The organism is Methyloceanibacter sp. (assembly GCF_051306395.1).
Taxonomy (GTDB): Bacteria; Pseudomonadota; Alphaproteobacteria; order Rhizobiales; family Methyloligellaceae; genus Methyloceanibacter.
Genome location: NZ_JBPPND010000165.1, coordinates 1 through 55,961, shown reverse-complemented (window position 1 = coordinate 55,961; position 55,961 = coordinate 1). Strand labels below are relative to the sequence as shown.

At 66.0% G+C, this 55,961-nt stretch carries 49 protein-coding genes, 1 tRNA gene, 2 pseudogenes and 2 riboswitches; of the genes and pseudogenes, 38 read left to right on the top strand and 14 right to left on the bottom strand.

Annotation, left to right across the window (positions count from 1 at the left end; genetic code table 11):
- The 6 genes and pseudogenes from ACSLE4_RS08650 to ACSLE4_RS08625 form a co-directional block, all read left to right on the top strand.
- Window positions 1-286, top strand: a pseudogene (locus tag ACSLE4_RS08650) (hypothetical protein); the annotation flags it as partial.
- 3 nt (window positions 287-289) lie between these two features.
- Entirely contained in the window at window positions 290-964 is a 675-nt protein-coding gene (locus ACSLE4_RS08645) for a DNA polymerase ligase N-terminal domain-containing protein (RefSeq protein WP_435904056.1), read from the top strand.
- Window positions 961-2,781: a DNA ligase D gene (ligD, locus tag ACSLE4_RS08640; RefSeq protein ID WP_435904055.1), complete on the top strand. Its 1,821-nt coding sequence runs from the start codon at window positions 961-963 to the stop codon at window positions 2,779-2,781. The genes ACSLE4_RS08645 and ligD overlap by 4 nt, the downstream gene beginning before the upstream one ends.
- A 452-nt stretch (window positions 2,782-3,233) precedes the next feature.
- The gene (locus ACSLE4_RS08635; RefSeq protein ID WP_435904054.1) at window positions 3,234-4,010 is read left to right on the top strand and encodes an extensin-like domain-containing protein; all 777 of its coding nucleotides are present in this window, start codon (window positions 3,234-3,236) and stop codon (window positions 4,008-4,010) included.
- Window positions 4,011-4,159: 149 nt separating this feature from the next.
- Window positions 4,160-4,381 carry a hypothetical protein gene (locus ACSLE4_RS08630; protein WP_069624498.1) on the top strand — a complete coding sequence of 74 codons (222 nt, stop codon included), beginning with the start codon at window positions 4,160-4,162 and terminating at the stop codon, window positions 4,379-4,381.
- 80 nt (window positions 4,382-4,461) lie between these two features.
- Entirely contained in the window at window positions 4,462-5,340 is an 879-nt protein-coding gene (locus ACSLE4_RS08625; RefSeq protein WP_435904053.1) for a diacylglycerol/lipid kinase family protein, read from the top strand.
- Here ACSLE4_RS08625 and cobD read toward each other — a convergent pair.
- On the bottom strand, window positions 5,337-6,347 hold the full coding sequence (cobD, locus tag ACSLE4_RS08620) for a threonine-phosphate decarboxylase CobD (RefSeq protein ID WP_435904052.1): 1,011 nt from the start codon (window positions 6,345-6,347) through the stop codon (window positions 5,337-5,339). The genes ACSLE4_RS08625 and cobD overlap by 4 nt on opposite strands.
- On the opposite strand from cobD, the gene cbiB reads away from it, so the two are divergent.
- On the top strand, window positions 6,346-7,311 hold the full coding sequence (gene cbiB / locus ACSLE4_RS08615; RefSeq protein WP_435904051.1) for an adenosylcobinamide-phosphate synthase CbiB: 966 nt from the start codon (window positions 6,346-6,348) through the stop codon (window positions 7,309-7,311). The two genes, cobD and cbiB, sit on opposite strands and share 2 nt — an antisense overlap.
- Here cbiB and ACSLE4_RS08610 read toward each other — a convergent pair.
- The 4 genes from ACSLE4_RS08610 to ACSLE4_RS08595 are packed head-to-tail and all read right to left on the bottom strand — an operon-like array spanning window position 7,295 to window position 10,541.
- Entirely contained in the window at window positions 7,295-8,755 is a 1,461-nt protein-coding gene (locus ACSLE4_RS08610) for a cobyric acid synthase (protein ID WP_435904050.1), read from the bottom strand. The genes cbiB and ACSLE4_RS08610 overlap by 17 nt on opposite strands.
- 2 nt (window positions 8,756-8,757) lie before the next feature.
- Window positions 8,758-9,375: a cob(I)yrinic acid a,c-diamide adenosyltransferase gene (gene cobO, locus ACSLE4_RS08605; RefSeq protein WP_435904049.1), complete on the bottom strand. Its 618-nt coding sequence runs from the start codon at window positions 9,373-9,375 to the stop codon at window positions 8,758-8,760.
- Window positions 9,372-9,908: a bifunctional adenosylcobinamide kinase/adenosylcobinamide-phosphate guanylyltransferase gene (gene cobU / locus ACSLE4_RS08600; protein WP_435904048.1), complete on the bottom strand. Its 537-nt coding sequence runs from the start codon at window positions 9,906-9,908 to the stop codon at window positions 9,372-9,374. Before cobU ends, cobO begins: the two co-directional genes overlap by 4 nt.
- 6 nt (window positions 9,909-9,914) lie before the next feature.
- Window positions 9,915-10,541 carry a HupE/UreJ family protein gene (locus ACSLE4_RS08595; protein ID WP_435904047.1) on the bottom strand — a complete coding sequence of 209 codons (627 nt, stop codon included), beginning with the start codon at window positions 10,539-10,541 and terminating at the stop codon, window positions 9,915-9,917.
- 35 nt (window positions 10,542-10,576) lie between these two features.
- Window positions 10,577-10,777: riboswitch (cobalamin riboswitch) on the bottom strand.
- 157 nt (window positions 10,778-10,934) lie between these two features.
- A riboswitch (cobalamin riboswitch) is annotated at window positions 10,935-11,127 on the top strand.
- A 110-nt stretch (window positions 11,128-11,237) separates the two neighbouring features.
- Here ACSLE4_RS08595 and ACSLE4_RS08590 point away from each other — a divergent pair.
- The 7 genes from ACSLE4_RS08590 to ACSLE4_RS08560 are packed head-to-tail and all read left to right on the top strand — an operon-like array spanning window position 11,238 to window position 19,364.
- Complete coding sequence (locus ACSLE4_RS08590; RefSeq protein ID WP_435904046.1) at window positions 11,238-11,651, top strand: DUF1636 family protein; 414 nt, start codon at window positions 11,238-11,240, stop codon at window positions 11,649-11,651.
- Window positions 11,652-12,686, top strand: a complete 1,035-nt coding sequence (gene cobW / locus ACSLE4_RS08585) for a cobalamin biosynthesis protein CobW (protein ID WP_435904045.1) — start codon at window positions 11,652-11,654, stop codon at window positions 12,684-12,686.
- A 5-nt stretch (window positions 12,687-12,691) separates the two neighbouring features.
- Entirely contained in the window at window positions 12,692-16,015 is a 3,324-nt protein-coding gene (gene cobN, locus ACSLE4_RS08580) for a cobaltochelatase subunit CobN (protein WP_435904044.1), read from the top strand.
- Complete coding sequence (gene cobG, locus ACSLE4_RS08575; RefSeq protein WP_435904043.1) at window positions 16,012-17,259, top strand: precorrin-3B synthase; 1,248 nt, start codon at window positions 16,012-16,014, stop codon at window positions 17,257-17,259. Before cobN ends, cobG begins: the two co-directional genes overlap by 4 nt.
- On the top strand, window positions 17,252-17,884 hold the full coding sequence (locus tag ACSLE4_RS08570) for a precorrin-8X methylmutase (RefSeq protein ID WP_435904042.1): 633 nt from the start codon (window positions 17,252-17,254) through the stop codon (window positions 17,882-17,884). Before cobG ends, ACSLE4_RS08570 begins: the two co-directional genes overlap by 8 nt.
- Window positions 17,881-18,603 carry a precorrin-2 C(20)-methyltransferase gene (locus tag ACSLE4_RS08565; RefSeq protein WP_435904041.1) on the top strand — a complete coding sequence of 241 codons (723 nt, stop codon included), beginning with the start codon at window positions 17,881-17,883 and terminating at the stop codon, window positions 18,601-18,603. The genes ACSLE4_RS08570 and ACSLE4_RS08565 overlap by 4 nt, the downstream gene beginning before the upstream one ends.
- Window positions 18,600-19,364 carry a precorrin-3B C(17)-methyltransferase gene (locus ACSLE4_RS08560; RefSeq protein ID WP_435904040.1) on the top strand — a complete coding sequence of 255 codons (765 nt, stop codon included), beginning with the start codon at window positions 18,600-18,602 and terminating at the stop codon, window positions 19,362-19,364. Before ACSLE4_RS08565 ends, ACSLE4_RS08560 begins: the two co-directional genes overlap by 4 nt.
- Here the strand turns inward: ACSLE4_RS08560 and ACSLE4_RS08555 are convergent.
- Window positions 19,328-20,089 (bottom strand): cobalt-precorrin-6A reductase, encoded by a 762-nt coding sequence (locus tag ACSLE4_RS08555; protein ID WP_435904039.1) that lies wholly within the window; start codon window positions 20,087-20,089, stop codon window positions 19,328-19,330. The two genes, ACSLE4_RS08560 and ACSLE4_RS08555, sit on opposite strands and share 37 nt — an antisense overlap.
- On the opposite strand from ACSLE4_RS08555, the gene cbiE reads away from it, so the two are divergent.
- From cbiE to ACSLE4_RS08535, 4 genes are read left to right on the top strand one after another with little or no spacing between them, the layout of a single operon-like run.
- On the top strand, window positions 20,088-21,335 hold the full coding sequence (gene cbiE / locus ACSLE4_RS08550; protein WP_435904038.1) for a precorrin-6y C5,15-methyltransferase (decarboxylating) subunit CbiE: 1,248 nt from the start codon (window positions 20,088-20,090) through the stop codon (window positions 21,333-21,335). The genes ACSLE4_RS08555 and cbiE overlap by 2 nt on opposite strands.
- Complete coding sequence (locus ACSLE4_RS08545) at window positions 21,332-21,718, top strand: cobalamin biosynthesis protein (protein WP_435904037.1); 387 nt, start codon at window positions 21,332-21,334, stop codon at window positions 21,716-21,718. The genes cbiE and ACSLE4_RS08545 overlap by 4 nt, the downstream gene beginning before the upstream one ends.
- On the top strand, window positions 21,715-22,476 hold the full coding sequence (cobM, locus tag ACSLE4_RS08540) for a precorrin-4 C(11)-methyltransferase (RefSeq protein ID WP_435904036.1): 762 nt from the start codon (window positions 21,715-21,717) through the stop codon (window positions 22,474-22,476). The genes ACSLE4_RS08545 and cobM overlap by 4 nt, the downstream gene beginning before the upstream one ends.
- Window positions 22,473-23,786: a cobyrinate a,c-diamide synthase gene (locus tag ACSLE4_RS08535; protein WP_435904035.1), complete on the top strand. Its 1,314-nt coding sequence runs from the start codon at window positions 22,473-22,475 to the stop codon at window positions 23,784-23,786. Before cobM ends, ACSLE4_RS08535 begins: the two co-directional genes overlap by 4 nt.
- Here the strand turns inward: ACSLE4_RS08535 and cobT are convergent, their stop codons facing one another.
- Window positions 23,787-24,803 (bottom strand): nicotinate-nucleotide--dimethylbenzimidazole phosphoribosyltransferase, encoded by a 1,017-nt coding sequence (cobT, locus tag ACSLE4_RS08530; protein WP_435904034.1) that lies wholly within the window; start codon window positions 24,801-24,803, stop codon window positions 23,787-23,789.
- A 45-nt stretch (window positions 24,804-24,848) separates the two neighbouring features.
- Here cobT and cobS point away from each other — a divergent pair, with 45 nt between their 5' ends.
- From cobS to ACSLE4_RS08510, 4 genes are all read left to right on the top strand, one after another.
- Entirely contained in the window at window positions 24,849-25,592 is a 744-nt protein-coding gene (gene cobS, locus ACSLE4_RS08525) for an adenosylcobinamide-GDP ribazoletransferase (protein ID WP_435904033.1), read from the top strand.
- 108 nt (window positions 25,593-25,700) lie between these two features.
- Window positions 25,701-25,979, top strand: a complete 279-nt coding sequence (locus tag ACSLE4_RS08520; protein WP_435904032.1) for a hypothetical protein — start codon at window positions 25,701-25,703, stop codon at window positions 25,977-25,979.
- Between the two features lie 123 nt (window positions 25,980-26,102).
- Window positions 26,103-26,405: a hypothetical protein gene (locus tag ACSLE4_RS08515; RefSeq protein WP_435904031.1), complete on the top strand. Its 303-nt coding sequence runs from the start codon at window positions 26,103-26,105 to the stop codon at window positions 26,403-26,405.
- A 101-nt stretch (window positions 26,406-26,506) separates the two neighbouring features.
- Window positions 26,507-28,447, top strand: coding sequence for a glutamate ligase domain-containing protein (locus ACSLE4_RS08510; protein ID WP_435904030.1), 1,941 nt, complete (start codon window positions 26,507-26,509; stop codon window positions 28,445-28,447).
- A gap of 5 nt (window positions 28,448-28,452) precedes the next feature.
- Here ACSLE4_RS08510 and ACSLE4_RS08505 read toward each other — a convergent pair whose 3' ends face one another.
- A complete protein-coding gene (locus tag ACSLE4_RS08505) occupies window positions 28,453-31,266 on the bottom strand; it encodes a L,D-transpeptidase family protein (RefSeq protein WP_435904029.1) in 2,814 nt (937 codons plus the stop codon).
- 618 nt (window positions 31,267-31,884) lie between these two features.
- Between ACSLE4_RS08505 and ACSLE4_RS08500 the strand changes: the two genes are divergently transcribed.
- The 5 genes and pseudogenes from ACSLE4_RS08500 (at window position 31,885) to ACSLE4_RS08480 (ending at window position 38,625) form a co-directional block, all read left to right on the top strand.
- Window positions 31,885-33,660: an N-acetylglutaminylglutamine amidotransferase gene (locus ACSLE4_RS08500; RefSeq protein WP_435904028.1), complete on the top strand. Its 1,776-nt coding sequence runs from the start codon at window positions 31,885-31,887 to the stop codon at window positions 33,658-33,660.
- Between the two features lie 62 nt (window positions 33,661-33,722).
- Window positions 33,723-35,420, top strand: a complete 1,698-nt coding sequence (ngg, locus tag ACSLE4_RS08495; protein ID WP_435904059.1) for an N-acetylglutaminylglutamine synthetase — start codon at window positions 33,723-33,725, stop codon at window positions 35,418-35,420.
- A gap of 76 nt (window positions 35,421-35,496) precedes the next feature.
- Window positions 35,497-36,657, top strand: coding sequence for an osmoprotectant NAGGN system M42 family peptidase (locus ACSLE4_RS08490; protein WP_435904027.1), 1,161 nt, complete (start codon window positions 35,497-35,499; stop codon window positions 36,655-36,657).
- 238 nt (window positions 36,658-36,895) lie between these two features.
- A pseudogene (gene fabI, locus ACSLE4_RS08485) lies at window positions 36,896-37,674 on the top strand (enoyl-ACP reductase FabI).
- Window positions 37,675-37,776: 102 nt separating this feature from the next.
- The gene (locus tag ACSLE4_RS08480) at window positions 37,777-38,625 is read left to right on the top strand and encodes a MipA/OmpV family protein (RefSeq protein WP_435904026.1); all 849 of its coding nucleotides are present in this window, start codon (window positions 37,777-37,779) and stop codon (window positions 38,623-38,625) included.
- Between the two features lie 48 nt (window positions 38,626-38,673).
- Here ACSLE4_RS08480 and ACSLE4_RS08475 read toward each other — a convergent pair.
- The 5 genes from ACSLE4_RS08475 to hemC all read right to left on the bottom strand — a co-directional run bounded on the left by ACSLE4_RS08475 (window position 38,674) and on the right by hemC (window position 43,919).
- Window positions 38,674-38,749: transfer RNA gene (locus tag ACSLE4_RS08475), tRNA-Thr, on the bottom strand.
- Between the two features lie 310 nt (window positions 38,750-39,059).
- Entirely contained in the window at window positions 39,060-40,748 is a 1,689-nt protein-coding gene (locus ACSLE4_RS08470) for a heme biosynthesis protein HemY (RefSeq protein ID WP_435904025.1), read from the bottom strand.
- 3 nt (window positions 40,749-40,751) lie between these two features.
- Window positions 40,752-42,233, bottom strand: a complete 1,482-nt coding sequence (locus ACSLE4_RS08465; protein ID WP_435904024.1) for a mitofilin family membrane protein — start codon at window positions 42,231-42,233, stop codon at window positions 40,752-40,754.
- A 37-nt stretch (window positions 42,234-42,270) separates the two neighbouring features.
- Window positions 42,271-43,005: a uroporphyrinogen-III synthase gene (locus tag ACSLE4_RS08460; protein ID WP_435904023.1), complete on the bottom strand. Its 735-nt coding sequence runs from the start codon at window positions 43,003-43,005 to the stop codon at window positions 42,271-42,273.
- A complete protein-coding gene (hemC, locus tag ACSLE4_RS08455) occupies window positions 43,005-43,919 on the bottom strand; it encodes a hydroxymethylbilane synthase (RefSeq protein WP_435904058.1) in 915 nt (304 codons plus the stop codon). The genes ACSLE4_RS08460 and hemC overlap by 1 nt, the downstream gene beginning before the upstream one ends.
- Window positions 43,920-44,066: 147 nt before the next feature.
- Between hemC and tsaD the strand changes: the two genes are divergently transcribed.
- The 7 genes from tsaD (at window position 44,067) to ACSLE4_RS08420 (ending at window position 49,935) form a co-directional block, all read left to right on the top strand.
- Complete coding sequence (tsaD, locus tag ACSLE4_RS08450; protein WP_435904057.1) at window positions 44,067-45,128, top strand: tRNA (adenosine(37)-N6)-threonylcarbamoyltransferase complex transferase subunit TsaD; 1,062 nt, start codon at window positions 44,067-44,069, stop codon at window positions 45,126-45,128.
- A gap of 57 nt (window positions 45,129-45,185) precedes the next feature.
- Complete coding sequence (locus ACSLE4_RS08445; protein WP_435904022.1) at window positions 45,186-46,181, top strand: NAD(P)H-dependent glycerol-3-phosphate dehydrogenase; 996 nt, start codon at window positions 45,186-45,188, stop codon at window positions 46,179-46,181.
- 64 nt (window positions 46,182-46,245) lie between these two features.
- On the top strand, window positions 46,246-46,539 hold the full coding sequence (locus ACSLE4_RS08440; RefSeq protein ID WP_435904021.1) for a YciI family protein: 294 nt from the start codon (window positions 46,246-46,248) through the stop codon (window positions 46,537-46,539).
- Between the two features lie 6 nt (window positions 46,540-46,545).
- Window positions 46,546-46,977 (top strand): EVE domain-containing protein, encoded by a 432-nt coding sequence (locus tag ACSLE4_RS08435; RefSeq protein ID WP_435904020.1) that lies wholly within the window; start codon window positions 46,546-46,548, stop codon window positions 46,975-46,977.
- A 59-nt stretch (window positions 46,978-47,036) separates the two neighbouring features.
- Window positions 47,037-47,444, top strand: a complete 408-nt coding sequence (locus ACSLE4_RS08430; RefSeq protein WP_435904019.1) for a DUF1761 domain-containing protein — start codon at window positions 47,037-47,039, stop codon at window positions 47,442-47,444.
- 113 nt (window positions 47,445-47,557) lie between these two features.
- A complete protein-coding gene (acs, locus tag ACSLE4_RS08425) occupies window positions 47,558-49,525 on the top strand; it encodes an acetate--CoA ligase (protein ID WP_435904018.1) in 1,968 nt (655 codons plus the stop codon).
- A gap of 38 nt (window positions 49,526-49,563) precedes the next feature.
- Window positions 49,564-49,935 carry a hypothetical protein gene (locus ACSLE4_RS08420; protein ID WP_435904017.1) on the top strand — a complete coding sequence of 124 codons (372 nt, stop codon included), beginning with the start codon at window positions 49,564-49,566 and terminating at the stop codon, window positions 49,933-49,935.
- Window positions 49,936-49,957: 22 nt separating this feature from the next.
- Here the strand turns inward: ACSLE4_RS08420 and ACSLE4_RS08415 are convergent, their stop codons facing one another.
- Window positions 49,958-50,440: a globin domain-containing protein gene (locus ACSLE4_RS08415; protein ID WP_435904016.1), complete on the bottom strand. Its 483-nt coding sequence runs from the start codon at window positions 50,438-50,440 to the stop codon at window positions 49,958-49,960.
- Window positions 50,441-50,652: 212 nt separating this feature from the next.
- Here ACSLE4_RS08415 and htpX point away from each other — a divergent pair, with 212 nt between their 5' ends.
- The 4 genes from htpX to purH all read left to right on the top strand — a co-directional run.
- Window positions 50,653-51,585: a zinc metalloprotease HtpX gene (htpX, locus tag ACSLE4_RS08410; RefSeq protein WP_435904015.1), complete on the top strand. Its 933-nt coding sequence runs from the start codon at window positions 50,653-50,655 to the stop codon at window positions 51,583-51,585.
- Between the two features lie 33 nt (window positions 51,586-51,618).
- Complete coding sequence (rsmB, locus tag ACSLE4_RS08405; RefSeq protein ID WP_435904014.1) at window positions 51,619-52,983, top strand: 16S rRNA (cytosine(967)-C(5))-methyltransferase RsmB; 1,365 nt, start codon at window positions 51,619-51,621, stop codon at window positions 52,981-52,983.
- A gap of 128 nt (window positions 52,984-53,111) precedes the next feature.
- Window positions 53,112-54,875, top strand: coding sequence for a heparinase II/III family protein (locus ACSLE4_RS08400; protein WP_435904013.1), 1,764 nt, complete (start codon window positions 53,112-53,114; stop codon window positions 54,873-54,875).
- A 104-nt stretch (window positions 54,876-54,979) separates the two neighbouring features.
- On the top strand, window positions 54,980-55,961 hold a 982-nt coding region (gene purH / locus ACSLE4_RS08395; protein ID WP_435904012.1), incomplete at its 3' end, for a bifunctional phosphoribosylaminoimidazolecarboxamide formyltransferase/IMP cyclohydrolase.

Sequence of the window (55,961 nt, the reverse complement as noted above, 5' to 3'; positions counted from 1 at the left end):
GGAGCTCATTAAGCGCAAGGCCGGCAAGTTCGAGCCCGATCAGTTCAAGGACGAATACCGTGAAGCCGTGTGGGAGCTGATCCAAGCCAAGCTCGAGGACCGGGCTCCGGAAATCGTCACCGAGCAGCCTGGCGGCGCCAAGGTCATCAACATCATGGACGCCCTGAAGAAGAGCGTGCAGCAGGGCAAGAGCGGCGGTCGCGGTACGAAGGCAAGCGCGAAGAAGACCGCCTCATCGCGTTCGACAAAGAAGACCGGCCGCACCGCGAAGCGGAAGTCGGCTTAAGCGATGGCGCGCGCGCCAGGCGAAGACCCCCTTGCCACTTACAAGGCGAAGCGAGACTTCGCCAAGACGCCCGAACCGGGTGCGAAACGTGCGCGCAAGAAGGGCGACAGCTTCGTCATCCAGAAGCACGCGGCAAGGCGCACCCATTTCGATTTCCGCCTGGAGCATGACGGCGTGCTCAAGAGCTGGGCCGTGACACGCGGCCCGAGCCTCGATCCCGCGCAGAAGCGGCTCGCGGTGCGCACCGAGGATCATCCGCTCGAATATGGCGGCTTCGAAGGCGTGATCCCCAAGGGCGAATATGGCGGCGGCCCGGTGATGATCTGGGATGAAGGCACCTGGGAGCCGATCGGCGATCCGGACGAGGGTCTCGCCAAGGGCGACCTCAAGTTCCGGCTGCACGGCAAGCGCCTCAACGGCGACTACGTGCTCGTGCGCATGAAGAAGGACCGCACCGGCGGCAAGCGGGAGAACTGGCTTCTCATCAAAAAGCGTGACGACCATGCCGGCGACGGCGAGGAGCCGACCGAAGTCCACGACACCAGCGTGGTCAGCGGCCGCACCATGGACGAGATCGAGACCGGCGCCGACTCCGCCGTGTGGTCCTCCAACAAGGCTCAAAAAAAAACTCCAGCGCCCAAAAAGCGAACGGCAAAGGCAAGCGCACGCGTAAAGTGAGCGCGCCGCCTTTCGTCGAGCCGCAGCTCGCCACGCTCGAAGCACACGTACCCACGGGCACCGAGTGGCTGCATGAGCTGAAATATGACGGCTACCGCATTGAGGCCTGCAAGGCGGGCGACGAGGTCACCCTGTTCAGCCGCAGCGGGCTCGACTGGACCGTGCGCTTTCCGGCGATCGCCAAGGCGCTCCTCACGCTGCCATGCGTAAGCGCGCTGATCGACGGCGAAGCCGCCTATGTGCTGCCGTCCGGCGTGACAGACTTCAAATCGCTGCAAGAACACATCGACAAGCCCGATCCCGCGATCCGCTACTTTGCGTTCGATCTTCTGTCTCTCGACGGCAAGGATCTGCGCAAAGAGCCGCTCTCAAAACGCAAGGAGACGTTGCGCAAGCTGATGGCGGCGAAGGGCGTGTCCGACTTTCTGATCTATTCCGACCATGTCGTGGGCGACGGTCCCGCCTTTTTCGACAATGCCTGCGGCGCGCAGCTCGAAGGCATCATGTCGAAGCGCGCCGATGCGCCCTATCGCTCTGGCCGCGGCAAGAGCTGGCTCAAGGTCAAGTGCACGAAGTCGCAGGAGTTCGTCATTGGCGGCTTCGCCAAATCTGACGTGCGCGGCAAGCCGTTCTCCGCGCTCCTGCTCGGCGTCTATGACGGCGACGGGCTCATCTTCGCCGGCAGGGTCGGCACCGGCTTCAACGCGCGCGATCTGAAAGCGCTTGCCGCACGTTTCAAGCCGCTCATCCGCAAGACTTCGCCGTTCGAGAGCGTGCCTGCGGCCGAGGGCAAAGGCGCGGTGTGGCTCAAGCCCGAACTCGTCTGCGCGGTGAACTTCACGGAGTGGACGCGAGACGGGCGCCTGCGCCATCCGAGCTTTCAAGGTTTGCGCGAGGACAAGCCGGCGCGTGCGGTGATCCGCGAGGGCAACGAGAGTGAGGAGGCCGCGATGGCCGCAAAGACGAAGATCGTGACCACAAAGGTCAAGACCACAAAGGCCAAGACCACAAAGGCGAAGACCACAAAGGCGAAGACCACAAAGGCGAAGACCGCGAAGGCGAGCGGCGTCAGCTTCGGCGATGTCACGCTGTCGAGCCCCGACAAGCTGCTCTATCCGGAGATCGGGTTCACCAAGCTCGATCTCGCGCGCTATTACGAGAGCGTTGCGTCGGTCATGCTGCCTTACGTGGCGAAGCGGCCCATCAGCCTGGTGCGCTGCCCCGAAGGCGTCGACGGCGAACGCTTCTTTCAGCGCCACGCCATGAAGGGCATGAGCAAGGCGATCAAGCAGATCGCCATTCCCGGCGGCGAGACCAAGAAGCCGTATCTCTATATCGAGAACGAAGACGGGCTGTTCGCGCTGACGCAGATCGGCACGCTCGAGGTTCACGACTGGGGCGTGTCACTCAAGAAGATCGACAAGCCCGACCGTCTGGTGTTCGACCTCGACCCGGACGAGGACCTAGACTTCGCGATCTCGCGCGCCGCGGCGCAAGAAGTGCGCGACTTCCTCGCCGAGCTCGGCTTCAAGAGCTTCCTCAAGGCCACCGGCGGCAAGGGCTTGCATTTGGTGGCGCCGCTCACGCCGAAAGTCGGCTGGGACGAGGTGAAGGAATTCGCCAAGGCGGTCGCCGATGCGCTGGTCACCGCGCGGCCGGACCGCTACACGGCGAATCCGCTAAAGCGCACCCGTGTCGGCAAGATCTTCGTGGACTATTTGCGCAACCAGCGCGGCGGCTCGTCGATCTGCAACTTCTCCACCCGCGCCAAGGCGGGAGCGCCGGTCGCGACGCCGCTCCGCTGGGAGGAGCTGTAGCGCCTCGATAGCGGCGCGCCCTATGACGTCAAGACCCTGCCCGCCCGGCTGAAGCGCCTCAAGACCGACCCCTGGGAGGACTTTTTCATCACCCGCCAGTCGATCACGGCCAAGGCGAAAAAAGCGCTCGGCCTCACCTGAATGTGCCCATGTGACGCCGTTCCTTTTTTGTGCCGACCGCCCTATATTCGGCCCATCCCATCAACAATCGAAAGGAGGTGATCCAGTGTCTCATTGTCATAGCCCGCGGTCTGAGGGTGATACGGCCTGGATGCTCGCCTCTGGTGAGGTCTAGGGCGCATCATCGCCCATAAGCGGTCCTTCGAGACCGCGGCCGACAATGGAAGGGCTGCCCCCTCGCGGGCGGCCCTTCTTTTTTGCCCAAAATCTGGGCTTCGTGCCGGCTTTCGCATTGAAGAATTTTTCAGACCCTTTGGGCCATTGTCGGCCTCATGGTGGGGGCACGTATTGCGTATCTGGCCGCGCTGATGGTGGCGGCTGTCCTTCTCGAAGGGTGCGGCGGCGGCGGCGTTCCGCGCGAAAGCCGGGCCGAGTGGCGCGACAAGGCGGAGGCCCAATGCATGGCCTCGGGCCGCGTGCGCGCGTCGTCCTACGTTCAGCAGGTCTCCGCCAAGAGCGGCCCGAGCGCCTGCAGCATCCGGGCGCCGCTCAAGGTCTCCGGCGCGCTCGGCGGCCGCGTCAGCATCACGCCAACAGCGACCATCGGCTGCCCCCTCACGGCGAGCCTGGACCGTTGGATCCAAAACTCGGTGCAGAAAGCCGCCTATCGCCAATTCGGCAAGCCGGTGGTGGAGATCAGGCAGATCGCCTCGTATAGCTGCCGCGGGCGGAACGGCCGCGGTAGCGGGCCGCTGTCGGAGCATGCTTACGGCAACGCCATCGACATCGCCGGCTTCCGTCTTTCCGACGGCACGCAGATCACCGTGGTCAAGGGCTGGTGGCGCGGCTCCGCCCGCGAGAAAGCTTTCCTCAAGGAGGTGTTCGCGGGCGCCTGCGCTGAGTTTTACACAGTGCTCGGTCCGGGTAGCGACCGTTACCATTACAATCATTTCCATTTCGATCTGCTGGTCACCAACGTGTCCAAGGGGCGTCATTACTGCCGTCCCCAGCCCCGCCGCGGCCTGTTCGCCAAAGCGGACGAGGCCGACCCGCTGTCCACGGCGTCCATCAAGCCGATCCCCTTCACCGGGCCTCCTGGCTCGGACTGAACCGGCATCTCGGGGAGAAAAGACCCGACTGTGGCCCCTCGGCAACGCCGCATCGGCGACAGAGGCGGTATGGTCGCTACGGGAGAATCGCACCAGGAGAGCATGACCTCAGCCATAAGCCTTTGGGCTTGGTTCGATTGGAGGGCGCGATGGCAGCCGAATCATTGGTGCAAATGCTTGAAGAGATTGCCGTCGGGCTGAAAGCCGGCGACGAGGAAGTCTATGGCTGGCTTCGCGAGCAACTCAAGGAATGCGGCGCCAGCGAGATTTCCGTCGAACTCGCCATGGGGGTGATCGCCAGGCTCTTGCCTGAAGAAGCGCAAGGCAATCTCGAACTGGCCGAGCACTACAATCGGCGCTGGGCTCACTAGCGATCCGTAAGATCCCGCTTTAGTATCCGCTTCCCGGCGCAGGACGGAACAAGCCTGTCGCCCTTCTCGTTGTTAGGGCCATGCGCGCGCTTCTGTTGCACAATCCGTCGGCCGGCTCAGGGCGCCATACGCGCGAGGAACTCCTGAACCATCTCGAGCGCGCCGGCTTTGCGACGCGCTATTTCTCCTCCAAGGACGACGACTACAAGGAAGCGCTCGCAGAGCTAGACGCAGAGTTGATCGTCATCGTTGGCGGCGACGGCACTGTCGGCAAAGTCGCACGCCACGTTCCCGACCGAACGGTGCCTGTGGCGATTGTGCCCGGTGGTACCGCGAACAATGTCGCCAGAAGTCTGGCCATCGAAGGCGAGATTCTGGAGATCATCGCAAGGCTTCAAGAGGCGCCGCGGAAGCGACTGGACATCGGCTGCGCAACCGGACCGTGGGGAAGTTGGAAGTTTCTGGAATCCGTCGGCTGGGGCGCGCTTGCTAAGGTCGTCGATATCGGCGTGCCGGAGAGTTCCCGGGAGGTGCAGATCGCCCAAGGTCGCGAGCTGTTCGCCGAGATATTGGAAGCAGCCACGCCAAGCCATGTCAGCCTCGACGCGGACGGACGCCGGATCGAGGGCGACTTCATCTTCGTGGAGATCCTGAATATCGGGATGACGGGGCCCCGCATGCTGATCAGCCCTTCGGCGATGCCCGGCGATCAGCTCCTCGACATCGTCTACCTGCCGGCGGCGCGCAAGCAGGAGATGATCGACTGGCTGCGGTCGGCGCCGGAAGCGACGCCAATCCCCCTGGATGAGATTAAGGCCCAAAAGGTGACTCTCCTCTGGACGGACGGCCCGTTGCGCGTGGACGACGAGGTCTTCGACGCACCCGAACTCCCAAGCCAAGTGCATGTCGAGATCGAGCCGGAGGGACTTCAGGTCTTGGTGCCGCGAGCCGAAGACTAGGCGCGCAGGGCCGTCTCCAAACGCAACCACTGCGCCTCGGCGCCGGGAAGGCCGAAGCGCAGCCACTCGGGCTCTTGTTCGAAGCGCCGCACGAAGATGCCGGCGCGGCCGAGCCGCTCGAAGATCTGTTGCGCATCGGGGCTGCGCACCAGGTGGAACAGCTCCGTGTAGCCGACGATTTCGAGCCCCGCATCCGCAAGCAGTTTCTTGAGTCGGACCGCCGCATGACCTAAGGACATGCGCGTCTCGTCGATCCAATCCCAATCCCACAGGGCGGCCTTGCCAATCGTGAGTGCCGGACCGGAGATCGGCCACGGCCCGAGGCTTGCGCGAAGGCGCGCCGCCAGCTCCGTCGCGGCCAAGGCGAAGCTCAGCCTGAGGCCCGCGAGACCGAAGAACTTGCCGAAGGAGCGCAGCACGACGACATGCGCGTCTTCCACATGGAGACCCAGACTTTCGCCACGCGGCCCTGCGTCCATGAACGCCTCATCGACGATCAAGAGGCCGCCCCGCGCGCGCTGCTGCTCGGCGATACGAAGGAGCTCATGCTTTCCACAGATGCGCCCGTCGGGATTGTTCGGGTTCACCACGATGGCGAGATCGGCATCGCCCAACGGTGCGAGTTCCTTCACGGTGGTCACCTCGTGTCCGGCGAGCGCCGCGACCCGCGCATGTTCCGCGTAGGTCGGTCCCAGGATGGCCGCATGACCGGGGGAGACCAGACCGGCGAGGAGTGTCATCAGAATTTGGCTGCCCGGTGCGGGAACCACATTGGCCTCCGACGGCGCGGCATAGGCTGTCGCGGCGTAGCCTGTGAGCAGATTGAGGCTCTCGGCATCCGGGAGATGCGCAAATTGTTCGGGCCAAACCTCCGGGATGGGGTAGGGATGGGGATTGACCGCCGTCGACAGGTCGAGGAATGGCTCAGGGGCGCCAGGGAACAGCTTTCGGGCCGCGTCGAGATCGCCGCCATGGACGAGCGGCGCGAGTGAGTGGGGAGGGATCATGGCTGCACCGCTAGCACTTCTTGCTTTGCTGACCGAGCTCATCGTCGGCTACCCGGAGGGGCTGATGAAGGCAATAGGCCATCCGGTCACTTGGATGGGCCGTCTCATCGGCTTTCTCGATAAGCGTTTCAACCGTGAGGGCGCCGATGCCGAGTCGCGCCGCCGGGCGGGCGCCATGGCCCTGTTCTTTCTGCTGCTGATCGTCGGCGCCATCGCTTTTGTGGTCGAAACCGCGCTGCTGCTCCTGCCGTTCGGTCTGATCCTCGCCGGCATCGCGTGCAGCGCGTTCATCGCCCAACGCAGCCTCTATGCGCATGTGGCCAATGTCGGCGAAGCGTTGGAGAGCGGCAATCTGGCCAAGGCCCGCGAGGAGGTGGCGCATATTGTCGGCCGCGACACGGCCGATCTCGACGAAGCCGGTGTCGCACGGGCGGCGATCGAGAGCTTGGCCGAGAATTTTTCCGACGGCGTGGTGTCGCCGGTGTTCTGGATCGGGCTCGTCGGCATGACCGGCGGCGCCGTGTACAAGGCGATCAACACCGCCGACAGCATGATCGGCCATCGTAGCGAGCGGTACGAGAATTTCGGCAAGCCCGCGGCGCAGCTCGACGATCTCGTCAACCTGCCGGGCGCGCGGCTCTCGGGCCTGCTGATCGTCGGGGCGGCGGCGCTGTCGGGCGGCGCATCGGCGGGCCGCGCCTGGCACACGATGCTCGGCGATGCCCCCAAGCATGCCTCCCCCAATGCCGGATACCCGGAAGCGGCCATGGCCGGCGCGCTCGGCCTCGCGCTCGGCGGGCCGCGCCGCTACGCGGGCAACGAGACCGAAGGCGCATGGCTTGGCGACGGACGCCGCGAGGCCAAAGCAGCCGACGTCCAAGCCGCGCTCAATCTCTACGGCCGGGCCGACGGGCTGCTGATCGCCCTCGTGATCGTGCTCGCAGCGCTTACCGCGATAACGTGAGCATCGTGTCGATATCGACATGCGCTTCCAAATGTGCGGCGAGGCGGTCGAGGATCTCGTCGACTTGCGCCTCATAGGCAATCTGCGTGGCGCCGGCGGCGAAGCGCGCGAGCCAAACGGCACGCTGACGGTCGTCGGCGAAGAGTCCGTGCACATAGGTGCCAATGACGCGGCCATCGGCCGACATGGCGCCTTCGGATGTGCCGTTCTCGAGAGTTGCAAAGGCCCGCGCGCAATCGGGACCTTGGGTGACACCCATATGCATCTCGTACCCTGAGAAGGGCGCAGCATCGAATGTGGTGCCGCGTGCGGGCTCCAGGCGTTTCTCGCTGGAGACGGTTGTCTCCACATCGAGCAGGCCAAGACCTTGCGCGGTGCCCGCACGCCCCTCGATGCCGTCCGGATCGTGAAGGACGCGGCCGAGCATCTGATACCCGCCGCACAGCCCGAGCAGAATACCGCCACGGCGCAGATGGGCAGCGATGTCGATGTCGAAGCCGGCCTCGCGCAGTGCTTTCAGGTCGGACAGCGTTGCCTTGGAACCTGGGAGGATCACCAGCGCCGCGTCGCCGGGCAGCGCCTGGCCCGGGCGCACGCGCACCAGCTCGATGGCCGGCTCCGCATCCAGCGGATCGAGATCGTCGAAATTGGCGATATGCGGCAGGATCGGCACGGCGACCTTGAGCGAGGCGCCTCGTTTCTCGGCGCGCGCGGCGTCCAGCGCCAGCGCATCCTCGGCAGGAAGGGCCCGCGCCTCGGCGAAGAATGGGATAAGCCCCAGCGCCTGCCATCCCGTGGTCTCGGCGATTTTCGTCATGCCGCCGACGAACAGCGCGGGATCGCCACGGAACTTGTTCACGAGAAAGCCGACGACCATTGCCGCGTCGTCCGCATCGAGCACCGCCTTGGTCCCGACGAGACTGGCGATCACACCGCCGCGGTCGATGTCGCCGATGAGCACTATTGGCACATCGAAAGCGCGCGAGAATCCCATATTAGCGATATCGTTTTCCCGCAAATTCACCTCGGAGGCACTGCCCGCGCCTTCGACCAGAATGATGTCGGCCTGCGCTTTGAGCCGCGCGAAACTGTCCCGCACGAAGCCCATCAGTTCGGGCTTAAGTGCCTGATAATCCGCGGCTTTGGCTTGTCCGTAGACGCGTCCCTGCACCACGATCTGCGCGCCGACCTCGCTCTGCGGCTTCAGCAGCACCGGGTTCATATGCACGCTCGGGACCGCGCCCGCGGCACGCGCCTGCAAGGCCTGCGCGCGGCCGATCTCGCCACCGTCTTCCGTCACGGCAGCATTGTTCGACATGTTCTGCGGCTTGAACGGCAGCACTTTTAGCCCGCGCAGGTGAAGCGCGCGCGCCAAGCCCGCGACGATCAGCGACTTGCCGACATCGGAGCCCGTGCCCTGGAACATGAGCGCCCGGGCGGACATGGCTAGAATTCGATGCCCGCTTGCGCCTTCACGCCGGCGGCGAAGTGATGCTTGACCAGCGTCATGTCGGTGACGAGGTCGGCCGCTTCGATCAGCTCCGCCTTGGCGTTGCGACCTGTCACAATGACATGGAGATCGGGACGCCGGTCTTTCAGCGTGGCGACGACGGACTCGAGCGGTAGATAGTCGTAGCGCAGCGCGATGTTGAGCTCATCGAGAATGACGAGTGCGAAGCTCGGATCGTCCATTAGCTCGACCGCCTTCGCCCAAGCGCGCTCGGCCGCAGCGACGTCACGGGCGAGATCCTGGGTCTCCCAGGTGAAGCCCTCGCCCATGGAGTGCCAGGCAACTTGATCGCCGAACTTGGCGAGCGCGTCGCGCTCGGCCGTGTGCCAAGCACCCTTGACGAACTGTACGATGCCGACGCGCTTTCCCCGGCCGATCATGCGCAGAGCCAGCCCGAAGGCGGCCGTCGATTTGCCTTTGCCGGTGCCGGTGTGGACGATGAGCAAGCCCTTCTCGACGGTCTTGCCGGCGACTTCCTCGTCTTGCGCCGATTTCCGCTTCGCCATCTTGGCCCGATGGCGTTCGGCTTTTTGCTCGTCGACGGACTTGGTCATGACGTTCCTTTCACGATGAGCGCCTGGCCGGCGACCACGAGCACAACACGGCTGGCAATGGCCGCGAGACGCTGGTTGAGCGTGCCTTGGGTGTCGCGGAAAGCGCGGCTGAGTGCGTTGTCCGGCACGATCCCCAAACCGACCTCATTGGAGACGAGAACCGTCGTGCCCTTGCGGCGCAGCAGCGCTTCTTCCAGACTGAGCGTGATCTTGTCGACGTCGAACGCGCCATGCATCACATTGGAGAGCCATAGCGTGAGACAATCCACGAGAACCGCGGCTTCCGGTGGCGCGGCGTCGAGCGCTTGCGGCACTTCATGCGGCGCCTCGATGGTTTGCCAGCCGGCCTTTCGGCGCGCCTTGTGCTCGGCGATACGCGCCGCCATCTCGTCGTCGCGCGCTTCGGCCGTGGCGATATAGATCCACGGCTGGGGCAGCGCTGTGACAAGGCTTTCGGCGTAGCGGCTCTTGCCGGAACGGGCGCCGCCGAGGACGAAGGTGATCCCTTCGCCCCCGGTTGCGTCAGATAGCATTGGAAATCACGCTTCCGGGATGAGCTGTCCGAGAAGGGCCGCCAAGCCGACTCCCACCACCACGGCACCCGCGAGACGCGGCGCGACCGCTGTGACGCCTTCACCGGCCCGACGCGTGATCAAGGCAACGCCGACGGACAGCGCGCTCTGGATGACGACGAGACCCAGCAGATAGGCCCAGAGCGGGGCAGCCTCGGCGCCGACAATCGACTCGCCGTAGGCATAGCCGTGGAGAATCCCGGCGAGACCGAACAGGGCGCCCCAAGCGGCAAGCGGCAACGCCCTGCCGGAAGCCACGAGGGCGCCGATCAGCACGACTGAGGCTGCGACGAGAAGCTCGACACCCGGAAGACTGAACTCGTAGACGTGAAAGGCGACGCCGAGCGCGGAAGCCGCGACGAAGGCTATTGGGAGCGCGAGGCTTAGCCCGCCGACACCGACCGCAACGCCGACGGCGATCAGAAAAGCCAAATGGTCGAGCCCGATGACGGGATGGCCGAGACCCGAAAGCAGGCCTTGGCTGAAGGTAGACGGCATTTCGCCGCCCATCGCATGATGAGCCGAGGCCGGCGCGATCATGAGCAGAAGCGCGGCAATTGCGAGGAAAGCGGTGCGGCGTAGAGAAACGTTCATTTGATCCCCCATGCGCCCTCCACCCGAGGGCGCGGTTCAAGGTTAGGCCGCCGGCAGGTCTCCTGGCTCGCGGGTCGACGCCTTCCCTCGGCCTTCCCGGAGAATCGGTCCAGTGGCCAGTGGAGGGGTGCTCGCCGCTTACAGTTGCGGGGGCAGCCGCGGAATCGGGGAAATCCCTCACCGCGTTCCCTTCTCGCGTCCCGCCTCATGCGGGAACCGACGACGCGAGGACTATAGCTAGGTTCGCCCCGACCGCAAGCAGGCCGGAGGTGGATGTCAATCGCCACTCATGAAAGTCGGTTGGAGCCCTACTGGCGACACGTGGCGTCCACACAGACTGCCTCCGCCCCCCAACGTGACCGGCTCACGTTGACAAGACGGCCCTACGCCCCCTTAAGTGCCCAAATCGACGGTCTCTCGAAATGAGAGCGAACAGGGAACGCGGTACGGAATCGCCCAAATCCGCGGCTGCCCCCGCAACTGTAAGCGGTGAGCCCAAACCACTTTGCCACTGGGAAACCCCCGGGAAGGCGGTGAGGGGCTGAGACCCGCGAGCCAGGAGACCTGCCGTCGATCTGGTCGCTCGCCCGGGCGGGGTGCCTCGGTGGCGGTTAGGTCTTTGGCGAGGGCCGATTCGCCGGTTCGCCGCCGTACAGCACCCCGATTCCGGAAGGCCCGAGGAGCGGCTTGGCAGGGGTGACTCTCACCGACATCGAAGCCGACGAGGACGTGGAAGCCCGCTCAGGAGCCACGGTCTATGTCTGCGTAACCTGCCGTAGGCCGGACGAGCCTGAGGATGGCCCGCGACCGGGCCTGGCGCTGGCGCAGGCCACCGCCCAGGCAGCCGAGGGCACCGGCGTCGCCGTGTGCCGCGTCGAGTGCCTCGCCAATTGCAGCCGTTCGTTGAGCGCCGCAATGCGCTGCGACGGCACCTGGACCTATATCTTCGGCGGGCTGGAGGCCGACCGCGACGCCGAAGCCTTGATCGAAGGTGCCCGGCTTCTTGCCCGCGCCGGGGACGGCGTGCTGCCCTGGCGCGGTCGCCCCGATATCCTGAAGAAGGGGCTCATCGCTCGCGTCCCGCCACGCGGTTTCACGGAAGGAGACTAGATGACGTCGCTCGCCCGCGTTCCCTGCACCATCGTCACGGGCTTTCTCGGCTCGGGGAAAACGACGCTGATCCGCCATGTGCTCGCCAACGCCAACGGACGACGGCTCGCCGTGATCGTCAACGAGTTCGGCGATGTCGGCATCGATGGCGAGATCCTGAAAGGCTGTGGCGACGCCTCCTGCCCGGAAGAAAATATCGTCGAGCTCGCCAATGGCTGCCTGTGCTGCACGGTGGCGGACGAGTTCGTGCCGGCGCTCGACCAGATTCTTTCGCGGCATCCTCAAGTTGATCACATCGTCATCGAGACCTCCGGTCTGGCGTTACCGAAGCCGTTAGTACAGGCGTTCCATTGGCCGGCGATCAAGAGCCGCGTAACCGTAGACGGAGTCGTGGCCGTGGTGGACGGTGCGGCGCTGGCTGACGGGCAAGTTTCCGCCGATCTCGAAGCGCTTTCCGCGCAACGGGCCGCGGACGACGCGCTCGACCATGACGATCCCATCGAGGAAGTCTTCGAGGATCAGATCGCCTGCGCCGATCTCGTCGTTCTGAACAAGCGCGACCTATTGGACGAAGACGGGCTTGAGCGGGCCATGAAGGCCGTGACCGGCGCGCTGCCGCGCGCGGTGAGCATCGTCACCGTGGCCGACGGGAAGGTGGACCCCGTCGCGCTGCTTGGTCTTGGCGTCGGCACCGAGAACGACATCCACAACCGCATGACCCATCACGACGCGGAAGAGGATCACGACCACGACGACTTCGACAGCTTCCTGGTGCCAATTTCGGAGGTCCACGACCCCGCCGCGATCGCCGAGCGCATCGCCGAACTCGCCGAGGCGCACAACATCCTTCGCGTGAAAGGCTTCGCCGCCGTGACGGGCAAGCCCATGCGGCTCCTCATTCAGGCCGTGGGCCCGCGGGTCAGCCATTATTACGACCGGCCTTGGGGCACATCGGAAGACCGGCAAGGCAGCGTCGTCGTCATCGGCCTCAAAGGCCTCGATCGCGACGCCGTGACCAAGTCGCTCGCCGGGTAACGCTCATGCATCTGTTGCAGACAAGCGCCACGACCCTCGACGACATCGTCGAGCCTGTCGATCTCGGCCAGACGCCGGGCGACATCGTGGTCTTGTCGTTTGCCGACAGCGATCTTGCCGGGCTTACGGCGGCTTACGGGCAAGAGCGCGGCGCGCTGCCGAGCGTACGGCTCGCGCATCTGCGCGATCTGCGTCATCCCATGTCAATCGATCTATGGATCGACAGTGTGGCGCGGCACGCCAAGGTGATCGTCGTGCGGCTTCTCGGCGGTCTCGATTGGTGGCGCTATGGGGTCGAGTCGCTGTCCGAGATGGCGCGCGCTCACGGCATCGCGCTTGCGGTGCTGCCCGGTGAGGACCGCGACGATCCCCGGCTGTTCGAGGCCTCGACGCTTGCGCCCGAAGATTTGCGGATCTTGCTCGCTTATTTCCGTGAAGGCGGCATCACGAACCTACAAGGCCTGCTGCGATGTCTTGCGGCTCATGCCGGGACTTCCCTGGACGTGCCCGCGCCGAAGAGCGTGCCGCGCATGGCGGGCTATCTGCCCGGCCAAAGCCCCTTGCCTTTCGATGCGCTGTGCGCCGCGCTCACGCCGGGCGTGCCCGTGGTACCTATTCTTTTCTATCGCGCGGCGGTGCTTGCGGCCGACACGGGGCCTATCGACGGTTTGTGCGCGGCGCTGGCCGCGCGCGGGCTGGCCCCGGCACCGCTCTTCGTCCCGAGCTTGAAGGATAAGGAAGCAGCTGCGTTTGTGCGGAACGCGTTCGATGCGCTCTCGCCCGCCGTCGTGGTCACTACGACCGCGTTCGCCGCGGGCGACGGGGTGTTCGATCTGCTAGACGCCCCGGTCCTGCAAGCCGTGATCGCCACCACGCGGCGCGAGGCCTGGGCCCAGAACCCGCGCGGGCTCGGGCCTGCGGACCTCGCCATGCATGTGGTGCTGCCGGAACTCGACGGGCGCGTGCTTGCCGGCGCGCTCGGCTTCAAGGACGCATTGCCGAAGGACGAAGCGCTTGGCTACGCCGCGTTCGCGAGCAGGCCGGAACCGGACCGCATCGAAGCGGTCGCAGACAAGATCGCCGCGCTCATACGTCTTCAGCGGACACCTCGCAAGGAACGCCGCATCGCCGTGGTGCTGCCCGACTATCCCGGCGCCGGCGGACGCACCGGCTATGCGGTCGGTCTCGATGTGCCGGCAAGCGTCTTGGCACTGCTCGACGATCTCCGTGACGCGGGCTACACGGTCGATCATGAGCCTGCGGACTCCCCTGCCCTGCTCGAAGAACTCGAGAATGGCACGGAGATGCCGGCGCTCTCGCTCGACGACTACCGGGCCTTGCTGGGCCAACTTCCGGGCGTGATCGCCGATGCGATCGAGGCGGCCTGGGGCGTGCCCGAGAGCGATCCCGATTTCCGCGAGGGCGCGTTTCACTTTCGCGCGGCGCAATTCGGCAACGTCGTCGTGGCGCTGCCGCCGGATCGTGGCAACAGTCATGACCGCCGCGCGGACTATCACGATCCGACTTTGCCGCCGCGCCATGCCCTGCTCGCCTTCGGGCTTTGGCTCCAGCACGAGAAGCGCGCGCACGCGCTGCTGCATCTCGGCGCCCACGGCACGCTGGAATGGTTGCCGGGCAACGCGGTGGCGCTGACGGCGTCGTGCTTCCCGGAAGCAGTCGTAGGCGCGCTGCCGGTGGTCTACCCCTTTATCGTGAGCAATCCGGGCGAGGCGGCCCAAGCAAAACGGCGGGTGGCGGCCGTGACCATCGGCCATTTGCCGCCGCCGCTCACCGGCACCGAAATGTCCGGTGCAGCATTGGAACTTGAACAACTCGTCGACGAATACGCCATCGCCGACGGACTCGACCGGCGCCGGCGCGAACGGTTGGCGAAGCTGATCGTGGACAAGGCGCAAGAGTCGGGCCTCGCGCGCGAGGCTGGCATCGACGCGGACGAATGCGAGCAAGACGCGCTGCGCAAGATCGACGCTTGGCTCTGCGACCTCAAGGACCTCGCCATCAAAGACGGGCTGCACATCTATGGGCGACCGCCGCACACCGACGATCTGGCGTGGCTCGCTTGCGCGCAAGCCGAGCATGACGCGCTGCTGACCGCGCTCGACGGCAAGCGCGTGGGTCCCGGGCCGGCGGGCGCGCCGTCGAGAGGGCGTCGCGACGTGCTGCCCACGGGCCGCAATCTCTTCACCGCGGACCCGCGCGTCCTGCCGACACCGACAGCCATGGAGCTTGGAGGCCGCGCCGCCGATGAGGTGATCCGCGCTTATCTGCAGGCCCACGGCGAGATGCCGCGCGCGCTGGTCATCGATCTGTGGGGCAGCGCGACGTTGCGTACGGGTGGCGAGGAGATCGCCCAAAGTCTGTCGCTGATGGGTTGCCGCCCGATCTGGGACCCGGCCACGGGGCGTGTCACCGGCATGGAGGTGCTGCCGCCCGCGGTCATGGGCCGGCCGCGCGTAGACGTGACCTGGCGCATCTCAGGCCTGTTCCGCGACCTGTTCCCGGCGCAGATCGCCCTGCTCGACGCCGCCGTGAAGCTCGTCGCCGCGCGCGACGAGGACGGCGAAGAGAATCCGCTCGCGGCGGCCTGCCGTGCCGCCGATACGCCGCTCGCGCGTATCTTCGGCAACGCGCCGGGCGCCTACGGCGCCGGTGTCGAGGACCTGCTCGGGCGCGACGCGAGCGACGATGCACTCGGCGCGGCCTATCTCGCCGCCACCTCGCACGTCTATGGCGGGGCCGAGGGAATGGGCTCCGCGCGACCCGGCGCATTTGCGGAGCGCGTAGCGGGCGCCGACCTTTTGCTCCACACAAGCGACGATCCGAGCCGCGACATTCTCGAAGGCGCCGAGGACGTGGCTCATGTGGGCGGCTTCGCTGCGGCCGCGCGATCGCTTGGCGCAGCCCCCGACCTCGTCATGCTCGACGTGACAAATCCTGAGCGCCCCCGCGCCCGGCCGCTTGACCAAGCGCTCGCCCGTATCGTGCGCGGCCGCGCCACCAGCCCGAAATTCATCGAAGGCATGATGCGCCACGGCGCGCGCGGCGCCGCCGAGCTGGCCGAAACCGTGGATCGGCTCGTGGACTTCGCCGAGACCACTGGCGCGGTATCGAGCGCGCTGTTCGATGCGGTGCACAGCGCCTATCTCGCCGACGACACGGTGCGCGATTTTCTGCTGCGCGAGAATCCGGAAGCCGCCCGCGCCATCGCCGAACGGCTGGAAGCGGCACGCGCCAAAGGCTTGTGGCATCCCCGGCGCAACGATCTCGGCACTGAGACCCTCACGCGCGCGACGGAGGCGGCCTTATGAGCACGACCTTTGTCCGTGGCGCTTGCCCGCGCCTTGCCGCACCGATGGAGACCGGCGACGGACTCTTGGCGCGCATCGTGCCGTCGGGACCGATGACCATCGACGCCTTCGCCGGGCTTTGCGCCGCCGCACAGACCCACGGCAACGGGCTCATGGAAGTGAGCGCGCGCGGCAGCCTACAAGTGCGCGGGCTGACGCCCGTCTCCGCGCCGCTCTTCACCGCTTCGGTCGAAGGGCTCGACATCGGCCTTGCCGACGGCGTGCCGGTCCTGGCGAGCCCATTGCCGCACGATCCGACGGCGCTGATCGATGCGCATGCACTCGCGGACGAGATCCGTGCCGCAATTGCCGCCCGAGACCTTGCGCTAGCGCCGAAAGTCTCGGTGATTGTCGACGGCGGCGGGCAGCTGTCTCTCGACGCTCTCGGCGCCGATGTGCGGCTGCGGGCCATCACGCTTGGCGGTGCGACGAAGCTCCTTGTCTCGCTCGGCGGCGATGCTGCATCTGCGACGCCGCTCGGTGTCGTGAGGCCGCAAGACGCTGTAGCACTCGTGCGCGACATGCTCGCCGTCATCGCCGAACATGGGCCGGAGGCGCGGGCCCCCGCCATTCTCGCGCGCCACGGCGTCGCCCGGTTCTTGACCGCCGCACGGGCCCCACTTGCGTCTGCCGTACCGCTTTCTGCGCGGCCAGCAGCAGAAACCATCGGCCTGCATCGGCTGAACGACGGACGCTGCGCCATCGGTGTGTCGCTGCCGTTCGGTCAGGCGCAGGCACTCGATGTCATCGCGCTGCTACGCATGGCGCGGGCCAATGGCGCGGCCTGGGCGGCCACCGCCCCGCAGCGCACACTGCTGTTCGGCCCCGTCGGCGAGATGACTGCCTTTGCTTTAGGAACAGCAGCCGACACGCTCGGTTTCATCGTGGACGCGCGCGATTCCCGGCGCCGCGTCGTGGCTTGCGCTGGCGCGCCGGCCTGCGCCTCCGGCCTGATCCCGGCGCGCACGCTCGCCGCCGAGATCGCCGCTCACCTACCCCAAGGCGGCATGGCCGTGCATGTGTCCGGCTGCGTCAAGGGCTGCGCGCATCCGGCGTCAGCCCCGCTCACTATTGTCGGTACGCCGCAAGGCTGCGCTCTTATTCACAACGGTAGGGCACGTGCACGACCAGGCGCCTCCGTCGAAGAGGAGGACGCCGTGGCGGAGGCCGTACGGCTTGTCTCAACGGAGACCGAAAATGCTTGAGCAGAATTATATCCGCGACGGCGCGGCGATCTACGAGCGCTCCTTCGCCATCATACGGGATGAGGCGGATTTGGCGCGCTTCACGCCCGATCAGGCCGAGATCGCCATCCGCATGATCCATGCCTGCGGGCGCGTGGATGCCGCGGGCGTCATCGAGTTCGCGCCGGACTTCGTACCGGCGGCGCGCGGCGCCTTACGGAACGGCGCACCGATCTTCTGCGACGCGCAGATGGTGGCGCATGGCATTACCCGTGCTCGGCTTTCGGCCGACAACGAGGTGATTTGTACGCTTAGAGATGAGCGCGTGCCGCCCCTCGCGGAAAAGCTCGGCACGACGCGCTCGGCCGCGGCGCTGGAACTTTGGCGCGACCGGCTCGAAGGCGCGGTGGTCGCGATCGGCAACGCGCCGACGGCCTTGTTTCATCTCTTGGAGATGCTTGCCGCCGGGGCCCCTAGGCCCGCCGCGGTGCTCGGCGTCCCCGTGGGCTTCGTCGGCGCGGCGGAGTCGAAAGACGCGCTCGCGGCGAATACTTTCGGCGTGCCCTGGCTCGTGGTCCGCGGGCGCATGGGTGGCAGCGCCATGACGGCGGCGGCGATCAACGCGCTCGCCAAGGAGGGCATATGACCGGCCGTCTCATCGGCGTGGGCGTCGGGCCCGGCGATCCGGAGCTCCTTACGCTCAAGGCGCTCGCCGCGCTCAAGCAGGCGGACGTGGTGGCCTATTTTGCCAAGGAAGGGAATGTCAGCAACGCCCGTTCCATCGTCACGGGCCACCTCAACGGCGCCGAGGAGATGCCGCTGCTCTATCCCGTGACCACCGAGATTCCGAAGGAGCATGCCGGCTATCGCGACGCGATCCGCGACTTCTACGACGTCTCCGCCGCGGCGGTCGCCTCTCATCTCGACGACGGGCGTACCGTCGCCATTCTGTCGGAAGGCGATCCCCTGTTCTACGGCTCGTACATGCATCTCCATGTGCGATTGAGCGCGCGCTACCCCACCGAGGTCGTCGCCGGGGTGACCGGCATGTCCGGCTGCTGGTCGTCGGTCGGCGCCCCGATGACCCAAGGCGACGATGTGTTCACGGTGCTGCCCGGCACGCTCCCGGAATACGAGCTGGAGCGTCGCTTGGCGGACGCGAACGCCGCCGTGGTGATGAAGATCGGCCGGCACCTCCCCAAGATCCGCCGCGCCTGCGAGCGTGCGGGCTGTCTAGACCGCGCGATCTACGTGGAGCGCGGCACCATGACCAACGCGGCGGTCATGAAACTCACCGACAAGCTCGATACCACCGCGCCCTATTTCGCCATTGTGCTGGTGCCGGGCTGGGAGGGCCGCGCATGAGCGGACGTCTCGCGATCGTCGGGCTCGGCCCCGGAGACCACCGATACCTCACGCCGGAAGCGCGCGCGGCACTGGACGCCGCCGACGTCCTCTACGGCTACGGACCTTATCTCGACCGGGTGTCAGAGCGCGCGGGCCAAGCGCGGCATGCGTCGGGTAACCGCGTCGAAGGCGCGCGGGCGCAAGACGCTCTCAACGAAGCGGCGGCGGGCGCACAGGTGGCCATGGTCTCCGGTGGCGACCCCGGCGTGTTCGCCATGGCGGCGGCGGTGTGCGGTGAGATCGAGACGGGGCCTCAAGCCTGGCGCGCTCTCGATATCGTGGTGATCCCCGGTATTACGGCGATGCTGGCGGTGGCGGCACGGGCGGGCGCGCCTCTCGGCCACGATTTCTGCGCCATCTCGCTGTCGGACAATCTGAAGCCGTGGGACCTGATCGAAAAGCGTCTCGACGCGGCGGCGGCGGCCGGCTTCGTCATCGCGCTCTACAACCCGATCTCCAAGGCGCGCCCTTGGCAACTCGGCCATGCCTTCACGCGGTTAGCGCAGCATCTTGCGCCTTCGACACCCGTCGTGTTCGGCCGCGCGATGGGACGCGCCGACGAGGCCCTGACCGTCACGACTTTGGACCAGGCGGGCGAAGTGAAGGCCGACATGGCAACGCTGGTCATCATTGGCTCAGCCGAGACGCGGGTGATCGCACGCGACGGCAAGGCGCCGCTCGTCTACACGCCGCGCGTCGCGGCAGCGGTGACCGCATGATCGAGCCAGACCAGCACGTCTTCGGCGGTCTCGACGGAGGGCACGTCGGGCAATTCGGGACGTTCGAGGATGACCACCGGCAGATGGAGCGCGCGCGCCGCGGCGATCTTGCCGTAGCTCGCCTCCCCGCCGCTGTTCTTGGCGACGATCACGTCGATGCGGTGACGTTCCAGAAGCACGCGATCGTCCGCTTCGCTGAACGGTCCACGCACCGTGAGATATATGGCGTGCGGCACGGCAAGCGGGGGGTCGACGGGATCGACGCTGCGCACCAGATAGGTGTGCTGCGGCGCGGTGGCAAAAGATTCGATCTCCTCGCGGCCAAGGGCGAGAAAGACGCGGCGCGGCGCCTTCCCCAGCGCTTCCACCGCCGCGACGACACTCGCGGCCGCGATCCACTGATCACCTGGTTTCTCTTGCCAAGGCGGCCGGCGCAGCGCGAGCAGCGGGACGCCGGTCTCGGAGGAAGCGCGCGCCGCATTGGCGGAGATCGTATCCGCGTAAGGATGTGTGGCGTCGATCAGCGCAGAGATCTTCTCATCGCGCAAATAGGCCGCGAGTCCATCCGCGCCGCCAAAGCCGCCGATCCGCGTCGGCACACCTTGCGCGCGAGGCTTCAAGGTGCGGCCGGCGAGAGACAAGATGACGTCGAACGCACCGCGCTCCGCCAGCGCACCCGCCAGTGCCCGCGCTTCCGCCGTGCCGCCGAGAACGAGGATCTTCATGGCGCATCCTGAGCCGATCATGCCGGACCCTGCCTCATCGCGGCGCTGGCTGTCCATTGTCGGCATCGGCGAAGACGGGATCGATGGTCTGGGCGCGGGCGCCCGGACCCTCATCGAGAGCGCAGAGATCGTGTTCGGCGGCGCGCGGCACCTGGCGCTGGCCGCCCCCTTGATCCGGGGTCAGACAAAGCCTTGGCCGTCGCCCTTCTCGCTTGCCGTGGGCGAGGTGATCGGTATGCGCGGACGCCAGGTCTGCGTGCTCGCCTCGGGCGATCCCTTCTTTTATGGGGTCGGGACCACACTGGCCGCCCATGTCCCGCCGGAAGAGAGTTGGGTGATCCCCGCACCCTCCGCCTTCAGTCTCGCGGCGGCGCGCATGGGCTGGGCGATCCCAGAGACCATGCTCGTTTCCGTGCACGGCCGGACGCTCGACCGCATCCGGCCGCATCTCCATCCGGGCGCGCACATCCTGGCGCTTACTTCCGACGCGGACGGGCCCACGGCGCTGGCGCGACTCATTGACGAAATAGGGTTCGGACAATCGCAGCTCACGGTTCTCGAAGCCCTCGGCGGCACTCACGAACGCGTGCGCACCGCGCGCGCCCGTTCGTTCGATTTGACGGACATCGCCGCGCTCAACACCGTGGCCATCGACGTGGCGGCCGATCCGGGCGCGCGCATTCTCGCCTACACGCCGGGGCTAGCGGACAATCTGTTCGAGCATGACGGTCAGATCACCAAACGCGAGATACGCGCCGTGACGTTATCCGCGCTGGCGCCGAAGCGCGGGGAACTTTTGTGGGACGTTGGCGCGGGCTCCGGCTCCGTCGCTATCGAGTGGATGCTCGCCGATCCCTCCTTGAGCGCCATCGCCATCGAGGCGCGCGCCGACCGCGCCGCGCGCATCAGCCGCAATGCGGCAGCCTTCGGCGTGCCCGATCTCTCGGTCGTCGAAGGGACGGCGCCCGAAGCTCTGGCGGGGCTCGCTGCAGCTGATGCCGTCTTCATCGGCGGCGGGGCAAGCGTGCCCGGCGTGTTCGAGACCTGCATCGAGGCCCTAAGGCCCGGCGGACGGCTGGTCGCCAACGCCGTGACACTGGAAACCGAATCAGAATTGATCGCGCGGCACGCCGCCCGTGGCGGGGCGCTCACGCGCATCGCCGTGTCGCGGGCCGACCGGATAGGAAACAAAGCGGGCTGGCGTCCCGCCATGCCCGTCACGCAATGGATTTGGGAGAAATCATGATCGTCGCAGGGATTGGCTGCCGCAAAGGCACCACGGCATTCGAAATCGACGCCGCCATCGACGCGGCGCTGGCCGAGGCGGGCCAACCGCGCGAGGCGCTCGGCGCCATCGCCACCTCCGACGGCAAGGGCAGCGAGCCGGGCATCATCGAGGCGGTTGCCGGACGGGGGCTCAACCTCCTTCTGGTGAAGCCTGGCGAGCTGGAAGCGGCCGGTCCGCGCACGCAGTCCTCCTCGCCGCGGGTGAAGGAGCTGTTCGGCGTTGCTTCCGTCGCCGAGGCCGCGGCGCTTGCCGCCGCGGGTCCCGACTCCAAGCTCATTGTGGCGCGCATCGTCGTGGGCCCCGCGACCTGCGCCATCGCCGCCGCGGACGGCGAGGCGTGACCGTCCATTTCATCGGCGCCGGGCCTGGCGCCGCCGACTTGATTACGGTGCGGGGCCGCGACCTCCTCGCACGCTGCCCGGTCTGCCTTTATGCCGGCTCTATCGTGTCAAAAGACCTGCTCGCCTACTGCCCTGAGGGCGCGCGCCTCGTCGATACGGCACCGCTCGCGCTCGATGAAATAGAGGCGGAGTATGTCGCCGCGCATGAGGCGGGGCACGACGTGGCGCGGCTCCATTCCGGCGACCTCTCGGTGTTCAGCGCCGTGGCCGAGCAGATGCGCCGCCTCGACGCCCGCGCCATTCCCTTCACGCTGACGCCGGGCGTTCCGGCCTTCGCCGCTGCCGCCGCGGTGCTCCAACGCGAGCTCACCGTGCCGGAAGTGGCGCAGAGCGTCGTGCTCACCCGCGTGCCGGGGCGCGCCTCCGCCATGCCCGCCGGCGAGACGCTTGCCGCTTTCGCCGCCACCGGCGCCACGCTGGCGATCCATCTCGCCATTCACGCGCTGGAGAAGGTCGTGGCGGAGTTGATACCGCACTACGGCGAGGACTGCCCCGTCGCGGTAGTGGCGCATGCAAGCCAGCCGCAGGAGCGTATCCTGCGTGGAACGCTTCGAGACATCTGCGCCCAACTGGCTGAGGATCCGATCGAGCGCACGGCGTTGATTCTTGTCGGGCGAGCGCTTGAGCCTCAAGATTTTAGAGAGAGCGCGCTCTACGACGCGGATTATCGCCGACGTTACCGTGGAGGGCCGGCATGAGCGCGCGCGGACTCATCGTCGCGGCCCATAAATCCGGCGCCGGCAAGACGACGGTAACGCTCGCGTTGCTCGCCGCGCTGCGCCGCCGGGGCCTGGCCGTGCAGGCGGCCAAAGCTGGGCCGGACTACATAGACCCGGCATTTCATGGGGCGGCGACGGGGCGGGCAAGCGTCAATCTCGACAGCTGGGCCATGGGGCCCGGCCTCCTGGATGGGCTGGTGCGCGCGGCGATCACCGACAGCGATATCCTCGTCATCGAAGGCGTCATGGGACTGTTCGACGGGGTCGGCGGCGAGCCGGGCCGCACCGGGGCCACGGCCGATCTCGCCTCGCGTTTTGATCTCCCGGTCGTACTGGTGATCGACGTTTCCGGGCAATCGCAGTCGGCGGCGGCGCTGCTGCGCGGCTTCGCCAGCCACGATCCGCAAGTGCGCATCGCGGGCGTCATTCTGAACCGCGTCGGCAGCGAACGGCACCATCGGCTTGTTGCGAGCGCCATCGAGGCAGTACAGATTCCCGTTCTCGGCGTTCTGCAGCGCAACGAGACCATCATCTTGCCGGAGCGGCATTTGGGTCTGGTTCAAGCGGGCGAGCACGGCGACCTGGAGACGCGGCTCGATGCGCTCGCGGAGATGGCCGAACGGCATCTCGATCTTGACACGATTCTGAATCTCGCAGTGCCGCCATCGGCGACAATTGTGAAAACGACAACGGCGTTGCCGCCACCCGGCGCGCGCGTCGCGCTGGCGCAGGACGCGGCCTTCACCTTCGTCTATCCACATCTCGTCCAAGGCTGGCGGGCACAGGGCGCGGAGATCGTGCCGTTCTCGCCGCTCGCCGACGAAGGCCCGGGCGAGACGTGCGATGCCTGCTGGCTGCCCGGCGGCTATCCGGAACTGCATGCGGGCGCGCTGGCCAAAGCAGAAAACTTCAAGACGTCGCTTGCGACGTTCGCCGAGACACGGCCCGTGCACGGGGAGTGTGGGGGCTACATGGTGCTGGGCGAGGGGCTGGTCGACGCACAGGGCAGACGTCATGCCATGACGGGCTTGCTCGGTCATGCGACGAGTTTCGCGGACCGCAAGCTTCATCTGGGCTATCGCCAGGCGCGGCTCTTGTCCGACTGCGTGCTCGGCAAGCAAGGCGACACGATCCGGGGGCACGAGTTCCACTATGCGCGCGTCACCGAGACCGGCAACGATGTACCGCTCGCCGATATCGCCGATGGCGAGGGCAACCCGCTCGGCACTGCGGGCCAACGGCGCGGCAACGTCACCGGCACGTTCTTCCATGCGATCGCTGCAGCCTGACTAGGTAGATTTGTCGGAAACTTGTGCTTCTTCAAAGGTCGCCATGCCCGTATGGCAGGCGAGCGCGGCACGCAACACCAGAAGCGCAACCGCGGCACCCGAGCCCTCGCCGAGCCGCATACCGAGATCGAGCAGCGGTGTCATGCCGAGTTCTTGCAGCAACAGACCGTGTCCGGCTTCCGCCGACAGATGTCCGACGCGAGCATGATCGAGGGAGTCGGCGCGCAAGAATTTCAACGGCGCCACGGCGGCCGTCGACACGATGCCGTCGATGAGCACTGGGATATGTTTGTGGCGCGCCGCCAGACACGCACCGAGGATGGCAGCGAGTTCTCGCCCGCCAACGGCTGCCGCCGCGCGCAACGGATCGCCGAGTGCATCCTTATGACGTTCGAGTGCTTTCTCGATGGCTGCGCGCTTGCGGGCAAGTCCCTCGTCATCAACGCCCGTGCCCGTGCCGGCGAAGCGGCCGCCGCCACCGAACAGGGCTGCGGACAGCGCCGCCGCCGCGGTGGTGTTGCCGATTCCCATCTCGCCGAGCACGACCAGATCGCCACCGTCGGAAACTTCGTCGTAGCCGACGCTCACCGCGTCGAGAAACGCCGTCTCATCCATGGCGGGCTGCTTCGTGAGATCCTCGGTCGGCGCGTCCAACAATAACGGCGTGACGCGCAAGGCGGCGCCGCTCAGGCGTGCGAGCTGGTTGATGGCCGCGCCGCCTGAGGCGAAATTGGCCACCATCTGCGCCGTGACCTCCGAGGGATACGCAGAGACCCCTTGCGCGGTGACCCCGTGATTGCCGGCGAAGACCAGGATCTCGGGGTGATCGAGCGTGGGCGGGTTGCGGCCCTGCCAGGCGGCGAGCCAGGCGGTGAGGTCCTCCAACCGCCCCAGGCTTCCCGGGGGTTTGGTCAACCGCGCCTCGCGCGCTCTTAGGGCCTCGGCCGCAGCCTGGTCAGCCTCGGGCAGATCGCGGCAGGCGGCGCGCAAATGCTCTAAAGAGGCGAAACGGGACATTTCGGCGTAGGATCCGGCGGAAGCGGCAGCAAAGGATTTACGGGGATGGGCGGCATTACCACGGACCTCAGGGCGGGCCTAGCCTTTTGCACGCGGCTGCCGGTCACCGCACCGGAGCCCGCGAACTTGGTGCAAGCCGCATGGACCTTCCCGGTGGTCGGCGCGGTGGTCGGTGCGCTCGGCGCGCTGCTCTATTGGCTCGCCGACGGCTTAGGCCTGCCGCCTTTCGTCTCGGCCACGCTCGCGGTCGCCGCCACGGCGCTTATCACGGGCTGCCTACATGAAGACGGGCTGGCCGATACCGCCGACGGCTTCGGCGGCGGCGGTACCAAGGCGCGCAAGCTGGAGATCATGCGCGATAGCCGCAGCGGCGCCTACGGCGTCGTGGCGCTGCTCGTATCCGTCCTGCTGCGCGTCGGCGCGATCGCCGCCCTCGCCGGGCCCGGGCTCGCCGCCGCGGCGCTCATTGCGGCCCATGCGGGCGCTCGAGGCGTGCTGCCGCTTTTCATGCGCGCGGTTCCCAACGCGCGCGAAGACGGGCTGTCGGCGGGCGCCGGGACACCGAGAGCCGGCGCGGCCACGATCGCGGCGCTGCTTGGGCTCCTCGCGTTGATGGTTTGCCTCGGGGTTGGCGCGGGTCTTGTCGCCGCGCTCCTGGTCGTGGCCGGGCTGATCGTGCTGGCGCGTCTCAGCCTCAAGCAGATCGGCGGGCAGACCGGCGATGTGCTCGGCGCCGTGGAACAGATGAGCGAGATCCTGATTTTACTTACTGCCGCGGCGCTATGGTGAGCGAAACCCTAAGCGGGCTGTAACGAGGCGGAAAGACACCCGTGCTAAAGTGCTCACAGAATAAGAGTCCCTCGACGGACTCGAAAAGAACCGCAGGGAGTAAGTCTGATGCGTATCGTGCTTGCGTTTTCGCTTATTTGCGGCGTGGCGTTCGTCGCCCCGACGATCGTCACAGCGGCGCCGCTCGCCGTTTCCGAGCATGCGGCCCTGACCAAGACGGTCGCCGGCCATCAGTCGAAGGTCGAGACCGTGGGCTGGCGCGCCCGAGCCCGCCGCGGCGCGCGGCGCACCGTGCGCGGCTGCGGCTGGCAGTGCACGCCTTATTGGCGGCCCTACCAGTATTATAACTGGCAGTATTATTACCCGTATGGCGGTCCGCTCTTCTAGGAGCGAGCCTCGCTCGTTTCTGAACAGGTTTCACGCCGATGTGACGGGCAGGCGCATTGCCGCGCCCGCACGCCCCCGGTAAGTTAAGTCGGCCGGGGGTGGTTGGCGTACCAGGAGCTTGAAATGCGTCACTCCCTCATTCTGTTTGCCGCCGCGGGACTCGTGGCGGTGTTCTCGCTTGGCGCCGCACCGGCGCAAGCCGCGTCGCTCCCCAAAATCGATCAGGCAAGCCCCGCGAGCGCGGAACCGGTTGGCTATTACCGCCGACGGGGTTATCGCCCCTATCGTTACGCGCGGCCCTACCGCTATTACGCACCGCGCTATTACGCGCCGAGGCGCTACTATTATGGCCCGCCCTATGCGCGCTATTACGGCAACTATGGGTACTGGGGACGACCCTATTACGGGCGCCGGTATTACTGGTAGCAACTGGCGACGGCAGGCAATTTGAAGGACCGGCGGTCTCCCCGCCGGTCCTTTAACAAAGGGGTGACAGTGCGGCGGCCCGTTGTGGCAGAGTGCGCCGCGTGACCCCGCCCCTTCCCGCCATATCGGACCGCGCATTGGCGCTCGCCCGCGCCGCGCTCAAGCGGCCCGGCGCGCCGGACGCCTTTCCCGGCCGCTTGCTCATGGTCGACGTGGAACGCCAGACCGCGGTCTGGATCGAGAACGAGACGGCTCTCGCCGCATGGCAGGTCTCCACGGCAAAGAACGGCATCGGCGGTGAAGAGAACTCCTTCAAGACGCCGCCCGGCTGGCACCGCATTCATGCACGCATTGGCGCGGGCGCCTGTCCGGGGAGCGTGTTCGTATCGCGCGAGCCGACGGGCGAGACCTGGTGCGGCGAAGATTGCGACGGCGATCTCATTCTGACGCGCATCCTCACCCTCGACGGACTCGAGGACGGCATCAATCGCGGACCAGGGCACGACTCGCTCGAACGTTACATCTATCTCCACGGCACCAACCAGGAAGCGCTGGTCGGCCGCCCCATGTCGCAGGGCTGCGTGCGGCTTGGGAATGCCGATATCCGCGCGCTGTTCGATGTCGTGCATGAAGGCGATTTCGTGCTCATCGCCCCGTCCACGGGACGCGCCATCCCCGACCCTTACGGCGGCGGACGCTTTCACTATGCGGGGCTCGGCGGCTCCGGCATGAGCGCAATCGCCCAGTTTCAGGCGATGACCGGCGGGCGCGTGTCGGGAAGCGACCGCGCCTTCGATCACGGTGAACGTGGAGCCGTGCGCGCGCAGTTCGAAGCGCTGGGTATCGAGGTCTTTCGCCAAGACGGCAGCGGCGTGGGGACGGACTGCGCCGCGCTCGTGGTGTCCACGGCGGTCGAGGCGCAAGTGCCGGACTTCGCCGCGGCCACGGCACAAAACATCCCCATCGTGCACCGCTCGGAAATGCTCGCGCAGTTCGTGGCGGCATATCGCTCCATCGCCGTGACGGGCACAAGCGGCAAGTCCACCGTCACCGGCATGACGTTCGAAATTTTGCGGGGCGCGGGACGAGACCCTTCCGTCATCACCGGGGGCGACTTGCCCGCGCTGCAGGCCGAGGGTTTGATCGGTAATGCCTGTGCCGGCGACTCCGATTTCCTCGTGGTGGAGGCGGACGAGAGCGACGGCTCGCTCGTGCACTATGCACCGGCCGTGGGCGTAATCTTGAATCTCCAGCGCGACCACAAGGAGATGGAGGAGGTGGCGGCGATGTTCGCGACCTTACGGGCGAGGGCGCGCGAGACGCTCGTTGTCGGCGATGATGGGAACCTCGATCCGTTCGCGGGCGGGAGCTTGCGGTTCGGACTTAGCGAGCGCGCCGACGTACGTGGACAAGACATCGCGCCAGGAGCGCATGGGAGCCGCTTCCGGGTGGATGACGTCACTTTTGAGCTTCCGGTGCCCGGCATCCACAATGTGATGAACGCGCTGGCGGCGATTGCCGCGTGCCGCGCGGTTGACGTGCCGCTTGCCGATATGGCGGCGGCGCTTGCCGGCTTCTCCGGCATCGGGCGGCGCTTCCAGACGGTGGGCTGCGCGCGCGGCATCGAGGTGGTGGATGACTTCGCCCACAACGCCGAGAAGATCGCCGCCGCCATCCGAACCGCGAAGCTCAGAGGCAGCCGCGTGCTGGCCGTCTACCAGCCGCACGGCTATGGGCCGACGCGGTTTCTGCGGAGCGACTTCGTGCGCACCTTTTCGGGGGAGCTCGGACCGGACGACCGGCTGTGGATGCTGGAGGTGTTCTATGCGGGCGGCACGGCGACGCGCGATTTCTCGGCGGCCGAGATCGTCGAGGAAATCGCAGCGCGGGGCACGAATGCCGCGTTCGCGCCGTCGCGTGATTGGCTGATCGGACGCATTGCCGAGGACGCAAAAGACGGCGACGTGGTGCTGGTCATGGGTGCGCGGGACCCCTCGCTCACGACCTTCGCGCGCGACATCCTCGGCGCGCTCGACACCTGAGCTGCCTAGTTTCCGAAAATACCGGAGATAAAGCTGTCGAAGCCGCCGCCGCTCCGCTGGCGCTGCGACTGCGCCTGCGCGCGCGAGCTCGACCCCGACTCGGCCACCTCAGGCGTGGGCGGCACCGGGAAGTGCGCCGGGTTGCTGAACAGTTTCGACGCCATGCGGTTGTCGATGCCATAGATATCGCCGAAGTCGCTCACCGTTCCGTCCTGGTCGGCCATGGCGGTGAAGTAGGTCAGATGCACGGGCACGTGGCGGTTGAGCGAAATCACCGTGCTCGAATCGGGCCCCTTGGCCACTAGGCTCCGTACTTGATTTATGGACCACCCCTTGTCTTCGCCCAGAAGCAGCGCGGCAAGACGATCAGGCTGGTTCACGCGAATGCAGCCATGGCTCAGCGTGCGCGTTCTCTCGGCGAACAGCTCGCGCTGAGGCGTGTCGTGCATGTAGATGGCGTGTTTGTTGGGAAAGTTGAACTTGAATTGGCCGAGGACGTTGGCGGGCCCGGGCTCCTGCGTGAAGGTATAGGCGTGGATGTTGACGTTGTCCCAGTCGACCGTGTCCGCGCTGATGCGCTCACCCTTGTAGCTCACCGCGAGTCCGTAGCGCCGCAGGATGGCATCCTTCGAGTTGCCGAAGAAGCCGCCACCGCTGGGACCCTTGAGCTTCGGCGCCAAATCCTCCTTGATGATGGTCGGCGGCACGGTCCAGTTCGGATGGAACACGATGTTGCGCATGGGCGCGGAGAAGAACGGCGTGGCATATTTGTGCTGACCGACGATCGTCTTCTCCTGATAGATCACCTGGCTGCCCTTGATGACGCGCACGTTGAACTCCGGCACGTTGTTCCAAACGTGATAATTGCCGAGCTGACGCGGCAGCCAGCGCCAGCGCTCCATATTGATGACGATCAGTTGGACCTTGCGGTCGTCCTCCGGACGGCGCCCCGTGGCATTCGCAGAATCGCGCGCCCGAACCAAGGCCTCTTGCAGCCGCTTGAACGGCACGTGCTGCGGATGAAGCGACAGCAGATACTTGTCAGGCGCGTCGGACCCAGCCATCTCAGTGAGCACGGTTTTCGGGTCGCGCAAGGTCGGGTGCTGATCGAACAGCTTGCTGACCTGCGACGGCGAGAGCCGTCCAATCTGAGCGTCGCGCGCATAGCTTAGAATGGCGATCGACAGCTTGATCTCGGCATCCGCCTGGGCATCCTCGGTCGCTGGCGCCGCGTCGGCGGCGGGCAGCTCAAAGGAGGAAGCTTGCAGCGCCCAGTCGTCGGCCTTGCGAATCTCGGCCATGATCGCCTTGGCCTTATCTGAGAAGCCGCTGTCGGTGATCCACAGTGGCGGCTCCTCGCGAGCGCCATAGAGTTCCGTCAGCGCCTTGAGGTCCGACGCGGCAGCGCTCTTGTATTGGCCGGGCTCCTCGAGCTTAGCGCGGATGGCGGCGACGACCGGATGGGCCGGGGGCGGTGGCGGTGGCCCTGCCTCTTCGGCGACGGCCTCTTCCTCACTTGGCGTCTCGGCTGTCTCCTCTGAACTCGCTTGGTTATTGTTGGAGGCCTCATCCTCGTCCGCGGCGCTTTCCGTTTGCGCATCAGCGTCGGCGGAAGCGTCGTCGGCAGGCGAGTCTTCGGTAGACGAGTCCTCGGTAGACGAGTCCTCGGCCGGTGCGTCCTCGGCCTCGACCTTTTCGTCTTCGGACGGCGCCGTATCCAGCGCCTCGGCCGTGGACGTCTCTTCCTCTTTTGCCTCCGGTTCAGGGACCGGCGCGCTCGGCGGCGTCAAGGCGGCTATCTTGGTCTCTTCTTCTTCGTCCTTCGGCGGGGTGATATCGGCCGCCGGTGTAACGACGGCCGCGAGAACCTCATCCGGGGGCGGAGACACATCGAGCACGACGCTTGCATCGTAAGGCGGCGTCTTGGCCTGCTCCGGCGCCTCGGCCGGTTCCGCAGCTTCTTCAGGATCGGCGACTTCCTCGATCTTCGCCGTCTCTATCGCTGCCGGCTCGGTCTCCTCCATGGCCGTTGCTGAAGTCTCGTCCTCTGCGTTCTCAGGCGTTTCCGTCGCGGGCGGCGCCACCGCCGCGATCTCCGCCGGTGTCTCGTCTTCCTTGGGTTCGGTCGAAGCGGTCTCGGCGGTGTCGGCAGGTGTTTCGTCGTCTTCGATATCGCCCTGTTTGGCTTCTGTCGGCCGCGAATCCTCATCGGACTCGTCCGAACCGTCCGCCATGGCGGTTTCGTCGTCCGCGTCGGTCACGGCCGGCTCCGTGTCCGCCGTCACCTCCGGCTGCGCATCCGACTCCGCGGTCTCCACGGCGCCGGCCGCCTCGGCGTCAGCCTCGTCCGCATCCGCTTCGGTCTCAGCAGTCTCAACAGGTTCGACCTCTTCAGCCGGGTCGTCGGTGTCTTGTGCATCTTTGGAGTCTTGGGGCGCCGGAGCTTCCGCGGTCTCAGCGGACGCTTCGGCCGACTCTGCCGTCTCGGTAAGCTCCGTTGTTTTGTCCGGCTCGTCAGCAGACACGGGCTCGGTCGACTTCACCTCGTCGTCCGAGACAGTCGCGGCCACCGCTTCGGCGTCTTCCTCGGGCGCGGCTTCGACCGTCTCAAGCGCCTCAGAGGAATCGTCCTCCGCCGCAGGCTCCATTGCAGCAGTCTCGGTCTCGGGCGCTTGAGTTTCCGACGCGGCCTCTTTCGGCTCGGGCGCAGAAAGCGCCAAGGCGACGCTCGCCGCCGACGCGGTGCCGACGACGGCCGTGGCCTCGCTGTTGTCGGCGATCTCCGGCGACACGGCAGCGGCGGATACGCCGGCTGTCACGCGGCTGGGATTTCGGTTCGGTATGGTGGGGCGGAAGACCTGCTTCCGCTGGGCGGCCTTGGGCTTGACTTCGAAGAGGCCAGGAATCCGAAATTCCGCAGCCGCAGGCGACGCCGCGATTGCGCCAGCACACCACGCCGCTACAGCTACTGCGAGTAGCCCCACAACTGTGGGTCGTCCGCCCATCTCCTGGTCCCCTCAACCCCCTCAGCGTAGTCCCTGGGACTGCCAACGGCCACTCTGAAATCACTGACGATTTCGTGAGAGACCTGACGGATATCGGCAAAACGGGGCGGTTCCTGGGCCCCGGATAAAATTAACGAAATGTTTCGTGGAGCGTGGCGTTTGAGAAACACACACGAAGCAGTGGGGAGGATTTTCCGGTAATTTGCCACGAGAATGGGCATATGCGCGGATTCCACGCAGACTTTATGACACCCGAGATTTGATCGCAGCAGGCATTGATGCAATAACCGCCGACATCAGCGCAACTCCTAGCTTTTGAAGCCCTGACGCGGGTGCTCGCGAAGCCTCGCGGTGATCGGCCCCATTCTTGCTCGCATCTTTGACTATGCAAGCATGGCGGCCTGAAATTCTCAGAACTCCGAGGCTCTAATTATGTGCGGTTTGTGCGGCGAGATCACCTTCGACGGCTCGCCTGCTTCAGTCGAGGCGCTAAGCGCCATGACCTGCTCCATGTGCCCGCGGGGCCCTGATGCCGAGGGCATCCTGGCGCGCGGACGGGTCGCTCTCGGCCATCGCCGCCTCAAGATCATCGACCTGTCGGAGCGCGGCCAGCAGCCCATGGTCGATTCCGAGCTGGGCTTGAGCCTGGTCTTCAACGGCTGCATCTACAATCACAAGGAGCTCAGGGCGGAGCTGGAAGGCAAGGGCTACCGCTTCTTCTCCACCAGCGACACCGAAGTGATCCTCAAGGCGTGGCACGCCTGGGGACCGGAGGCGCCGAAGCGCTTCAACGGCATGTTCGCCTTCGTGATCCACGAGCGTGACACGGGCCGCGTCGCCATGTGCCGCGACCGGCTCGGCATCAAGCCACTCTACTACGTGCAGGACGACAAGCACTTGCGCTTCGCCTCCACCCTGCCGGCGCTGGTGGCGGCGGGCGGCGTCGATACCGCGATCGACCCGGTGGGGCTTTCCTACTACATGACCTTCCACGCCGTGGTGCCGCCGCCGCATACGATCCTGCGCGGTGTGCGCAAGCTTCCGCCAGCAACCTTGCGCATCGTCGAGCCGGACGGGCGTATCAAAGACAACATCTATTGGGCGTTGACCTTCGAGCGTTCCCGCGAAGACTTGACGCTCGATCATGCCGTCTGGAAAGAGCGCGTGGGCGATGCCCTGCGCCGCGCGGTCGACCGGCGCATGATCGCCGACGTGCCCGTCGGTGTGTTGCTCTCCGGCGGCGTCGATTCGAGCCTCATCGTGGGCTTGTTGGCCGAGGCCGGCCAGCAGCACCTCAAGACCTTCTCCATCGGCTTCGAGGCGGCGCATGGCGAGGCCGGCGACGAGTTCAAATACTCCGACATCATCGCCGAGCGCTTCGATACCGATCACACCAAGATCATGATCCCCACGGCGAACATGCTCGCCGCACTGCCGGACACCATCGCCGCCATGTCGGAGCCCATGGTCTCCTATGACAATGTCGGCTTCTATTTGTTGTCGCGCGAGGTCGCGAAGCACGTGAAGGTCGTGCAGAGCGGCCAAGGCGCCGACGAAGTGTTCGCTGGCTATCACTGGTATCCGAAGCTCGAGAACTCGAATGACATTCTCACCGACTACAAAGCGCTGTTCTTCGACCGCGACCGCGACAAGCTCGCCGCGCATCTCGGCGAGAACTGGATGGCGCAGGACGACGAGCCGGCGCGCTTCGTTGAAGCGCATATCACGCGCGCTGGCGCGGAGACACCGCTCGACCGGGCATTGCGCATCGACACGACGGTGATGCTGGTGGACGATCCCGTGAAGCGCGTGGACAACATGACGATGGCCTGGGGCCTGGAGGCGCGCGTTCCCTTCCTCGATCACGAGCTTGTCGAGCTTGCCGCGCGCGTGCCGCCGGAACTGAAACTGAAGGACGAGGGCAAGGGCGTGCTGAAGGACGTGGCGCGCGACGTGATCCCGCGGGAGATCATCGACCGGCCCAAGGGTTACTTCCCTGTGCCTGCCCTCAAATATATCGACGGGCCCGTGCTGGAGATGACTAAGGACGTTCTCACCTCACAGGCCGCGCGCGAGCGGGCGCTGTTCCGCCCCGAATATCTCGGCTGCCTGTTCGACGATCCCACGGCGCATATCACGCCCTTACGTGGATCCGAGCTATGGCAGTGCGCGTTATTGGAATTATGGCTGCAAGCCCACAACATATAGGCGTGGCGATGAGCATGGACAAAGCCAGCACCAAGGACGCCGTAGATACAGGCGCCCCGCCCATGGACACAACCGAGTGGGACGGGACGGTGCAGGCCAATGTCGCTCTCGACTGCGGCTGGGGGCGCCTTCTGTTCGGACAGACCTTTGCCGAGGCCACCGAGCTTGCGGCCTGCATTCGGGCCGAGGGTCCAGGCCGGCGCGACATCGCGTTCTATATTCTCGACCCTCATGTGGTCCTCGCCGCCGCACCCCAAGAACTGTTCCTGGATCCCTCGCATACCTACAGGCTGGATCTCAGCAAATATGAACCCGCGAAGTCCAAACCGCGCGGCTTCTACATTCGCCGGCTCAGCTCCATTCAGGACGCCGAGGAGGTCAACCGCATCTATGCCGCCCGGGGCATGGTCACGGTCTCGCCCGACTTCTTCTGGGAGAAGCGCGACAGCCGGGCGATCACCTATTTCGTCGCCGAGGACGAGGCCACCGGCGGCATTATCGGCACCGTCACCGGTGTCGATCACTACGCCGCGTTCAGCGACATGGAGCACGGCTCGTCGCTGTGGTGTCTCGCCGTCGATCCCCAAGCCACGTTGCCTGGAATCGGCGAGGCGCTGGTGCGTAGGCTCTCGGAGCATTTCAAGGAGCGTGGCGCGGCCTTCATGGACCTCTCCGTGATGCACGACAACGATCAGGCCATCGCCCTTTATGACAAGCTCGGGTTCATCCGGTGGGCCACGTTCACCGTCAAGCGCAAGAACGTCATCAACGAGCGGCTGTTCACGGAGGCGCCGTTCGGTGAACAAGCGCTCAATCCTTATGCTCGAATCATCATCGACGAGGCGCTGCGGCGGGGCATCGGCGTTGATATTATCGACGCGGAGGGCGGCTTCTTCCGCCTGACCTATGGCGGCCGCTCCGTGATGTGCCGCGAGAGCCTCACGGCGCTGACGACGGCCATCGCCATGAGCATTTGCGACGACAAGCGCGTGACGCGCCGCGTCGTCAGGGCGGCCGAGGTTCGCGTGCCGGAACAGCTCACGGCCGACGACGAGGAACGCACGCAGGCCTTCGTGGAAGACCACGAGGCGGTGGTGGTCAAGCCCGCGCGTGGCGAGCAGGGCAAGGGCGTCGCCGTCGGTCTCAAAGGCTGGGATCAGGCGAAGACCGCGATCGACGCGGCCCGGAAGATCTGCAACGAGGTGGTCGTCGAGGAGTTCGTCGAGGGGGCGGATCTCCGGATCATCGTCATCGACTATCGCGTGGTCGCCGCGGCGATCCGCAAGCCCGCGGCCGTGATCGGCAACGGACGCTCGAGCGTGCGCGACCTCATCGAGCATCAATCCCGGCGCCGGTCCGCAGCCACCGGGGGCGAATCGTCAATCCCCATCGACGCAGAGACGGAACGCTGCGTGGCCGGGGCCGGCTATAGCCTCGACGATGTGCCACTGGCCGACAAATATCTCGTGGTGCGGAAGACCGCCAATCTCCATACCGGCGGCACGATCCACGACGTGACGGGCATTTTGCATCGGACGCTGATCGAGGCCGCGGTAAGGGCGGCGCGAGCCATCGAGATTCCGGTCACTGGAATCGACTTCATCGTGAAGGCGCCGACCGAGCCGGACTATTGGTTCATCGAGGCCAATGAGCGGCCGGGACTGGCGAATCACGAGCCGCAGCCCACCGCCGAGCGCTTCGTCGACCTGCTGTTTCCCCAGTCCGTTCCGGCCACCGTGCGCGAGGCGCTTCAAATCTAAGCGCCCACGTATTACCCATTGATCGACCGACCACGCTTGGGGCTCCCGTCAGGGCGCCCACCCAAGGGGCTGCCGCATGACGATCCTGCATATCGACCTGGACTACCTCGCCGACACGCTGGAGAAGCTGCTCTCGATCCCCAGCCCCACAAGCTATACGGACAATATTGTCCGTCATTGCGGACAGGAGCTCGACCGGCTCGGCGTCCCCTTCGAGGTCACGCGGCGCGGCGCCATTCGGGCGGTCTTGCGCGGCAAGAAGCGGCGCCCTGCCCGCGCCATCGCCGCCCATCTCGATACGCTTGGCGCGCAGGTCAAGCAGGTCAAGGACAATGGGCGCCTCGGCGTCGTGCCGGTCGGCAGCTGGAGCGCACGGTTCGCTGAAGGTGCCCGCTGCACAATCTTCACCGAGCAGGGCAGCTATCGCGGGACCATCCTGCCGCTCAAGGCCTCGGGCCACACCTACGGCGAGGAGGTCGACGAGCAGCCTTGCGGTTGGGAGTATGTCGAGGTGCGGGTCGACGCGCGATCCTCGAACGCCGACGAAGCCAAAAAGCTCGGCATCGACGTCGGCGACATTATTTCGATCGATCCCCAGCCGGAATTCCTCGAAAACGGTTTCATCTGCTCGCGGCATCTCGACGACAAGGCCGGCGTCGCCGTCATGCTCGCCGCGCTCCAGGCGCTCATTCCCGTCAAGAACAAGCTGCCGGTCGACGTCTACTTCCTATTCACAATCGAAGAAGAGGTGGGCGTCGGCGCCTCGAATATTCTAACCGAGGATGTCGCGTCGCTGATCGCCGTGGACAACGGCACCACGGCGCCGGGGCAAGGCAGCGCGGAGTTCGGCGTCACCATTGCCATGGCCGATCACAACGGCCCCTTCGACTATCATCTGACCCGTCAGCTCGCCCGGCTCTGTGCCGATAACGACATCTTCCACCAGCGCGACGTCTTCCGGCACTACCGGTCCGACGTCGCCTCGGCCGTGGAAGCCGGTCACGACGTCCGCACGGCCCTGATCTGTTTCGGCATCGATGCCTCCCATGGCTGGGAGCGCATTCACATCCATGCCTTGCGCTCATTAGCGGAGTTGATCACTGCTTATCTCTTGGGTCCGGTCAAGTTCACCCGGGACGCCGAGGAAATCGGAACCCTCAAGGACTTCACCCGTCAGCCGATGGCCAAGGCCGAACAGGAACTGACCTCGGACGTCACTCTCGAGGAAGAGGACTAACTGAGCCGCGCCGCCGCGCCATCCCGTCGTGCCTAGCCTGCACCTCTGAACACGCGCTGGACCTCAGGATAGCTCTTCTTGATCCGGCGTTCGAGTTGGCTGACCGCCGCTTCGACGCGGTCGCGAAGAAATGCCGTCGGCAAAATCGAGGCTCAGGGCCAGCAGGATCGATTTTGCGCGCGGCATTCGGACACGCCGGGGTGTCACAAAGCGCGGTTATTCTTCCTCGATCAAAACAATGAAACCAGTTTGTTTTCACTCGCCGGCAAAAAAAGCGCTCGTGATCGGCATCGCCAACGAGGAGTCCATCGCCTTTGGCTGCGCCAAGGCCTTTCGCGATCAGGGTGCCGCTCTCGCGGTCACCTATCAAAACGAAAAAGGCCGAACGGTTCGTACGGCCGGTGGCGGAAAAGCTCGAGGCGGAGATCGTCCTGCCTCTCGATGTCGCCGATGACGAGCAATACGCGGAGGTCTTCGCGCGGCTCGACGAGGCGTGGGGGCGCATCGATATCTGTCTGCACTCGGTGGCGTTCTGTCCCAAGGAGGACCTTCATGCCCGCGTGGTCGATTGCTCGCGTGGCGGATTCGCCAAGGCAATGGACATCTCGGTCTATTCCTTCGTCCGCATGGTGCATTGCGCGGAGCCTTTGATGACTGATGGTGGCACCTGCATGACGATCTCGTATCTCGGGGGGCGACAAGGTCATCGAGCACTACAACATCATGGGGCCGGTGAAGGCCGCGCTCGAGTCGGCGACGCGGTACATGGCCGCCGAACTTGGCTCCAAGGGCATCAGCGTGCACGCCCTGTCCCCGGGACCGCTCAAGACCCGCGCCGCCTCTGGCATCGATCATTTCGACGAGATCATGAACCAAGCCTCGCAGCGTGCGCCGACGCATCACCTGGCCACCAATGGCGACGTCGGCGCGTTCGCGGCGTTTTTGGCGAGCCCCGAAGCGGCGAACGTGACCGGCGGTATTCACTACATCGACGGCGGTTACCACATCTTGGGCTGAACACCGGCCGCAAATCTCTGCACGCTCTGCTTGCCGACGTCCGGTTGTTTCCCCTAGCCACGCTGTGCGAGGGTCCGTTCGGGAAGGCGCATCGGGGGGTTCATGTCGCACTCGACTCGTTGTGCACGAAATCGTTTTTGCGCCGCAGGCGCATTTGTCATTGCCGCATCGTTCGTCGCCGTACCGGAGGCGCGCGCAGACGCCGAGGGGAGCCGCTCGGTCACGCTGGGCGCCGCGGCCATCGTCAAGCCCAAATACGAGGGCTCCGACGAGCACGAAGTCATTCCGATTCCCATCGTCATCCCGAGGTTCGGCGAGGTGCCCGATGACGGTCCCTCCGCGTTCAAGCAATTCCGCAAGCGCGTAAACTTCCGCGGCCTGGATGATATTCGTGTGCGCGCCCTTGGCGGCGAGCGCCTGCAAGTCGGCGCGGTCACCGGCTACATCACCAAGCGCGACCAGGACGATGGCCGGCTGTTGCGCGGTTTGGGCGATATCGACGGCGGTCTCGTGCTCGGCGCCTATTCCGGCTTCACGCTCGGCGCCTTTCAGTTCGATGCCGCCATCCTGGAGAAGGTCACGGGCGACGATTCAGGACCCGAGTTTCGCTTCGGGGTGGAGACGACCCAGCAAGTCAACGAGCGCACCAGGATCGTGGCGCGCGTGGGGACGACCTACGCGAGCGACGACTACATGCAGACCTATTTCGGCGTGACGCCCTTACAGAGTCGTAGCTCCAAGGCGGGACTTCCGGCCTACACGCCCGACGCCGGGATCAAGGACGTCTTTTTCGAGCTTGGCGGGACGATGGACCTCAGCGAGCGGTGGCTCCTAAAGGCGGGCGGCCGCTACGGACGCCTGCTGGGAGACGCGGCGGACAGTCCGGTCGTGGAGACGGCAAACCAGTTCTCCGGCGTGCTGGGGCTCGGTTACCGTTTCGACTGGCGGTAGAGGACGGCGCGAGGCTGATAGCGCGTGTTTCTTCGATTGAGGAGAAGGTGGTGCCGCAGGAGGGATTCGAACCCCCGACCCCCGCATTACGAATGCGATGCTCTACCGACTGAGCTACTGCGGCTCCTATTGCAGCCAGCTTGCAACCGGCGCAGGGGAAGATGCCTCTTAGCGTGCCGCTTTTCAAGCGATTCGCGGGCTTCGGCGACCCGCGATTAGCTGCTTACGAATGCGATGCTCTACCGACTGAGCTACTGCGGCTCCGGGCGTATCGCGCCTTTCCGTGAGGCTGGGCGCAACGCGTAAAGGAAAGCCTTGGGGTGCCCTTGGAACGACGTGGGACACCGCCCCAGGCTCTCACCTTGGCCCCGTGCTTAATGCCAATATCGGGAAGGCGCAAGCTGGACGCCAGCCTTCGGCCTCTGCTTCGAAACTCAGCGGATCTGCGCCGCCCGGAGGCGTTCCAGCGATGTCGGGCTCTCATCGGTTTCCGGCTGCGTGACACCGGGATCGTCCGGGGGACGGATCGGAATGAAGTCCGGCGAATCGGACTTCCTCGCCGTCTGTCCCGTCACAGCCTCGTTCACCTTGGGCCCTGCCGTCGCCGCCGGTGAGGTTTCGGCCTTTCCGGCCTTGACGCCGGCCGTTGCAGGGGCATCGACCGCCTCACCTTTTTGCGGCTCGGGTGACGCGGCGACCCCCTCGGGCGTCTCGGTGACAATGGGCGTCACGTCGACCACGACGGCGGGCTCAGCGTCCGCCGGCGCTAGGCTCGCCATGGCGCTCGCATCGCGCGGCGGCTCCATATCCTCCGCGATCATCAGCGTGTCGTCCCCGCGGCCTATGGCATCGACCGGCGCCTTCCAATCGAAGGCATCGACGGCGCCGGTGACCGGCGACACAGGCAGCCAACGGTCGGAGACATAACCGTCGGCGATCCAGGCGCGGTCGCGCGGCGCACGCACGGCCCGCGCCAGCCATTCACGCTCCCGGCCCTTGTCGCCGCTGCCGCCTTCGATGCGCGCCATCAGCGTGCAAATGCGCGCGGAAGGCCGGCCCTCCACGTAATGCGCCAGCACGTCGCGCGCCTGCTGCCATTCCTGCGCGTCGATCGCCGCCTGGGCGACGGCGATGGGGCCTTCGATATCGTCCGGGGTGAGACCGGCCAAATACTCGACGCGCTTCAGCCGGTCTTTCGGAGAGAGGCCCGGCTTGGCGAAGGCATAGGCCACCGCCAGGTCGGGATGGGGCGACAGTTTCCAGGTGCGGACGATCTGGCGCGAGGCTGCGCGCACTTCACCCTTCGAGGCGAACAGGCGCCCGGCGAGCTCCGCCGCCGGCACCAACGAAGGCGCAAGCCGCAGCGCCTCATTGGCTAGCGTCAGCGCCTTGTCGGGATCGAAGGTCTCCGCCTCGCGCGCTTCCGCGGTCAACAGCACGGCGCGCCGACGGTTCGCCGTGTCGGTATCCACATGACCGTTCTGCCGGGCGATGGCGAGCGAGTTCAAAGCGCCGTCCCAATCACCCGCGCGCGCTTGAATATCGAACAGTGCGTTCACGCCCCAAGCAAGTTTCGGGTCGTGCCGCACCGCCTGCTCGGCCAACGCGCGCGCGGCGTCCTCGTCATTGCCGCGCTTGGCTTCGAGAAACAGACCCCGCACGCCGAGAAGCTGTGTCTCGGGCCGGTCGAGCATCGCCTCGAAGGCGCGCCGGGCCGACGCCGGGTCGCCTTTGAGCTGAGCGGCTTGCGCGCGCAACAGCGCGGTGAGCGGCTCGCGAGGCAAATAGCGCCCAGCGATCCCTGCATAGCGTTGCGCTTGGGCGCGGTCACCGACACCGATGGCCAAAAGTCCGCGCGACAAGGCCTCCAGCCCTTGCTGCTGCCGCCGCTCGTGCATGTAGGCCGCCACCGCTGCGGGCCGCGTCCACACATAGCGAAGCAGCGCAAAGACAAGAATGACCAGCGACACCAGCGCGGCCATGACGAGGGTGGCCACAAAGGCGCTCGTCTCGATCTGGTAGCCCAGCCACTCGACGGTGACCGTGCCGGGCCGGTCGGCGAGCCATGCGAGCCCCAAGGCCGCCGCCACGATGAAGAGAACGAATAAGAGAATGCGGGTCATCGTCTACTCTTGCTCTTCGGTTTTCTCGACGGCGCCGCTTCCGCCGAGGGAAACGAGCAAGACGTTCTGCAAGCGCCGCAAGGTCACTTCTGCATCGAGACGCGCATGCGCCGCGTCGAGCCACTTGGCGAAGGCCTCGCGCGGCGCTCCTTGCAGCGTCTCCACTTCCTTCACCGCCGCACCCAGATCGCCTTGTTCGAGCTTCCCGCCCGCGCGCGCCAGCACGGCGTCCGGCTGATCTCCTTCAGCTGCTTCGTCGATGCGTCTGATCTTGACCAGCGACTCCGCGCTCCCCAACAGGCGGTCGATGATGGAGGCATCGCCGGTGGACTCCTGCGTGGACAGCGCGTCCTCACGGGCCTCCTCGAATGACGCGGTGAGCGCACGCACGGTCGGAATGCCCGTGTCCTCGTAGTCGAGGAGACTGCCGAAATCGCCGGCGCCGGGCGAGAGCTGCGCCAGCGCGGCGAGTTCGCCTGCGTAGGGCCGCCCGTCGTCCACGGCGGCGCGCAGATTGGCGAAGGCAATCGCGAGCGTCGCCCGCTTGGTGTCGTTGATGTCTTCGTCAACCGCCTCGAGCAGCTGCGGCAACGTGGATTCGATTTTGCGCAGGCGCTCATCGAGCACCGCAATCTCGGGCAGGAGTTGTGCCGCCTCCTCGGAGCCGAGCTCCGCTTCGGTGAGAGCTTTGAGCTTGGCGTCGACGTCGGCAAGATCCTTCTTGAGGCTGTCGATCGCCGTGGTGTCGGTCTCCGCCCCGGACTTGGCCTCCGCCAGCGCCGTCTCGATCTTTTCGTCGAGGCGCTTCTCGGCGTCGTTGATCTGCTGGCTGATGGCCGCGGCGTCGGCGACGGAGCCGCCCTCCTTCGCAGCTTCGGCCATGGACTTGAGGCTCGTTTCGAGCTGTGCGACCCGATCGTCCAGGGCCGTCGTCTCCGGTGGCGTCTCGGACGCTGTGGCCTCGAGGTCTGCGAGGCGGGTCTCGAGCTTCTCGATCTTCTCACTATTGTCCGGCGTTTGGGGCGACGCTTCGAGCTTGGCGATGCGCCCCTCCAGCGGCGCGAGATCGGGCGCATCCGTCGGCGCGCTCAGGGGCAAGTAACCCCAGGCGGCGATGGCGGCGAGCACGGCGAGGCCGCCGATGAGGCCAGCGGCCGCATGGGTGAGAAAACTCGTCACGGCGGCGAGCAGGACGGCCGCGAACGACCGGCCGCTGCCGTGCCGTTCGGTTGTCTCCGCCGCCGGTTGTTCGCCCTCGCCGGTCTTCTCGGCTTCGTCACCGTCGTGAGGCGGGAGCGCATTGGCGTTCTCCGCGGCCTCGTCCTTGGTCTCGGATTCGTTGGGGCCCTCGTTCTCGTTGGCGTCTTTTTTGGCTTCCTGGGCCTCCGGCTCGACCGAGACTTCGGTCGCGGTGCCTTCAATGGTCGGCGTCGGGCGCTTGCCCGCCGGATCGCCGCTGCCCTTATTATCGAAGGAGCCGCCCATCACTTCACTACCTTCACGTCCAGAAGAATCGTGCTCCTCACGAGGATGACGCGTCGGAGTCCAGGAGCGCAAGGAGATCTTCCTCGCGCGCATGCTGCGGAACGCGAACCGTGAAACCCAACGGCGCGACAGCCTCTGCTATCGCCTTCGACAAGCAATAGCAAACCAGATCCTTTGTCTCCGTTACCACACCGTGATGCTGCGCGAGCCTGGCGAAGGTCCTGGCGGTGCGCGGCGACAACAGCAGGACGCGAGAGATCTCCCCGCTCGCAAGATCGGCGACCACCGCGTCGGGCAGGATCTCAACCGGGTGCGAGCGGTAAAGCACGACACGGCGCAGCTCGAAGCCGTCTTCCTCGAGCGCGCCTTGCAGATCGAATGCGACCTTCTCGGCGCCGATATGCACGAGCGGGCCTTTTTCGGGATGCACCTCGCGGCGGATGATCGGCGGCAGCCCCGCGCCGGTGCCGGGGCCGATGGTGACTTCGCTGAAGCCGAACTGACGCCCGGCCCAGGCGGTCGCCTCGCCCACGGCGAAGAGCGGCAGCGCGGCCACCTCCTCGCGTTGCGGATGGTCGGCAAGCGCGCGCAGCGCGTTGCGGCTGGTGATGACGACGGCCTGCGCGCCGTCGAGATCCAGCGGAACGCCTTTCAAGAACTCGATCTCAAGGAGCGGGGCGAGCACGGGCTCGTAACCACGCGCTCGAAGCGCGTCCGCCTCGCCGCGTGCATCAGGCTCAGGCCTAGTTACAAGCACACGCATCAATCCCATCACGGCAGCTTTGCGAGAAAGTTCGTGCCCGCGCGTGCGAGCACATCTTCACCGGCTTTCCGGCCGAGCTCCTCGGCCCGCTCCGCCACGCCGGTCATTTCGACATCGTGCCATTCTGCGCCGCCTGGCGACAGGATCAAGCCGCGAAAGCGCACAGCGCCGCCATCGACTTCGGCGAGACCGGCAATCGGCGTGCGGCAAGAGCCGTCCAGTTCGGCGAGGAATGCGCGCTCGCAAGTCACCGCGGTTGCCGTTTGCGGATCGTTCAACCGCGCCAAGAGACGCTTCGTCTCCGCATCGTCCTCGCGGGCGACGACGGCGATGGCCCCTTGCGCGACCGCGGGCAGCATTTCATCGACGGGCAAGACCGAGGTGACCTTCGAGGACAGGCCGAGACGGTCGAGCCCGGCCATGGCAAGCAGCGTGGCATCGGCGACGCCCTCATCGAGCTTTCGCAACCGCGTCTCCACATTGCCACGGAAATCGATAACGCGCAGATCGGGCCGCAGGCGTTTGACCTGCGCGCCGCGTCTCAAGGATGATGTGCCAACGACCGCGCCGGGCGGAAGTTCCATGATAGAGGCCGCCGTGGGGCTCAAAAAGGCGTCGCGCACATCGGCGCGGGGCAATACTGCCGCCACGCACAGGCCCTCCGGGAGCACGGTCGGCAAGTCCTTCATGGAGTGCACCGCGAGCGCAACGCGGCCCGCGAGCAGCGCCTCGTCGATCTCCTTGGTGAAAAGCCCCTTGCCCCCGACATCGGCCAGCGGCCTGTCCTGGATGCGGTCGCCGGAGGTGGTGATGACGCTGAGATCGACGGCGCCGTCGTCCAGGCCATGCGCCTCGAGCAGTCGGCCGCGCACATGGTTCGCCTGCCACAGGGCTAGCGGACTGCCACGAGTGCCGATGGTCATCGAGGCCGGCAAGGCGGAACTCCTTGAGCTTCCAAGAAAAAGGGAGGCGCCCCGCATTAATGGACGGTTTCGCCTTCCCCTTCAATCTCCTCGCGAATCCGCCGTTGGACCGTATAGAACAGGGCCATGACAGAACGGCCCCTCACCGTGCTCGGAATCGAAACCAGTTGCGACGAAACCGCTGCGGCGGTCGTGCGCCGGGACGCCCAGGGGCGAGGGGAGATCCTGTCCAATGTGGTGCGCGCGCAGCTCGACCTCCATGCGGCCTATGGCGGCGTGGTGCCGGAAATCGCCGCCCGCGCCCATGTGGACCTGCTCGATCCGGCGATCAAACACGCGCTTGGGGAGGCCGGCCTGGACGTCGCAGAGCTCGACGGAATCGCCGCGGCGGCGGGACCCGGGCTGATCGGCGGGCTGATCGTCGGCGTGACGACGGGGAAAGCCATGGCGCTCGGGCTCGATAGGCCGTTCCTGGCCATCAATCATTTGGAGGCCCATGCGCTCAGCGCAGGTCTGACGGACGCCTTGCGGTTTCCCTATCTCCTGCTGCTTGTCTCCGGCGGACACACACAACTCCTGATTGTCAAGGAAGTGGGCGCTTATGAGCGCCTCGGCACCACGCTGGACGATGCGCTGGGCGAGGCCTTCGACAAGGCGGCGAAGCTGCTCGGCCTCGGTTATCCCGGCGGGCCCGAGGTGGAGGCGCGCGCCGCCCACGGGCAGGCCAGCATCAAGCTACCCCGCCCCATGATGGGGCGTCCCGAACCGCATTTCTCGTTCGCGGGGCTCAAGACGGCTCTGCGTCAGGAAGCCACGGCCCGGGCGCCGCTCAGCGATCAGGAGATCGCCGATCTCTGCGCGAGCTTCCAGGAAGCCGTGGCCGACGTGGTGCGCGATCGTACAGCGCGGGCGATGGACATCTACCAAGAGCGTCTAGGCGCGGACGCACCCCGCGCGCTCGTGGTGGCGGGCGGGGTCGCCGCCAATCAGCGGCTGCGCGCCGCTCTCGAAGAGGTCGCCGTGACGCGGGGCTTCCGCCTGGTGGTGCCGCCGCCGGCGCTCTGCACCGACAATGCCGCCATGATCGCCTGGGCGGGCGCGGAACGGTTGGCTCGCGGGCTCGTTGACGACATGGCGGCGCCGTCGCGGGCCAGATGGCCGTTGGACCCGGACGCGCCGCCCGCGCTCGGGGCCGGCGTGAAGGCTTGAAACCGTTTCGGTCCAGCGCCACGCGCAAAACTGCGCTATGAAACTTTGGGGGAGATCATGCAGCTTCAGTCGGTCGGCATTATCGGCGCGGGCGCGTGGGGTACGGCGCTTGCCACCGTGGCGCGGCGCGCCGGCCGCGACGTGCTGCTTTGGGCGCACGAGCCGGAGACCATTTCGGCCATCAACGACGCGCACCGGAACGAGGTGTTCCTGCCAGGGGTCGCGCTCGACCCGGCCATCGAGGCGACCGGCCGCTTCAACGAGGTCGCCACCTGCGACATGCTGCTGATGGTGACGCCTGCGCAGCACCTGCGCGCCATCGCGGGCGAACTCAAGCCTTACGTGCGCGAGGGCCAACCCTTCGTCATCTGCGCCAAGGGGATCGAGCAGGCGACCGGCAAGCTGATGTCGCAGATCGCCGCCGAGTTGTTGCCGGCCGCGGCCATCGCCGTGCTGTCGGGACCGAGCTTCGCCGCCGACGTGGCGCGCGGCCTGCCGGCCGCGGTGACTCTGGCCACGGGCGAAGAGGAACTGGGGCGCGAACTCTCGCATGCCCTGAGCTCGCCGCCCTTCCGAGGCTATTGGAGCGGCGACGTGCTCGGCGCGGAGATCGGCGGCGCGGTGAAGAACGTCTATGCCATTGCGGCGGGGATCGTCGTCGGCAAGGAACTCGGCGAAAGCGCGAAAGCCGGCCTCGTGACGCGGAGCTTTGCCGAGATGGCACGCTTCGCCGTCGCACTGGGCGGCAAGCTCGAGACGCTGATCGGGCTCTCGGGCCTCGGCGACTTGGTGCTCACCTGCGGCAGCCCGAAATCGCGCAACACGTCGCTCGGCGTGGCGCTGGGCGAAGGCATGAGCGCGGAAGATGCGCTGTCGGGGCGCCTCACGGTGACCGAGGGCGTGGCGACGGCGCGGGCCATGGTGGAGATCGCGCAGGTCCGCGGCATCGAACTCCCCATCGCCGAGGCCGTCCACGCGGTGATCACAGGCCAAACCTCGGTGGACGCGGCCATCGAAGCGCTGCTATCGCGCCCGCTCCGCTCGGAACTCTAAGCAGGCTCTTGCCGGGCATCCCCTCGCGCAATAGCTTCAGCGGCAATCAAAGGGGATGCCAACGATGCTGTTTGCGTTCATTTGCACCGACAAGCCGGACGGCCTGCCGATCCGCAAAAAAAAGCGTCCGGAACACCTCGCCTATCTGAAGAGCCTTGGAGACGCGCTCAAATTCGCCGGACCTTTCACGCAGGACGACGGCGAGACCATGAACGGCAGCCTGGTCGTGGTGGAAGCGGAGTCGCTCGAAGCCGCGCGCGGAATCGCGGATGGCGACCCCTTCGCCAAGGCCGGTATGTTTGCCACGGTCGAGATCAGGCCGTGGAAGTGGTCCATCAACAACCCCGACGAGGCCTAAGCGTCCATGGCCTACTGGCTGATGAAATCGGAGCCCGGGGCCTGGTCTTGGGAACAGCAGAAGAAAGAAGGCAGACAAGGCGCCGAGTGGGACGGCGTCCGCAACTACCAGGCACGGAATAATATGCGCGCCATGAAAAAGGGCGACCTCGCCTTCTTCTACCATTCGGTCGGTGAGAAGGCCTGCGTGGGCATCGTCAAGGTGGTGGCCGAAGCCCATCCCGATTCAACCGACGGCACGGGTCAGTGGGAGTGCGTGGACGTGGCGGCGGTCACGGATCTGCCGAAGCCCGTGACGCTCGCCGAGATCAAAACCACGCCGCAGCTCAAAGACATGGTGCTGGTCAACAACTCACGGCTGTCGGTGCAGCCGGTGACGGCGGGGGAATGGTGCAAAGTCTGCGCGCTCGGCGGCCTCAAAGATCCCCCAACAGCCTAGTGCCCCGGCGCCGCCGCTTGCGCTACAGTTGCGCTCGACCGTTTCGCAAGGGGGAAGACATGGCCATCAACTACATCGCTGTCGTCATCGCCACGCTCGCGGGCTTCGGCCTCGGCGCGGTCTGGTACATGGTGCTCGGACTGGCATGGATGCGCGCCCTCGGCAAGACCGAAGCTGAACTCAAGAAGGAGGACGGCGCAGGCAAGGTCCTGCCCTTCATCATCGCGCTGGTCGCATTGTTCGTCATGGCCTGGATGCTGGCGGGACTCATGGGTCACTTGGGCCAAGTCTCGGTCAGGGGCGGGGTTCTGGCCGGCTTCTTCGTCTGGGTCGGCTTCGTCATTACCACAATGGGCGTCAACCATGCCTTCAGCGGGGCCAAGCCTATGTTGACCTTGATCGACGGCGGCCACTGGCTCGCCGTGCTGCTCGTCATGGGCGCGGTGATCGGCGCCTTCGGCGTCTAGACGAAAGGATGATGAACAGGCGCTTCTCGCAAGGATGGCCGCGGGCCATAATGGCTGCAGAATGCACCAATAAGCACCGATAAGCGTGCGTTGCGTAGGGAGGAACGGGACACATGTCCGAGCACAAGACATACAAGGTCGAGACGGTGGCAGTCCCCGAGGAATGGATGGACCGCGCCTACATCGACAAGGCCCTGTACGAGAGGGGCTACAAGCAAAGCGTCGAGGATCCGGACACGTTCTGGGGCAAGGAAGCCAAGCGCCTCGACTGGATCAGGCCGTATACGCGCGTAAAGAACACGACGTTCGAATATCCGAACGTTTCCATCAAATGGTTCGAGGACGGCACACTCAACGTCTCGGCCAATTGCGTGGACCGGCATCTCGGCCAACGCGGCGACCAAACGGCCATCATCTGGGAGCCCGACGATCCCAACACGCCGGCGCGGCACATCACCTATCGCGAGCTCCACGAGAATGTCTGCCGCTTCGCCAATGTGCTCAAAGCGCAGGACGTGAAAAAGGGCGACCGGGTCACGATCTACCTGCCGATGATTCCGGAAGCCGCTTACGCCATGCTGGCCTGCGCGCGCATCGGCGCCGTCCATTCAATCGTGTTCGGCGGCTTCTCGCCGGACTCGCTCGCCGGCCGCATCGAGGACTGCAAATCCGCCTTTGTCATCACGGCAGACGAAGGCTGGCGCGGCGGACGCAAGATTCCGCTCAAAGCCAATGCCGACACGGCCATTACCAAGAGCGGCCATGTGGAGAAGGTGCTGGTGGTACGCCATACCGGCGGCAATGTTCCCTGGACCGAAGGCCGCGATGTGTGGCTCGACGAAGCGATGGCCAAGGCGGACGCCGAATGTCCGCCGGAAGAGATGAATGCCGAGGACCCGCTCTTCATCCTCTACACCTCGGGCTCGACGGGAAAACCCAAGGGAGTGCTGCATACCACCGGCGGTTATCTCGTCTTTGCCGCGATGACTCATCAATACGTTTTCGACTATCACGAGGGCGACATCTATTGGTGCACGGCGGATGTGGGCTGGGTTACGGGCCACAGCTATATCGTCTACGGGCCACTCGCCAACGGCGCGACGACGCTGATGTTCGAGGGCGTGCCGAACTACCCGGACGCGTCGCGTTTCTGGCAGGTGGTGGACAAGCACAAAGTCACCACCTTCTACACCGCGCCGACGGCCATCCGCGCGCTGATGGGCGCGGGCGACCAGCACGTAAAGAGCACGAGCCGCAAGTCGCTGAGACTGCTCGGTTCGGTCGGCGAGCCGATCAATCCCGAAGCCTGGGAGTGGTACTACCATGTGGTCGGCGAGACTCGCTGTCCGATCGTGGACACGTGGTGGCAGACCGAGACAGGCGGGATTCTCATCACGCCGCTGCCCGGCGCCACCGCGCTTAAGCCAGGCTCGGCGACGCTGCCCTTCTTCGGCGTGCAGCCGGCTTTGGTCGATACCGACGGGAAGACGCTCGAAGGCGAGGCGTCGGGCAATCTCGTCATCCTCGACGCCTGGCCCGGCATGATGCGCACGGTCTATGGCGACCATCAGCGCTTCGTGGAGACCTATTTCTCCGCCTATAAGGGCAAGTATTTCACCGGGGACGGCTGCCGCCGCGACGCGGACGGCTACTATTGGATCACGGGCCGAGTCGACGACGTGATCAATGTCTCGGGACACCGCATGGGCACGGCCGAGGTCGAATCCGCGCTCGTGGCCCATCCGAAGGTCTCCGAGGCCGCCGTGGTCGGCTATCCCCACGACATCAAGGGCCAGGGCATCTATTGCTACGTGACCTTGATGTCCGGCGAGGAAGGGGAAGACGCCCTGAAAAAAGAGCTGCGCGACTGGGTGCGCAACGAGATCGGGCCCATCGCGTCCCCCGACCTCATTCAGTTCGCACCGGGCTTACCCAAGACACGATCAGGCAAGATCATGCGGCGAATCTTGCGTAAGATCGCCGAGGACGAGTACGGCAATCTCGGCGACACTTCGACCTTGGCCGATCCCGGCGTGGTGTCGGATCTTGTCGAGAACCGCCAGAACCGAAGGCAGGCCTGAGCAGCGCGCCCCAAAGAGGGGCTTTGGGGGGACGTTAGATGTCGTGGCTGATGCGGATTCTGGTCGGGCTCGGGCTCGTGCTCGCGCTCGTTATCGTCATCGTGCTGGTGATCGGCAATATCGGCACGCGCGAGGAGACCACCCAGGCGATCTCCATGACCGTGGGCAATCGTACGGTGACGGTCGCCGGACACTACAAGGACATGACGCAGGAGTCGGTCGCCGACGGTATCAAGGTCATCGTCGACGGCCATGAGGTCCTCATCACCACCGACCAGCTCTCGGTCGACGGCAAGATGGAAACCTTGGAGCCGGACGAGGACGTGACGGTCTACGTGACCAACGACGGCAACGTCCAAGTGAAGGTGGTTCCGCAAAGCGAAGGGGCCTCCGAGGAGGCCCCTAGCTAAACCGTCTGTCCGCCGTTACGGCCTAGCCCGCCATCACCTTGGTGAAGTAGGCAAGCAGCGCGTTCCACGCATCCTTGGTGTCCCGGTCGAACGCCTTGTCGAGCGAGCGCTCCAGCGTCCACACCAGCGCGCGCGACATGGTGCGGTAATGGCGCGTGCGGATGCCCATCTGGCGGTGACGCGCGCCGAGCAACTTCAGGGTCGGCGCCAGGCCGTCCTCGTGGCCGAGCGAGATCATGGCGAGCTTGGCGCCGGCGGCAAATTTCTTGGCCTGTATCTCGACCGGGCCTGTGAACTTCTTGCGCAGGCTCGGATCGAGCCGGAACAGCTTCAGGAAAAAGAGCTGGGCGACGAGATCGAGCGCCGGCTCGATGCGCAGAAAGCTCAAGCGAATCAGACGCTTCTGCTCTGCTGAGAGATGTGTCTCGCCGGACGGGGCGGCTGCTGCGCGCCGGCGCGTCCTTTTCTTCGGGGCATCAAGGGTCGATTGCAGTGCGGCTGGCATGATCGGCTACTCCTCGAACTGTCGTTGCCGGCCAGAATGGGGCAAGTCCGATTGACGAACCGTTAAGGTAAGCGCGGCCTTAAAGCTTCTAGGTGCAAGCGGGTCCGGGATAGGATTTTCCCTGCCGCGCCAAGCTCTTGCGCTCAGCCACAACGCTTCCAACATATGGAAGGCGGCGCATTTGCCCGCCTTTTTGGAGGCCTAGAGGTCCAATGAGCTATTTCCGCACCGCCATTCTCCTCGCGGCGATGACCGCGCTGTTCATGGGAATCGGGTTCCTGATCGGCGGCCAGACCGGCATGATCATCGCTCTTCTGATTGCGGGCGGCATGAACCTCTGGGCCTATTGGAACTCCGACAAGATGGTCTTGCGCATGTACGGCGCGCGCGAAGTGGACGCAGCGGCGGCGCCCGAGCTCTACGACATGGTGCGCCAGCTCGCGGACAATGCGGGCCTGCCCATGCCCAAGGTCTACATCATGGAGAACCCGCAGCCGAATGCGTTCGCCACGGGCCGCAACCCGGAGAACGCGGCGGTCGCCGTGACCACCGGTCTGATACAGACCGTGAACAGGGATGAGCTTGCGGGCGTGATCGCGCATGAGTTGGCGCATATCCGCCATCACGACACCCTGCTCATGACCATCACCGCGACCATCGCCGGCGCTATCTCTATGCTCGCCAACTTCGCCATGTTCACCGGCGGCAGCCGTGACAATGGCGGCATAGGCGTCATCGGGTCGATCGCGCTGATGATCCTCGGCCCGCTGGCGGCGGGCCTGGTGCAGATGGCCATCAGCCGCACGCGCGAATACGAGGCCGACCGCGGCGGTGCGGAGATCGGCGGGCAGCCTTTATCGCTCGCCTCCGCGCTTCAGAAGATCGCCGGCGCCGCGCACCGCATCCCCAACATGGCTGCGGAGCGCAACCCGGCCTCGGCGCATCTCTTCATCATCAACCCGCTGTCGGGCATGCGCGTCGACAAGCTGTTCTCCACGCATCCTGCCGTCGAGGATCGTGTGGCGCGGCTCGTGGCCCTGTCCAAGGAGATGGGCGGAGCTCAGCCCGCGTCGCAGATGACCGCCGAGCCCACGGGCCCTTGGTCGGGCAGCCAATCCCGCGCCTCCCGCGGACCTTGGGGCTAGGGCCTCGGCATCCCTCCTGCTAAAGCCATGACCATGACTGCATCCAAACCTGCGCCCGAGGCGCCATCGCGCACGCGCGACCACCAAGTGGGACTGCCCGCAAGGCGCGCCGCCGCCAACCTGCTGAACGCCGTTTTGCAAAAGAAACAGCCCCTCGACGACGTCCTCGGGCGGGCGCAGGACGGTGGTTATATGTTCGATCTTCCCGCGCGGGATCGTGCTTTGGCGCGCGCTATTGTCGGTACATCATTGCGCCGCCGCGGGCAGATCGACGCCGTCTTGAATAATTTCCTGGAACGGGGATTACCGGCCAAGGCCGGCACGCTTTATCCGATCCTGCTGTCCGGAGCGGCGCAGCTTCTTTTGATGAATGTCCCGCCGCATGCGGCCATCGATCTTGCCGTGCGGCTCGCCCAATGGGACCCGCGGGCGAAACGCTACGACAAGCTGGTGAACGCCGTACTCCGCCGGGTGGCCGACAAGGGCGAGGGGATCGCCGCCGGGCTGGACCCGGCGCGGGCCAACACGCCGGACTGGCTGTGGGACCGCTGGGTCCGGGCCTGGGGCGAGGCGCGCGCACACCAGATCGCCGCCAGTCATCTCGTGGAAGCCCCCCGCGATCTCACGGTGAAATCCGATCCTGAAGGCTGGGCCGAACGGCTGGAGGGACGCGTTCTGCCTTCAGGCAGCGTGCGGCTCCTGCCCAAGGGCCGCATCGAGGAGTTCCCCGGATTTTCCGATGGCGAATGGTGGGTGCAGGACGTGGCCGCCGCGCTCCCGGCCAGGATGCTCGGCGACGTCGCGGGGAAACGCGTGGCCGATCTGTGCGCGGCGCCCGGCGGCAAGACCGCGCAGCTCCTGCTCGCCGGGGCCGACGTGGTCGCGGTCGATAACTCCGCAACGCGGCTCAAGCTGCTCAACGAGAACCTCAAGCGCCTGGGACTTGCCGCCGAGACGGTTCAGGCCGACGCCGCCACCTGGCAGCCTGAGGAGCGCTTCGACGCCATCCTGCTCGATGCGCCCTGCTCCTCCACCGGCACCATCCGCCGTCACCCGGACATTCCCTATCTCAAGTCGGACAAGGACATCGCCGAGCTCGCCGGCCTCCAGGCGCGGCTTCTCGACAACGCCGTCAGCCTGCTCAAGCCCGGCGGCCGGCTCGTCTATTCCACCTGCTCGCTGGAGCCCGAGGAGGGCGAGGCCCAGGTCGCCGCGCTCATGGCCCGAAATCCGGCCATCCGCATCCATCCCTTGCGCCCGGACGAGCCCTTCGGGGACACGGAGTGGGCCAAAGCGAGCGGAATCTTGCGGACCTTTCCCTTCCAACTTCAGCTCGATTCGCCCGAATGGAGCGGCATGGACGGCTTTTTCGCGGCGCGCCTGACGCGCGAGGGTTAACGAAACAGCGTATGCCACTTGCCCCTGAGGGCCGCGTGCAAGAAAATGGTCTCCTCTAGAGTTCCAGGGCGGCGGGGGAGCTCTGCGCTACGAGTATCGAGCGCGGGCGGGCGTGGAGAATGACCGAAATGGCTGGTGACCAGGCCTTCGAGCGCGGCTCTCGCGTTCAAGAGGTACCCCTTGGCGGGCCGAGTCCCTTCCGGCGCCTGATGCTCTCCAGCATGGCAAGCTTCAGCTATCCCGGCTCCCAAGCCGAGCAACTTCTCCTGGCGCCCCAAGAGCTTAGGACGGCCGATCCGAGCTTCGCCACCGAGGTCTATAACGGCCATTTCGGACTTGCGGGCAAGCTCGCCGAGCTTGGCGCGGAGTCGCCTTTCGAGATCCGGCCGCCATCGGCCAACTGGGCGCGCGAGCTTTACGGCTTTGGCTGGCTGCGCCATTTGCGCGCCGCCGACAGCGAGCTTTCTCGCGAGCAGGCCAAGGCGCTGGTCCACGATTTCATCCGCCTGCGCCGCCAGATCCACGGGCTCGCTTGGCAGCCCGAGATCGTCGGCCGCCGGGTGATCTCCTGGCTGTCCAACTCGGTGCTGATCCTCGATGCGGGCGAGCCGCAAGCCTACGAGGCCTTCTTGAAGGCGCTCACCACGCAGCTCCGCTATTTGTCGGCGAGCTACCGCGATACGCCGGACGGTGTGCCGCGGCTTCTCACTCTCACGGCGCTGCTCTACGCAGGCCTGTGCATCGCCGACCAGCAGGCGGTTGTCGACCGCTACACCAAGCCGTTCTGCCGGGAGCTCAATCGGCAAATCCTGCCCGACGGCGGGCACATCTCGCGGAACCCGGAGGCGCTGATCGAGCTTCTGCTGGATCTGCTCCCCTTACGTCAGTGCTTCGTGGCGCGCGACCGCACGCCGCCCAAAGAGCTCACCGACGCCATCGACCGCATCATGCCGATGCTGCGCTTCTTCCGGCTTGGCGACGGCACCATGGCGCGCTTCAACGGCGCAGGCCCGACGCCCACCGACGCGCTCGCCACCGTGCTCGCCTATGACGACATCGAAGGCGCGCCGGTGCGCACCGCCGCCAATTCCGGCTATGTGCGGGTCGAGGCCGGCACCACGCTGATCATCTGCGACCTCGGGCCGCCGCCGGTGACCTCGCTCACCACCAGAGCGCATGCCGGGTTCATGTCCTTCGAGATGAGCTCGAACGAAGCGCCCGTGATCATCAATTGCGGCGCGCCCTCGCCCGACCACGACGACTGGCGGCTGTTCGCGCGCACCACCCCGGCCCATTCCACGCTCAGCCTCGAGGAAGATTCGCTCGCGGAGTTCTCGGGCATGGCCAACGGCGCCGAGCCGCCGGCGGACGCCACGCTTTCGGGGCCGCTCAATCCGCAAGGCGCGTTCTCCGATCAAGGCGACAATCTGCGCATCAAGGGCTCCCACGACGGCTATATGGGCCGCTACGGCGTTAGCCATTCGCGGCAGATCCTGATCGCGCCGTCGGGCAATCTGATTTCGAGCGAGGACAAGCTCACGACCCGCGGACTGAAGAGCCCGGAAGGGCTGATCGCTGGGTCCTACGCCATCCGCTTCCATCTGCATCCGAGCGTAAAAGCGCAGATTGTCGGCGACGGCACCGCGGCGACCCTGATCCTGCGCAACGGCGAGACCTGGCGGCTCAGCTCCAACGCCGAGGAGATGGCCATCGAGGAGAGCGTGCTGCTCGCCGATCCACGCGGGCCGCAAGCCACCTCGCAAGTCGTGCTGAGCGGCATGATGGGCGAGGCCCGCGAGGTCCGCATCGTGTGGAACCTCGAAAAGACCGGCGAGGAAGCCGAACCCCAGCCGCTCGTCGATCCCAACGACGACACTGTCTCTGAAGCTTAAGGGCAGACTCGGCTATCCACTTCCTCGTCATGTCCGGTCATGACGCATTTATGTCCTGGCCGCTTTATGTATTGTCGGCACCTGAGGCTTGAGGCTGTCCCGCCATGGAAACTCAAAAGATCACCCGGGCGCTGCTTTCGGTCAGCGACAAGACGGGCCTTGTGGATTTCGCCAAAGCGCTTGCGACGCGCGGCGTCGTCCTGGTCTCGACCGGCGGCACCGCCAAGGCGCTTCGTGACGCCGGGCTCGACGTCATCGACGTGGCGGAGGTGACCGGCAGCCCCGAGATGATGGATGGGCGGGTCAAGACGCTGCACCCGAAAATTCACGGCGGACTGCTGGCGGCGCGCGGCAACGCCGAGCACGAAGCGGCGCTTGAACAGCACGGCATCCCAGCCATCGACCTGCTCGTGGTCAATCTCTACCCGTTCGAGGCGACCGTGCGCGCGGGCGGCGATTTCGACACCTGCATCGAGAATATCGATATCGGCGGGCCGGCCATGATCCGCGCCGCGGCGAAGAACCACGCGGGCGTCGCCGTGGTCGTGGACCCGGCAGACTATGCGCACGTGCTGAACGAGATCGACCGCCATGACGGGACCACGCCGGCCTTGCGCCAGGAACTCGCAGCGAAAGCCTTCGCCCATACGGGCGCCTATGACGGGGCCATCGCCACCTGGTTTGCCGGCGAGCTCGACGAGCGCACGCCGGAGAAACGCGTGATCGCCGGGACGCTGGAATACGCGCTGCGCTATGGCGAGAACCCGCATCAATGGGCCGCCTTCTATCGCACCGCGGAGCAGCGCCCGGGCGTGGCATCCGCCGTCCAGGTGCAAGGCAAGGAACTCTCCTACAACAACCTCAACGACACCGACGCGGCCTACGAGCTTGTCGCTGAGTTCGATCCCAAGCAGTCGGCGGCCGTCGCCATCATCAAGCACGCTAACCCCTGCGGCGTGGCCATCGCGCCGACGCTTGCCGAAGCGTACGAGAAGGCGCTGGCTTGCGACTCCGTGAGCGCCTTCGGCGGCATCGTTGCGCTCAACCGCGACCTCGATGCGGACGTGGCGAGCGAGATCGTCAAGG

Coding starts and splice junctions, on each gene's coding strand:
- ACSLE4_RS08645 (WP_435904056.1), top strand. CDS start 290: ATGGCGCGCGCGCCAGGCGAAGACCCCCTTGCCACTTACAAGGCGAAG.
- ACSLE4_RS08635 (WP_435904054.1), top strand. CDS start 3,234: ATGGTGGGGGCACGTATTGCGTATCTGGCCGCGCTGATGGTGGCGGCT.
- ACSLE4_RS08630 (WP_069624498.1), top strand. CDS start 4,160: ATGGCAGCCGAATCATTGGTGCAAATGCTTGAAGAGATTGCCGTCGGG.
- ACSLE4_RS08625 (WP_435904053.1), top strand. CDS start 4,462: ATGCGCGCGCTTCTGTTGCACAATCCGTCGGCCGGCTCAGGGCGCCAT.
- cbiB (WP_435904051.1), top strand. CDS start 6,346: ATGGCTGCACCGCTAGCACTTCTTGCTTTGCTGACCGAGCTCATCGTC.
- cobD (WP_435904052.1), bottom strand. CDS start 6,347: ATGATCCCTCCCCACTCACTCGCGCCGCTCGTCCATGGCGGCGATCTC.
- ACSLE4_RS08610 (WP_435904050.1), bottom strand. CDS start 8,755: ATGTCCGCCCGGGCGCTCATGTTCCAGGGCACGGGCTCCGATGTCGGC.
- cobO (WP_435904049.1), bottom strand. CDS start 9,375: ATGACCAAGTCCGTCGACGAGCAAAAAGCCGAACGCCATCGGGCCAAG.
- cobU (WP_435904048.1), bottom strand. CDS start 9,908: ATGCTATCTGACGCAACCGGGGGCGAAGGGATCACCTTCGTCCTCGGC.
- ACSLE4_RS08595 (WP_435904047.1), bottom strand. CDS start 10,541: ATGAACGTTTCTCTACGCCGCACCGCTTTCCTCGCAATTGCCGCGCTT.
- cobW (WP_435904045.1), top strand. CDS start 11,652: ATGACGTCGCTCGCCCGCGTTCCCTGCACCATCGTCACGGGCTTTCTC.
- cobN (WP_435904044.1), top strand. CDS start 12,692: ATGCATCTGTTGCAGACAAGCGCCACGACCCTCGACGACATCGTCGAG.
- cobG (WP_435904043.1), top strand. CDS start 16,012: ATGAGCACGACCTTTGTCCGTGGCGCTTGCCCGCGCCTTGCCGCACCG.
- ACSLE4_RS08570 (WP_435904042.1), top strand. CDS start 17,252: ATGCTTGAGCAGAATTATATCCGCGACGGCGCGGCGATCTACGAGCGC.
- ACSLE4_RS08565 (WP_435904041.1), top strand. CDS start 17,881: ATGACCGGCCGTCTCATCGGCGTGGGCGTCGGGCCCGGCGATCCGGAG.
- ACSLE4_RS08560 (WP_435904040.1), top strand. CDS start 18,600: ATGAGCGGACGTCTCGCGATCGTCGGGCTCGGCCCCGGAGACCACCGA.
- cbiE (WP_435904038.1), top strand. CDS start 20,088: ATGGCGCATCCTGAGCCGATCATGCCGGACCCTGCCTCATCGCGGCGC.
- ACSLE4_RS08555 (WP_435904039.1), bottom strand. CDS start 20,089: ATGAAGATCCTCGTTCTCGGCGGCACGGCGGAAGCGCGGGCACTGGCG.
- ACSLE4_RS08545 (WP_435904037.1), top strand. CDS start 21,332: ATGATCGTCGCAGGGATTGGCTGCCGCAAAGGCACCACGGCATTCGAA.
- ACSLE4_RS08535 (WP_435904035.1), top strand. CDS start 22,473: ATGAGCGCGCGCGGACTCATCGTCGCGGCCCATAAATCCGGCGCCGGC.
- cobT (WP_435904034.1), bottom strand. CDS start 24,803: ATGTCCCGTTTCGCCTCTTTAGAGCATTTGCGCGCCGCCTGCCGCGAT.
- cobS (WP_435904033.1), top strand. CDS start 24,849: ATGGGCGGCATTACCACGGACCTCAGGGCGGGCCTAGCCTTTTGCACG.
- ACSLE4_RS08520 (WP_435904032.1), top strand. CDS start 25,701: ATGCGTATCGTGCTTGCGTTTTCGCTTATTTGCGGCGTGGCGTTCGTC.
- ACSLE4_RS08515 (WP_435904031.1), top strand. CDS start 26,103: ATGCGTCACTCCCTCATTCTGTTTGCCGCCGCGGGACTCGTGGCGGTG.
- ACSLE4_RS08500 (WP_435904028.1), top strand. CDS start 31,885: ATGTGCGGTTTGTGCGGCGAGATCACCTTCGACGGCTCGCCTGCTTCA.
- ngg (WP_435904059.1), top strand. CDS start 33,723: ATGGACACAACCGAGTGGGACGGGACGGTGCAGGCCAATGTCGCTCTC.
- ACSLE4_RS08490 (WP_435904027.1), top strand. CDS start 35,497: ATGACGATCCTGCATATCGACCTGGACTACCTCGCCGACACGCTGGAG.
- ACSLE4_RS08480 (WP_435904026.1), top strand. CDS start 37,777: ATGTCGCACTCGACTCGTTGTGCACGAAATCGTTTTTGCGCCGCAGGC.
- ACSLE4_RS08470 (WP_435904025.1), bottom strand. CDS start 40,748: ATGACCCGCATTCTCTTATTCGTTCTCTTCATCGTGGCGGCGGCCTTG.
- ACSLE4_RS08465 (WP_435904024.1), bottom strand. CDS start 42,233: ATGGGCGGCTCCTTCGATAATAAGGGCAGCGGCGATCCGGCGGGCAAG.
- ACSLE4_RS08460 (WP_435904023.1), bottom strand. CDS start 43,005: ATGGGATTGATGCGTGTGCTTGTAACTAGGCCTGAGCCTGATGCACGC.
- hemC (WP_435904058.1), bottom strand. CDS start 43,919: ATGACCATCGGCACTCGTGGCAGTCCGCTAGCCCTGTGGCAGGCGAAC.
- ACSLE4_RS08445 (WP_435904022.1), top strand. CDS start 45,186: ATGCAGCTTCAGTCGGTCGGCATTATCGGCGCGGGCGCGTGGGGTACG.
- ACSLE4_RS08440 (WP_435904021.1), top strand. CDS start 46,246: ATGCTGTTTGCGTTCATTTGCACCGACAAGCCGGACGGCCTGCCGATC.
- ACSLE4_RS08435 (WP_435904020.1), top strand. CDS start 46,546: ATGGCCTACTGGCTGATGAAATCGGAGCCCGGGGCCTGGTCTTGGGAA.
- ACSLE4_RS08430 (WP_435904019.1), top strand. CDS start 47,037: ATGGCCATCAACTACATCGCTGTCGTCATCGCCACGCTCGCGGGCTTC.
- acs (WP_435904018.1), top strand. CDS start 47,558: ATGTCCGAGCACAAGACATACAAGGTCGAGACGGTGGCAGTCCCCGAG.
- ACSLE4_RS08420 (WP_435904017.1), top strand. CDS start 49,564: ATGTCGTGGCTGATGCGGATTCTGGTCGGGCTCGGGCTCGTGCTCGCG.
- ACSLE4_RS08415 (WP_435904016.1), bottom strand. CDS start 50,440: ATGCCAGCCGCACTGCAATCGACCCTTGATGCCCCGAAGAAAAGGACG.
- htpX (WP_435904015.1), top strand. CDS start 50,653: ATGAGCTATTTCCGCACCGCCATTCTCCTCGCGGCGATGACCGCGCTG.
- rsmB (WP_435904014.1), top strand. CDS start 51,619: ATGACTGCATCCAAACCTGCGCCCGAGGCGCCATCGCGCACGCGCGAC.
- ACSLE4_RS08400 (WP_435904013.1), top strand. CDS start 53,112: ATGGCTGGTGACCAGGCCTTCGAGCGCGGCTCTCGCGTTCAAGAGGTA.